This window comes from Glycomyces arizonensis DSM 44726, assembly GCF_000482705.1.
Taxonomy (GTDB): domain Bacteria; phylum Actinomycetota; class Actinomycetes; order Mycobacteriales; family Micromonosporaceae; genus Glycomyces; species Glycomyces arizonensis.
The window spans coordinates 5,480-61,069 of record NZ_KI519476.1 but is presented as its reverse complement, the minus strand read 5'-3'; the positions used below and the strand labels follow the sequence as shown (position 1 = coordinate 61,069).

Annotated in this window: 56 protein-coding genes, 2 tRNA genes and 1 pseudogene (1 of these 59 running past the window's edge); 23 read left to right on the top strand and 36 right to left on the bottom strand. The window is 69.7% G+C overall.

The window, feature by feature from the left end:
* The 9 genes from H613_RS0123245 to H613_RS29675 all read right to left on the bottom strand — a co-directional run.
* Positions 1-408 carry the 5' portion of a hypothetical protein gene (locus H613_RS0123245; protein ID WP_026925646.1) on the bottom strand. 78 nt of this gene lie to the left of the window's left edge, so only the first 408 of its 486 coding nucleotides appear in the window; it begins with the start codon at positions 406-408; its stop codon lies beyond the left edge, outside the window.
* Positions 405-890 (bottom strand): hypothetical protein, encoded by a 486-nt coding sequence (locus H613_RS0123240; RefSeq protein WP_026925645.1) that lies wholly within the window; start codon positions 888-890, stop codon positions 405-407. Before H613_RS0123240 ends, H613_RS0123245 begins: the two co-directional genes overlap by 4 nt.
* Before the next feature lie 2 nt (positions 891-892).
* The gene (locus H613_RS31220; protein WP_156926229.1) at positions 893-1,738 is read right to left on the bottom strand and encodes a collagen-like domain-containing protein; all 846 of its coding nucleotides are present in this window, start codon (positions 1,736-1,738) and stop codon (positions 893-895) included.
* Positions 1,735-3,066, bottom strand: a complete 1,332-nt coding sequence (locus tag H613_RS31215; protein WP_156926228.1) for a hypothetical protein — start codon at positions 3,064-3,066, stop codon at positions 1,735-1,737. The genes H613_RS31220 and H613_RS31215 overlap by 4 nt, the downstream gene beginning before the upstream one ends.
* A 366-nt stretch (positions 3,067-3,432) precedes the next feature.
* Entirely contained in the window at positions 3,433-3,876 is a 444-nt protein-coding gene (locus H613_RS0123225; RefSeq protein WP_156926227.1) for a hypothetical protein, read from the bottom strand.
* Positions 3,873-4,631: a hypothetical protein gene (locus tag H613_RS31210; RefSeq protein ID WP_156926226.1), complete on the bottom strand. Its 759-nt coding sequence runs from the start codon at positions 4,629-4,631 to the stop codon at positions 3,873-3,875. The genes H613_RS0123225 and H613_RS31210 overlap by 4 nt, the downstream gene beginning before the upstream one ends.
* 5 nt (positions 4,632-4,636) lie before the next feature.
* Positions 4,637-4,963 (bottom strand): hypothetical protein, encoded by a 327-nt coding sequence (locus H613_RS0123220; RefSeq protein WP_026925641.1) that lies wholly within the window; start codon positions 4,961-4,963, stop codon positions 4,637-4,639.
* A gap of 134 nt (positions 4,964-5,097) precedes the next feature.
* Positions 5,098-6,129, bottom strand: coding sequence for an IS630 family transposase (locus H613_RS0123215; protein WP_026925640.1), 1,032 nt, complete (start codon positions 6,127-6,129; stop codon positions 5,098-5,100).
* 113 nt (positions 6,130-6,242) lie between these two features.
* Complete coding sequence (locus H613_RS29675) at positions 6,243-7,502, bottom strand: pentapeptide repeat-containing protein (protein ID WP_169732049.1); 1,260 nt, start codon at positions 7,500-7,502, stop codon at positions 6,243-6,245.
* Between the two features lie 329 nt (positions 7,503-7,831).
* Here H613_RS29675 and H613_RS0123205 point away from each other — a divergent pair, with 329 nt between their 5' ends.
* The gene (locus H613_RS0123205) at positions 7,832-8,158 is read left to right on the top strand and encodes a type VII secretion target (protein WP_026925639.1); all 327 of its coding nucleotides are present in this window, start codon (positions 7,832-7,834) and stop codon (positions 8,156-8,158) included.
* Complete coding sequence (locus tag H613_RS28695) at positions 8,158-9,165, top strand: hypothetical protein (RefSeq protein ID WP_035739223.1); 1,008 nt, start codon at positions 8,158-8,160, stop codon at positions 9,163-9,165. The genes H613_RS0123205 and H613_RS28695 overlap by 1 nt, the downstream gene beginning before the upstream one ends.
* A 27-nt stretch (positions 9,166-9,192) precedes the next feature.
* Here H613_RS28695 and H613_RS32845 read toward each other — a convergent pair whose 3' ends face one another.
* Positions 9,193-9,420: a hypothetical protein gene (locus H613_RS32845; protein ID WP_084546915.1), complete on the bottom strand. Its 228-nt coding sequence runs from the start codon at positions 9,418-9,420 to the stop codon at positions 9,193-9,195.
* Between the two features lie 309 nt (positions 9,421-9,729).
* A complete protein-coding gene (locus tag H613_RS32840) occupies positions 9,730-10,041 on the bottom strand; it encodes a PAN domain-containing protein (protein WP_369333549.1) in 312 nt (103 codons plus the stop codon).
* Between the two features lies 1 nt (position 10,042).
* Here H613_RS32840 and H613_RS32835 point away from each other — a divergent pair, with 1 nt between their 5' ends.
* The gene (locus H613_RS32835; protein ID WP_169732047.1) at positions 10,043-10,402 is read left to right on the top strand and encodes a hypothetical protein; all 360 of its coding nucleotides are present in this window, start codon (positions 10,043-10,045) and stop codon (positions 10,400-10,402) included.
* A 32-nt stretch (positions 10,403-10,434) separates the two neighbouring features.
* Entirely contained in the window at positions 10,435-11,541 is a 1,107-nt protein-coding gene (locus H613_RS0123190; protein ID WP_026925637.1) for a hypothetical protein, read from the top strand.
* Positions 11,542-11,703: 162 nt separating this feature from the next.
* Here the strand turns inward: H613_RS0123190 and H613_RS28690 are convergent, their stop codons facing one another.
* The gene (locus H613_RS28690; RefSeq protein ID WP_035739221.1) at positions 11,704-12,297 is read right to left on the bottom strand and encodes a TetR/AcrR family transcriptional regulator; all 594 of its coding nucleotides are present in this window, start codon (positions 12,295-12,297) and stop codon (positions 11,704-11,706) included.
* A 6-nt stretch (positions 12,298-12,303) separates the two neighbouring features.
* Here H613_RS28690 and H613_RS32745 point away from each other — a divergent pair.
* Positions 12,304-13,254, top strand: a pseudogene (locus tag H613_RS32745) (NmrA family NAD(P)-binding protein); the annotation flags it as partial.
* Positions 13,255-13,520: 266 nt separating this feature from the next.
* Here the strand turns inward: H613_RS32745 and H613_RS32740 are convergent.
* Positions 13,521-13,895 carry a DinB family protein gene (locus tag H613_RS32740; RefSeq protein WP_342673034.1) on the bottom strand — a complete coding sequence of 125 codons (375 nt, stop codon included), beginning with the start codon at positions 13,893-13,895 and terminating at the stop codon, positions 13,521-13,523.
* A gap of 341 nt (positions 13,896-14,236) precedes the next feature.
* Between H613_RS32740 and H613_RS32495 the strand changes: the two genes are divergently transcribed.
* Complete coding sequence (locus tag H613_RS32495; RefSeq protein WP_026925636.1) at positions 14,237-15,901, top strand: ABC-F family ATP-binding cassette domain-containing protein; 1,665 nt, start codon at positions 14,237-14,239, stop codon at positions 15,899-15,901.
* Positions 15,902-15,910: 9 nt separating this feature from the next.
* On the opposite strand, the gene H613_RS28680 is transcribed toward H613_RS32495, so the two are convergent.
* Positions 15,911-16,948 carry an MFS transporter gene (locus H613_RS28680; protein WP_169732046.1) on the bottom strand — a complete coding sequence of 346 codons (1,038 nt, stop codon included), beginning with the start codon at positions 16,946-16,948 and terminating at the stop codon, positions 15,911-15,913.
* Between H613_RS28680 and H613_RS0123165 the strand changes: the two genes are divergently transcribed.
* The gene (locus H613_RS0123165; RefSeq protein ID WP_026925635.1) at positions 16,926-17,495 is read left to right on the top strand and encodes a TetR/AcrR family transcriptional regulator; all 570 of its coding nucleotides are present in this window, start codon (positions 16,926-16,928) and stop codon (positions 17,493-17,495) included. The genes H613_RS28680 and H613_RS0123165 overlap by 23 nt on opposite strands.
* A gap of 38 nt (positions 17,496-17,533) precedes the next feature.
* Here H613_RS0123165 and H613_RS0123160 read toward each other — a convergent pair whose 3' ends face one another.
* Both H613_RS0123160 and H613_RS0123155 read right to left on the bottom strand, forming a co-directional pair.
* Positions 17,534-18,361 (bottom strand): HAD-IIB family hydrolase, encoded by an 828-nt coding sequence (locus H613_RS0123160; protein ID WP_026925634.1) that lies wholly within the window; start codon positions 18,359-18,361, stop codon positions 17,534-17,536.
* 60 nt (positions 18,362-18,421) lie between these two features.
* Complete coding sequence (locus tag H613_RS0123155) at positions 18,422-19,216, bottom strand: HAD family hydrolase (RefSeq protein ID WP_169732045.1); 795 nt, start codon at positions 19,214-19,216, stop codon at positions 18,422-18,424.
* Between the two features lie 169 nt (positions 19,217-19,385).
* Here H613_RS0123155 and H613_RS0123150 point away from each other — a divergent pair, with 169 nt between their 5' ends.
* Positions 19,386-19,751 (top strand): DUF488 domain-containing protein, encoded by a 366-nt coding sequence (locus tag H613_RS0123150; protein ID WP_026925632.1) that lies wholly within the window; start codon positions 19,386-19,388, stop codon positions 19,749-19,751.
* Positions 19,752-20,037: 286 nt separating this feature from the next.
* On the opposite strand, the gene serS is transcribed toward H613_RS0123150, so the two are convergent.
* Positions 20,038-21,294, bottom strand: a complete 1,257-nt coding sequence (serS, locus tag H613_RS0123145) for a serine--tRNA ligase (RefSeq protein ID WP_026925631.1) — start codon at positions 21,292-21,294, stop codon at positions 20,038-20,040.
* Positions 21,295-21,360: 66 nt separating this feature from the next.
* On the opposite strand from serS, the gene H613_RS0123140 reads away from it, so the two are divergent.
* The 5 genes from H613_RS0123140 to H613_RS0123120 all read left to right on the top strand — a co-directional run bounded on the left by H613_RS0123140 (position 21,361) and on the right by H613_RS0123120 (position 25,046).
* Entirely contained in the window at positions 21,361-21,702 is a 342-nt protein-coding gene (locus tag H613_RS0123140) for a metallopeptidase family protein (RefSeq protein ID WP_035739217.1), read from the top strand.
* 180 nt (positions 21,703-21,882) lie between these two features.
* Positions 21,883-22,302 carry a TOBE domain-containing protein gene (locus tag H613_RS0123135; RefSeq protein ID WP_026925629.1) on the top strand — a complete coding sequence of 140 codons (420 nt, stop codon included), beginning with the start codon at positions 21,883-21,885 and terminating at the stop codon, positions 22,300-22,302.
* A complete protein-coding gene (gene modA / locus H613_RS0123130) occupies positions 22,299-23,072 on the top strand; it encodes a molybdate ABC transporter substrate-binding protein (protein ID WP_026925628.1) in 774 nt (257 codons plus the stop codon). The genes H613_RS0123135 and modA overlap by 4 nt, the downstream gene beginning before the upstream one ends.
* Positions 23,073-23,091: 19 nt before the next feature.
* Entirely contained in the window at positions 23,092-23,961 is an 870-nt protein-coding gene (locus tag H613_RS0123125) for an ABC transporter permease (RefSeq protein WP_026925627.1), read from the top strand.
* A gap of 8 nt (positions 23,962-23,969) precedes the next feature.
* Complete coding sequence (locus tag H613_RS0123120) at positions 23,970-25,046, top strand: ATP-binding cassette domain-containing protein (protein ID WP_035739251.1); 1,077 nt, start codon at positions 23,970-23,972, stop codon at positions 25,044-25,046.
* Positions 25,047-25,087: 41 nt separating this feature from the next.
* Here H613_RS0123120 and H613_RS28675 read toward each other — a convergent pair whose 3' ends face one another.
* From H613_RS28675 to pheA, 4 genes are all read right to left on the bottom strand, one after another.
* Entirely contained in the window at positions 25,088-26,356 is a 1,269-nt protein-coding gene (locus H613_RS28675; protein ID WP_051393749.1) for an MFS transporter, read from the bottom strand.
* A 69-nt stretch (positions 26,357-26,425) separates the two neighbouring features.
* On the bottom strand, positions 26,426-26,983 hold the full coding sequence (locus H613_RS29665; RefSeq protein WP_156926236.1) for a helix-turn-helix domain-containing protein: 558 nt from the start codon (positions 26,981-26,983) through the stop codon (positions 26,426-26,428).
* A gap of 219 nt (positions 26,984-27,202) precedes the next feature.
* Positions 27,203-27,874 (bottom strand): GOLPH3/VPS74 family protein, encoded by a 672-nt coding sequence (locus tag H613_RS0123105; protein WP_026925625.1) that lies wholly within the window; start codon positions 27,872-27,874, stop codon positions 27,203-27,205.
* 36 nt (positions 27,875-27,910) lie between these two features.
* Complete coding sequence (gene pheA, locus H613_RS0123100; protein ID WP_026925624.1) at positions 27,911-28,831, bottom strand: prephenate dehydratase; 921 nt, start codon at positions 28,829-28,831, stop codon at positions 27,911-27,913.
* 179 nt (positions 28,832-29,010) lie between these two features.
* Between pheA and H613_RS0123095 the strand changes: the two genes are divergently transcribed.
* Together H613_RS0123095 and H613_RS0123090 are read left to right on the top strand one after the other, a co-directional pair.
* Positions 29,011-29,083 (top strand) — tRNA-Glu (locus tag H613_RS0123095).
* 86 nt (positions 29,084-29,169) lie between these two features.
* A tRNA-Asp gene (locus tag H613_RS0123090) sits at positions 29,170-29,244 on the top strand.
* 172 nt (positions 29,245-29,416) lie between these two features.
* On the opposite strand, the gene H613_RS29660 is transcribed toward H613_RS0123090, so the two are convergent.
* Entirely contained in the window at positions 29,417-29,887 is a 471-nt protein-coding gene (locus H613_RS29660) for a hypothetical protein (RefSeq protein WP_051393747.1), read from the bottom strand.
* 88 nt (positions 29,888-29,975) lie between these two features.
* Between H613_RS29660 and H613_RS0123080 the strand changes: the two genes are divergently transcribed.
* The 3 genes from H613_RS0123080 (at position 29,976) to H613_RS31890 (ending at position 33,682) form a co-directional block, all read left to right on the top strand.
* Positions 29,976-30,500, top strand: a complete 525-nt coding sequence (locus tag H613_RS0123080) for a DinB family protein (RefSeq protein ID WP_026925623.1) — start codon at positions 29,976-29,978, stop codon at positions 30,498-30,500.
* 203 nt (positions 30,501-30,703) lie between these two features.
* Positions 30,704-32,746: an RNA degradosome polyphosphate kinase gene (locus H613_RS0123075; RefSeq protein WP_026925622.1), complete on the top strand. Its 2,043-nt coding sequence runs from the start codon at positions 30,704-30,706 to the stop codon at positions 32,744-32,746.
* 54 nt (positions 32,747-32,800) lie between these two features.
* The gene (locus tag H613_RS31890) at positions 32,801-33,682 is read left to right on the top strand and encodes an NUDIX hydrolase (RefSeq protein WP_035739211.1); all 882 of its coding nucleotides are present in this window, start codon (positions 32,801-32,803) and stop codon (positions 33,680-33,682) included.
* Positions 33,683-33,704: 22 nt separating this feature from the next.
* Here the strand turns inward: H613_RS31890 and H613_RS0123065 are convergent, their stop codons facing one another.
* From H613_RS0123065 to H613_RS0123055, 3 genes are all read right to left on the bottom strand, one after another.
* Positions 33,705-33,947 carry a hypothetical protein gene (locus tag H613_RS0123065; protein WP_026925620.1) on the bottom strand — a complete coding sequence of 81 codons (243 nt, stop codon included), beginning with the start codon at positions 33,945-33,947 and terminating at the stop codon, positions 33,705-33,707.
* Positions 33,944-34,780 (bottom strand): hypothetical protein, encoded by an 837-nt coding sequence (locus tag H613_RS0123060; RefSeq protein WP_156926224.1) that lies wholly within the window; start codon positions 34,778-34,780, stop codon positions 33,944-33,946. The genes H613_RS0123065 and H613_RS0123060 overlap by 4 nt, the downstream gene beginning before the upstream one ends.
* 240 nt (positions 34,781-35,020) lie before the next feature.
* Complete coding sequence (locus tag H613_RS0123055; protein WP_026925618.1) at positions 35,021-38,173, bottom strand: glycoside hydrolase family 3 C-terminal domain-containing protein; 3,153 nt, start codon at positions 38,171-38,173, stop codon at positions 35,021-35,023.
* A 102-nt stretch (positions 38,174-38,275) separates the two neighbouring features.
* On the opposite strand from H613_RS0123055, the gene H613_RS28660 reads away from it, so the two are divergent.
* Positions 38,276-39,601: an Hsp70 family protein gene (locus H613_RS28660; RefSeq protein WP_051393746.1), complete on the top strand. Its 1,326-nt coding sequence runs from the start codon at positions 38,276-38,278 to the stop codon at positions 39,599-39,601.
* Between the two features lie 160 nt (positions 39,602-39,761).
* Positions 39,762-40,442, top strand: coding sequence for an SRPBCC domain-containing protein (locus H613_RS0123045; protein WP_211234942.1), 681 nt, complete (start codon positions 39,762-39,764; stop codon positions 40,440-40,442).
* A gap of 82 nt (positions 40,443-40,524) precedes the next feature.
* Here H613_RS0123045 and H613_RS0123040 read toward each other — a convergent pair whose 3' ends face one another.
* Both H613_RS0123040 and H613_RS31205 read right to left on the bottom strand, forming a co-directional pair.
* Positions 40,525-41,562 carry a chaplin family protein gene (locus H613_RS0123040; RefSeq protein ID WP_084546908.1) on the bottom strand — a complete coding sequence of 346 codons (1,038 nt, stop codon included), beginning with the start codon at positions 41,560-41,562 and terminating at the stop codon, positions 40,525-40,527.
* A 273-nt stretch (positions 41,563-41,835) separates the two neighbouring features.
* Complete coding sequence (locus H613_RS31205; RefSeq protein WP_026925615.1) at positions 41,836-42,201, bottom strand: hypothetical protein; 366 nt, start codon at positions 42,199-42,201, stop codon at positions 41,836-41,838.
* A gap of 56 nt (positions 42,202-42,257) precedes the next feature.
* Here H613_RS31205 and H613_RS0123030 point away from each other — a divergent pair, with 56 nt between their 5' ends.
* A complete protein-coding gene (locus H613_RS0123030; protein WP_156926223.1) occupies positions 42,258-42,452 on the top strand; it encodes a hypothetical protein in 195 nt (64 codons plus the stop codon).
* A gap of 199 nt (positions 42,453-42,651) precedes the next feature.
* On the opposite strand, the gene H613_RS28655 is transcribed toward H613_RS0123030, so the two are convergent.
* A complete protein-coding gene (locus H613_RS28655; protein WP_051393745.1) occupies positions 42,652-43,395 on the bottom strand; it encodes a DedA family protein in 744 nt (247 codons plus the stop codon).
* 435 nt (positions 43,396-43,830) lie between these two features.
* Here H613_RS28655 and H613_RS0123020 point away from each other — a divergent pair, with 435 nt between their 5' ends.
* Positions 43,831-44,961 carry a hypothetical protein gene (locus H613_RS0123020; RefSeq protein ID WP_026925613.1) on the top strand — a complete coding sequence of 377 codons (1,131 nt, stop codon included), beginning with the start codon at positions 43,831-43,833 and terminating at the stop codon, positions 44,959-44,961.
* Between the two features lie 960 nt (positions 44,962-45,921).
* Here the strand turns inward: H613_RS0123020 and H613_RS0123010 are convergent.
* From H613_RS0123010 to H613_RS31880, 5 genes are all read right to left on the bottom strand, one after another.
* A complete protein-coding gene (locus H613_RS0123010) occupies positions 45,922-46,278 on the bottom strand; it encodes an ArsR/SmtB family transcription factor (RefSeq protein WP_026925611.1) in 357 nt (118 codons plus the stop codon).
* Positions 46,279-46,872: 594 nt separating this feature from the next.
* Positions 46,873-47,895 (bottom strand): LacI family DNA-binding transcriptional regulator, encoded by a 1,023-nt coding sequence (locus H613_RS0123005; protein WP_026925610.1) that lies wholly within the window; start codon positions 47,893-47,895, stop codon positions 46,873-46,875.
* A gap of 34 nt (positions 47,896-47,929) precedes the next feature.
* Positions 47,930-48,820 (bottom strand): HAD family hydrolase, encoded by an 891-nt coding sequence (locus tag H613_RS28650; RefSeq protein WP_084546906.1) that lies wholly within the window; start codon positions 48,818-48,820, stop codon positions 47,930-47,932.
* A gap of 144 nt (positions 48,821-48,964) precedes the next feature.
* Entirely contained in the window at positions 48,965-49,312 is a 348-nt protein-coding gene (locus H613_RS31885; protein ID WP_211234941.1) for a zinc ribbon domain-containing protein, read from the bottom strand.
* On the bottom strand, positions 49,312-49,977 hold the full coding sequence (locus tag H613_RS31880) for an RNA-guided endonuclease InsQ/TnpB family protein (protein ID WP_051393744.1): 666 nt from the start codon (positions 49,975-49,977) through the stop codon (positions 49,312-49,314). Before H613_RS31880 ends, H613_RS31885 begins: the two co-directional genes overlap by 1 nt.
* A 99-nt stretch (positions 49,978-50,076) precedes the next feature.
* Here H613_RS31880 and radA point away from each other — a divergent pair, with 99 nt between their 5' ends.
* Positions 50,077-51,477 (top strand): DNA repair protein RadA, encoded by a 1,401-nt coding sequence (gene radA, locus H613_RS0122990; protein WP_026925609.1) that lies wholly within the window; start codon positions 50,077-50,079, stop codon positions 51,475-51,477.
* Positions 51,478-51,528: 51 nt separating this feature from the next.
* Here radA and H613_RS0122985 read toward each other — a convergent pair whose 3' ends face one another.
* The 3 genes from H613_RS0122985 to H613_RS0122975 are packed head-to-tail and all read right to left on the bottom strand — an operon-like array spanning position 51,529 to position 55,439.
* Positions 51,529-52,062 carry an NADPH-dependent FMN reductase gene (locus H613_RS0122985; RefSeq protein ID WP_026925608.1) on the bottom strand — a complete coding sequence of 178 codons (534 nt, stop codon included), beginning with the start codon at positions 52,060-52,062 and terminating at the stop codon, positions 51,529-51,531.
* 54 nt (positions 52,063-52,116) lie between these two features.
* Positions 52,117-52,665, bottom strand: coding sequence for a DinB family protein (locus H613_RS0122980; protein WP_026925607.1), 549 nt, complete (start codon positions 52,663-52,665; stop codon positions 52,117-52,119).
* 47 nt (positions 52,666-52,712) lie between these two features.
* A complete protein-coding gene (locus H613_RS0122975) occupies positions 52,713-55,439 on the bottom strand; it encodes a helix-turn-helix transcriptional regulator (RefSeq protein WP_026925606.1) in 2,727 nt (908 codons plus the stop codon).
* Positions 55,440-55,590: the final 151 nt, after the last annotated feature.

Below are 55,590 nucleotides of genomic sequence, written 5' to 3'. Positions count from 1 at the left end.
CACCGAGTCGGTCAGGTAGCGCAGCACGAGCCGGAGCGCCTCGTGCTGCTGCTGGGGACTCACCTCTTCGAGCAGGTGCGTCTCGCCGTAGACGCCGCGGATCACCGCCTCGACTTCGAGGAAGTTCCGCCGCGGCCCGAACTCGGGACCGGCGGCGCGCAGTTCGGCCATGAAGCGCCCGAGTTCGGCATGGTCGAGCGGGACGGGCTCGCCCAGCTGGTTGATGCCGCCGTGCGGACCGGTGGCGCCCAACCGGTACGTGAGGCACACGATCGCGGTGGCGTGCAGGTAATCGGCCGCGCTGTCGTGGTCGAGTCCTCGGAAGCGCATACGCAAGCGGTGCTCGCCTTCGGCGTCACGGAACGCGACGGCGCGGATCACGGCCCTGTGCAGTTCTTCGGGCGTCACTGTGCCTCCTCATCGTCGCGGAAGCCGAACAGCCCACCGGCGGCGAAGACACCGCTGAGCATCTCGCGGCCGGTCGCCTCGGCGTGTTCGTACAGTTCGGACAGTTCGGCGTCGCTGCGATTGGGGCCGAGGATCATCTGCGCCGCCGTCCACATGCACGGCCAGTGGTCGACCTGCGGGATATCGGTGTAGAGGTGCGTCTCGCCGTAGAAGACGCGGACGAGCGCCTCGGTCTTGAGCGGCGAGACGCCGGGACGCTCGGAGCGCAGGCGTGCGATGAAGCGGTCGAGCTCGGCGCGGTCGAGCGTCTCTCCGAAGTGGTCGATGATGCAGGCGATGAACAGCGTCTGGATGAAGAGCTGGTGCGCCCCGTAGTGATCGGGGTAGATGAGGCGCTCCATCCGCTGGGATTCGGCGCGGTCGCCACGGAGCATCGCGGTCGCGTGCTCGCGGAAGAGCCGGGACCGTTCGGTGTAGTTCACGATCAGCCCTCACATTCCCTGGATTCCCGGGGTTCCCTGGACTCACCGGGTTCCCCAGGTTCCCGGGGTTCCCTGAATTCCTGGATGCAGGAGAACCAGACGCGCACGGCGGCGCGTTTGAGCGCGCGGGAGTTGGCGGCGTCGAAGACCCAGTCACGGTGGGAGCCGTCGCAGACCCACAGGGCGGGTTCGCCGACGACGAGGCCGGTCACGTACCCGAGAAGTGGGCCGTCTGCTGTGCTGGATGTGTTGGCCGCGCTGGCTGTGCTGGCTTCACCGGCCGCGCCGGTTGAAGGGATCGCGGCGGCTGAAGCAGTTGAAGCGGTTGCGACAGGTGCGGCGGGCCCGGCGGACATGGCGGGCGCGGTGGGCACGGTGGGCGCGGCAGTCGGGAGGATCGGGCCGATTGGTCGGGCCGGGTCGACTGGGCCGGTCGACCGAGTCGGACCGGTCGTGTCGGTCACGACGACGGATCCGGTTGGGCCGGTTGGTGGTGCGGGGTCGAGCGGGCCGGTTGGCCGCGTCGGGCCGGTCGCGTCGGTCCTGTCGCTCAGGCCGTTTACGGCGACAGATCCGGTTGAGCCGGTTGGCAGGGCCGAGCCGAGTGGACCGGTCAACGGGGTTGGGGCAAGTGGGCCGGTCGGGCCGAGCGCCATCCACAGGCGCGGGGCGGAGGCGACGGTGCCGAAGCGGACCTCGCGGCCCGCGACGGTCTCGGTGCCGAGCACGGTGAGCCGGGCCGGGTCCGGCGGGTCGGTGACCTCGGCAGGGTCGAGCGGGATCGGCAGCGCGTTGAGCGCGGTGAGGTAGCGGGCGCGGATGCGGTGCGGCGCGTAACGGGAACTCACAGCAAACCACCTCCGGCGACGGGGAGATGAGCGGAGAAGCGGACGGGGAACTGAGCGGAGAACTGGGCATCGTGGCTGCGTTCCCAGACGGCGATGTACGACGTCTTGGCCGCTGGCGCGGTGTGCGAGCGTTCCTGGCGAGGCGTGCCGTGCAAGTGCGACGGATCGGCGCCGATGGCGCTAGTAGTACCGGTGGTTCCAGCGGCAACGGTGCCAGAGGTGACGGTCCTAGTGGCGGTGAAGCCGATACCAGTTCCGAGGCCGATATCGGCGTTGGTGGTCGTGGCGGCCGCGGTGACTGCGGCGGCCGTGTTGGTTGTGGTGGCGATTGCGGCGGCGTCGAGCATGGGTCGACGCTCGGCGGCGAGTGGGCGCGGCGCTGGGACCAGGCCGCACGCCGCGACCCACAGGAACCAATGCAGGGTCCAGAGCAGGCGCGCGGCGAACGTGGGCGGCTCCGGTTGGAAGTGGGCGTCGCGGAACGGTTGGGAGAGTTCGAGGAAACGATGCATGGCGCCCTCCCGGAGCGGCGAGAAGCGGTACAGCGTGTCTCCGTCGTCGATCCTGCCCACGCCGCCGCGAGGGCCGGTCTCGGAGAGGTGTCCAGAGGTGTGTTCGGAGATGCGCTCAGAGACGTGTTCGGGGGCGTGCTCGGAGACGTGCCCAGAGATGAGCCCAGAAGCGTACTCAGTGGTGTCCCAGCGGCGATAGCGGCGGCGGTAGGGGGACGGTTGCCCCTCGTCGACGGGCGGGGACGGTGAGGGGATCGGAGGCGACGACCAGTCGCCGGGTTCGGACGGGGAGGTGGGCGGTGCCTGCCATCGAATGGGCCTTTGCGGGTGCCGTTGCGAGGGCCGGGGAGGTCTGTCCGAGCCCTCGGGGCTCTCGGGATCCTGCGGGTCCTCGGGGTCGGGCAGTTCGCCGCGACGGTGACGGCCGGTGCGGTTGTCCTGGTACCAGCCGGGGGTGCCGTAGGGGCCGGGGTCGAGGGGATCGTAGGGCTTGCCGCCGATCTCGAAGGTGTCGCCGGGCTGGTGGCGTAGGTGCGGGGGTTCGTAGCGCGGCGAGCGCGGGTCGGAGTCGGGAATGGACGGGTCGTAGGTGTCCGGGTTGTAGCGGTAGGCGCCGGGCGTGTTGGGGTCTGCCTTGGGGTCCGCTTCGTAGAAGTTGACGACGGGCAGGGCCGGATCGGGCGAGCGGCGAAGGCTGCCGAGAGACTCGCGTGCCGGGTCGCGCTGCGGTGGGTGAGCGGACGTGAGGCTGGATGTGAGGCTAATCGACTGGCTGTTTTCAGGCAGCGTCGAATAGCGTATGGTCGTAGATGACACAGAAGGTTTCCTTCCTGTGTTCGGAGCCGCCCGGTGGAACTTGATTGGTAGTCCTGGACCACCGGGCGGCAGCTTGCATTCTGCCCTATGAGTTTTTCGGAGCGCCAAGCGCATCCGTCGTGAAGTGTCGTAAGCGAGTTCGTTCGGCTCGTAAACCCCCAGAGCCGCTTCCAAACTCGCAGACGTGTTGACAACATAGTGACTCATGATCAACGCGCCGTCAACACCGGGTCCAAAACCGTCTAGAGAGAAGACGAAGAGAGGGCCAAGAGAAGGCAGAGAGAAAGTGGGGAGAAGACGAAAATGCTTGTGGCGCAAGCTCAAATAACTTACACCACAAGCATTTAGATAAGTCGATAAAGAAGGCTAACCTTCGCTCTGCCACTGGGCCACCAACGTTCCAGCATCAGCAAGATAGTCATCAAGCTTCTCTCGCATCTCAGGCGACTGCCCTACAATCTTGCGGATCGCGAGAAGCTGAGTTCGATACTGCTCCTCAGGCGTGATCTCGTCGAAGAGCTGTTCCTCGCCCATCATTCCGCGAATAAGCCCCTCGACCACGAGCTGTTTCACGGGCGGATCCACATCGCGGTAGTCATACCGCATTTCATCCGCGAACCGCTTTATCGCTTCGATGCTCTGGTCTTCGCTGAACCTGACTCCGAGAGCGCCTGCGAAGAACGCCACCACGAACATGTGGTAATCGCTGAGATCGGATTTCGGAATCTGATCGTAAAGACGGCTTGCTTCCTCCGCATTGCCGAGGGCCGCAGCACGCATGGTCTCACGGAACACTGAAATTTCGGTCATGATCTGCCTTTCCATCTCCGGAGTCCCCGTGCCGCCCAATCGACTACAAGCACGGCCACGACTACGAGAGTACCTGTGGGGTTATGAAGTTCAGCGTGCGTGGGCTGGAATACCGACACGTTGGGGACGGAGTCCGCTACGCCCACGGTCGGGTAAGTGTCGTTCGCGGGAGGCTTCCAACCGGCCTGCATGTCTTCGAACGCAGGCTTGGTGAGCGCATCGAGCGATTTTTTGAAGTCGTTGGCGTTCCGGACCGCACTTCGCGCTCCGCGAGCGAACGGATTCATTTGCTTATCGGCGTCGGCGTTCTCGTGCTCCTTCTGGAAGGGACCCGGAGTGGTCCTGAGCTCTGCGTTGCTCGGTTCCCCGCGTTGAAGCGACAACGGGATCGTATCCGCGCCCTCCGACAAGACCTCGCCGTCCGGCCCGACCACATCCCAACCTTGTTCGCTCGATCCACTTGATCCACTGGAACCTCCCGAACTCTTCGCCGGTGCGCCCGGACCGATCCCGTGGATCGCCGCCATCACCTGCCAGCGCGCCTTCTCCAGACTCCCTTCAAGAACAGCCCTGCCGCTCTCGGCCTCCTCAAGCTCGCGCTCACTACTATCGAGGTTATAGGCTATATCCTCTGCACCGAGATGACGAGCCTTACCGGTCGCGGTCTCCAAGCGCTGCTTGGTCGCCGCGATCTTGGCCGCCAGCTCCGCCACTCGCTCCTTGTCGGCCTCGATCTTCTCGGCCAGCTCACCCATCGCGCTCACGGCGACCGGCCCGCCTGGTCCGCCTGTCCCACCCGACCTGCCTGACCCGACCCACTCCCCGACCCGCCGCCGCCCTTGGCGGCTACGGCCGCAGCCCTGGCCTCGTCGAGCTGCCGTGCCAGTGCGGCGCACTGCGTCTCGCAGTCTTCGAGCGTCTGCTTGGCGGCACTCAGCGCGTGACCTTCTGCTCTGACGCCCAGCGCCTGCAACCGTCCGAGCACTTCCTCGGCCTGCTGCTTGCTCCCCGCGATCAGGGCGGCGATCTCCTCTGTGGCCTGTTTGTCGGCATCGATAGAGGTGATGGCGTCATCTATCAGGCTCATTGCGGGGCAGGGCCTCTCAGGGGTCGGCGAAGGCTCGTCTCCCGACCGCACCGGCACCTCCAGGCATGCCGGTAAGCAGTCAGTGTGCGAAACGTTACTACTAATCCGGAACTGTGAAGTTGGGTTTTCTGGGGTTATTCCGATTGGGCGGCAAGGATGTAGGAAAGTTCGGGGTGGTTGAAGAAGCGCTTGACGGTTCCGGGGAGCTTCTGGAGGCGGCGCAGGGCGCCGAGCGCGACCCGATGCAGGTCGCCTTCGTTCTTGATGACGGCTGTTCCGATACGCCCGTTCTTGACGGTGTTCCAGACCAGTTCGTCTGGGTTGAGCTGAGGCGAGTAGGGCGGCAGGTAGAACAATCGCAGTCGTCCTTCGGCCTGCTCCTCGAAGGCTTTGACGATCTTGGCGTGGTGGACGCGGGCGTTATCGACGATGAGAAACACCGGCTTGTCGGTGGTGGCCATCAATCGCTTGCAGAAATCGAGAAACGCGACAGCGTCGAACGAGCCGGAGTGGAGCCGGAAGCGCAGCTGTCCTTTACGGGAGATCGCCGAGACCATCATGATCGTCTTGCGGCCCCCGACCGGACCCGAAGCGGTCACGATCGGTGTCACGCCTTTGCGGCCCCAGGTGGTTCCGGCATGGAAGCCCAGCTGGATGGCGGATTCGTCGCCGAAAAAGATCTCGGCGCTCTCCTGGCGGGCCTGAGCGGCGATCTGAGGAAAGGTCTCGGTCCGCCATTGCTCGACCGCGGCCGGATCGGCCCGGTCCGAACGGTAACGCGGTCGCTGCGGGGTGAATCCGAGATCGGTGAGGATCTGCCCGATCCACTTGGGCGAGAAAACAATCCCGAACCGCTCCTTCACCAGCGCGGCGGCGATCTCACGGGTCCACAGCCGCGAATCGAAGCCGTGCTCCTCGGGCGTGGTCGACTCGATGATCCCCGCCAGCTCGGCGCGCATCGACGCATCCATCGCGCTCTTGCGCTCGGGCCGTTTGTCGCCCAGTCCCGCGGCGCGGCCCTCGCGGGCCCACCGCGCCCAGTTGTAGACCGAGTTCGGCGAGACTCCCAGTGCCCCTGCGATGAACGCGGCGGTGTATCCGCTCGCTTTCATCTCCAGGGCCCTGATCCGAAGCTCCGCGCTCGCGCGCGGCTTTCCCTTTGCCATGCAAGCATTCTCGCACCACCACCCAGAACCCAACTTCACAGTTCCGGATTAGTAGATCCAGGTCGTCCCCGCAGACCACCTCCGGGAGGGTCGCCCCTCGAAGCGCCCCACCATCACTCCTCAACCTGAACCAGCTGCCAATGATTCCCATCGGGCACCGTCTCCCACCCAGGGGGCCACACATGCGCATTATTCTCGAAAATTCGCTCCACAACCACACCCGTCATTACAAACTGAGGGACAGATCCAAGCACTCCCTCAGCAGAGATTCCTCCGACATGATCGAACCTGGCGCGATCCCCAAACCGCACCCCACCAAACCCGCCAACATCTCTAAACCGTGCTCCATTGAATCCGGCGACACCCACAAACCGCGCCCCATCGAACCAGGCGACACTCCTAAACCACGCCTCACCGAAATCAGCATCGCGCTCAAACCATGCTTCGTCGAACCAGGCATTATCCCCAAACCATGCCTCACCGAACTCGGCATCACCCCTAAACCGCGCCTCACCGAAGCCGGCGACATCCTTAAACCGCACTCCACCAAACCAAGCACCACTCTCAAACCGCGCCCCACCAAACCAGGCGTCACCCTCGAAATACGCTCCATAGAACGAAGCATCACGGCAGAAATGAACACGGCTGGCGTTCAACGTCGGGAGCCGACAATCAGTGAAATTGGCATCGATGAGAGTCGCGCCGGTGAGGTCGAGATGTTCCAGGTGCCAATACTCTTCCGACTCGTCCGGCCTGGTGTCGTCGCGCTCCTCCTCTGGCCGTGGATCTTTCAGGTGTCCAGCCAAGAGTCGCTGCGCGGTCATCCGCACCTCATACTCGTCGGCCGCCTCAGCATCGGCTTTGAGCTGGTCTTCGTCGCGTTCGGCCACCTCCTCGCCTTCTTCCCTACTCGCCTCGCCGATGATCTCGGGCGGCGGCATGTACCTGCGCCGCAGATAGGCGCACCAGACCTCGGCGATCACTTGTCGCTGCTCGGGATGGTTCCTGCCCAACCTGTCAAGCGCGTACAGCCCGCCCAGCCGCACCGGCGCCTTCTCGTGCCCCAGCTGCTCGACCGCCTGCATGTACTGCTCGGTGATCCGCCGCTGCTCGGCGTCATACCTCACCTCATCGGCGACCCGCTCCTGATGCCACTGCCGTCTCGTGAACAACCCCAGCGTCGCAAGCCCGCCGAAACCGAAGCCGATCGTGAACACCGTCCTTATCGCGCTCGCCCGGTCCTTCGGCTCGCTCGCGGACAACGGGTCCACCAGCAACCACGCCCCAACTCCAGCGAAGGCCATGACACCCACCGCACTCACGACAACCCATTTCCACCAACGCGATCCGGATTCGCTGCGCGACTCTCCCATGTCGCCAGTCTGCCGCGTTCCCGCACCCATGTGGTCCCCCAGACCTCTCGCCACCGTCTGGTCCGGCTTGCCGCGGTGTCTCCGAGCGCCCCGGCAGCTCCACCGCGGGCAGCACGACAGCCGCCAGTACAACCTCAGGCTGTGCAATCTCAGACCGTGCAATCCCAAACTGTGCAACCTCAGGCTGTATGACCTCACGCCGTCCAACCCCAGGCGGCATGACCTCAGTGCGACCTCATACCGCGTTGCACCCTGCGCATACACTCCGAATCGAGCAGTGCCCGCTGCTCGCCACTTGCCGTCACACCCCCCAACCGAGGTGATGCCCGATGTCATGGATCGACGTCGACGCGGAGAAACTCAAACAGGCCGCGTCCGGCCTCCACCAAGCCGAAGGCGAAGTCGAAGCCCTCGCCGACTACGCCAAGGAAGCCGACCCCGATTGGTGGATGTGGGGCGTCGCGGGCATCGTCATGGCCCCCATCTACTTCGGCGTCGCCGAGATCTTCCACTCCTCCATCGGCGACGCCCGAGACGCCGTCTCCGGCCTCGCGACCCGGCTCGAAGACTGCGCCGACGAACACGAAGGCAACGACCAGGCGATCGCCGCCGAACTTGAGAAGATCGGCCAAGAACTCGAAGGAGACGGCTCCTGATGTCCGACGGAACCGAAGCCCCCACCTGGGACAACAACGCCCCCAAGCAGTCGGCCACTGCCAACGAGGGCAGCGCCTGGGTCCCCAGCGGCACCGACGCGTGGAAGGCCGTCACCGGCCAGGGCTCACCCTCCACCACCACCCACGGCGCCTCCGGCATGAACATGCTCAGCAGCGTGGCCTCCCCGGCGGTCGCCGTGCAGAACACCGTCACCAACGTCGGCAAGATCGACAGCCTCACCGACTGGGACGGCTACTCGAACCTCATCACCGGCCTCGCCGGAGACATCACCGGCATCCAGGGCGCCGCCGAGAACTTCTGGAGCATGGTCGAGGGCATCACCGACCCCAAGTTCGACCCCGTCCAGTGGCTCGCGGGCAGTCTCATCGACTTCCTGATCCAGGTCTTCCAGCCGCTCGAAGACCTCGTCGGCATGGTCTCCGGCAACGAGACGCGCATGCGCACCTCGGCCTCGATGTGGAACACCGTGTCCGCCGGCGCCCCGCAGGTGGCCGACTACGTGAAGTCCATGAGCGACGACAACCTGAGCGACTGGGTCGGCACGGACGGCGACGCCGCCCGCATGCGGATCGGGGAGGCCAGCGAGGCCATCCGCGGCATGGGATTCATCGCGGTCGGGCTCGAAGGCATCCTCGGGTGCATGGCCGACCTCGCCAAGGCCCTGCGGCAGGACATCGTCGACCTGCTCGCCAAGGGCGTCTCGTGGGCCCTGACGCGGCTGCTGCCGCAAGTGGCCGCCGCGGTGGCCACGTTCGGCGCCACCATCGCCACCGCGATCGCCGACGCCGTTTACAAGGTGGCGTCGCTGGTGATGCGGGCGATCTCGCGGATCAAGCAGGCCAGCGAGATCTTCGCCAAGGCCGCCAAGGTCATCGGCACCATCAACGAGGTCCTCACCAAGATCAAGCCGGTGCTGGAATTCCTGAAGAACTACAAGCAGGGCATCAACGCGGTCGCGGGCACGGTCGACCAGATCGGCGCCTGAATTGCCCGGCCTGATCAAGCGGTTTCGCTACATACCGACCGGGCAGCGGGAGTACTGGCTCGCCGCACACCCGGTCGGCGGGTTCGAGGTGCGCGAGAAGGCGCGGAACCCCGGCCCGGGGCGCGGCCTGATCGAGGTGCGGTCCGACAGCAGGCGCACTGCGCCCGGCGCGGTGCCCGGGCCGCAGGACCGTCCGAGGCCGTTCACGCCGCTCATCTTGATCGACGGCAGGCCCGCGGCGACGGGCTTCGGCACCGGCGTGATCGAGGTCGAGTCCGGGTCTCGGCTCGTGCAAGTGCAGTGCGGCGCTTCGGGGGCTTACACGCGCGTGGACGTGCCGTCGGCGGGCCGGGTCGAGGTGTCCTCCACCGTCCCCGAGTGGCTCGACCACCGGACGGGCGAGCGTCGCACCTCGGATTTCCACCGGCAGTTCGCGATCGAGCCGAGCGAGTGGGACGGCGAGGTTGCGGCGGCGTCTCTCGGGCACTGGCGCGCCGTCGATCCGGGCGATGCGCGGCGGCCCCGCTCTGAGCCGGGCATGGCGGTGCTCCGGCTCGACCTCGCCTATGTGCAGCGCCCGAGCGAGGAGAGCGTCGAACTCGGGCTCACTCCCGCGGATCTGGCCGACGAGGGGCCCGGGGAGCGCGAGGGCACTCGTCGGCTGAAGCCGTTCCAGACGCTCAAGGAGCAGGTGGGCGAGGACCTGGAGAACCTCAGCGAAGAGCAGCGGCGGATCTGGAGCGAGCACGTCGCGGCGCAGCGGGAGATCTGGTCGGAGACGGGCAAGGCCAAGGCGTACGCGAAGCGCGGTCTCGATCTGCTCGGGGAGTCGCGCCGTCCCGTGGTGCGGCCGTGGGTCGATCCTCCGCGGGTCACCGTGGGCGACTCGTCGGTCCCGGCGATCTGGGGCGTGAACGAGTACCGGTTGGCGGCGGGGACGCATCTGATCGAGGTGGCGGTGCCGCCACCGCCGGAGGCGATCGGCCGGGGCGCCGAGGTGTCGCTCGGCGGCGATGCGCGGCTCCTGTTCGAGCTGGAACTGCCCGAGGGCACGATGACGACGATCGAGGCGATCGCCGAGATCGCGATGGCGGTCGACGCGGAGGGGACCGGGCTCGCCTCCTATGCGGCGACGATCAAGGCCGTCTTCGCGCCTGAGGCGTTATCCGAGAGCGACTCGGGAGCCGCGGTGGGGCGGCGTCCACCGCGTGCCTTCCTCTCGGCATCGCACCCATAGACTCTGAATGGTCGTCCCCCGGAGGTGTCCCCGTGGATTCCAGCACCGAACCGATCACCGCATGGGTGCGGCAGAGCGCCGCAGCGCCGCGAGAGCCCCAGCCGCTCGTCCAACGTCCGCTCCGTCTGCGCCGCAAGCTCGCCATCGCCGTCCGCGACGGCGTGGCCGAGGCCGCGGCCGTCCTCTACCCCGAGACTCCGCAGGCCCGTGAGCATCTGGCGGCGCTGCTGCTCGAAAGCGACTCGGAGACATGGCCGCTCGTCGACGGCACCGATCCGATCGATCTGGTCGCGGCCGTGCGGGAGTGGCTCACCGTCGCCGATCCGGATATCGCTCCCGGTTTCGGTCCGGTCCGTGGCTTCGGCTCTGACTCTGGCTCTGGGTTTGACACCGACACCGATCCTGGCGCCGATCTTGATGCCGACGCCGGACCGGCAGACCGCTCCCCCGCGATCCATCACGCGGACCATCCGCTTCTGATACCGCTGTGCGTCGGCACCATCGAGTCCATTCGGAGGCAGGCGGTGCGCGGCGGGGACGACGCGATCCTGGCGCTCTGGCTCGACTTCGAAGAGGCGTCGGGCATCGACACGTCCCGACTCCCCATGGTCTCGCTCTACCCCGACGACGAAGACGAACCGCCGCCCGCCGATCCCGCCCTCGGCGAGCTCCAAGGCGCGTACAGCAGACGCCGCCTGCCATCGCTCGTGCCCTGGGTGGTGGCACTGGCCTGCATCGGCATCGCCGTGGACCTCGCGAAGCTCACCGAGGCCCAGCCGGGCTGGATATCGGGCGTCCTCCTGCTCGCAGTGGTCGCGTTCTTCATCGGCCGCGCGTGGACGAGCGGCGACGACGAACCCCGTTCATCCGATGTGGAGCTGCTGGAGGTGTACGAGCACGGCCTCGTGGTCAACACGGCGACCGGCAAGGAGTTCACGGTCCGCTCGGTGCGGCTCTGGGCGCCGGGCGAAGGCCCGATCGACCATCGGACGCGCGGGCTGAAGCTCGTGTGGTCGTCCGGCGAGGACGCCGAGCCGGTCTTCACCGACCTGGACGAGTTCGCCTCGTCCCGGTCGCTGAAGCGGGCGCTCGTCCAAGGCGACTTCGTCCGGGCCGAGCCGCCCGCGATGGAGAACTGACCGCATCCGGAGACGTGTGCGGCACAAGTGGGCCCCAAACATGCCCGTCAACTCGCGTCCAGCCCGAGCAGGGAATTACCCTAAGGAAAGCGCTCTCATTCCATCTCCACAGCGCATCGTTTCCAATACGACAAATCCAATACGACACCCATTGGGCAACGCTCAACCTTCTCGAAGGCGCAGGCCGTCGATGAGGACTTCGACGTAACGGACGCTCGCCTCTCGATTCGCCTCGGTCGAGAGTTCAGACATATGACATGTGATAAGGCTGATGAGCCGCAGCAGTTCCACACCGTCGATATCGGTGCGCATCGCGCCCTCGGCCTGGGCCCTGCGTACCGCCTCCTCGAATCGGGCAAGCCATGCCGCGGTGAGCGCCCGCAGTTCCTCGTCCTTGTCGCGATGCTCGGCGAGCCAACCGCGCAGAGCAGCCGAGAGCGCGCCTAGTTCAGGCTCGGCGCAGTGGCGCATGAGGCAGACCAACGCCTCCCAGCCGCTGGCAGCCTCGTCGAGCACCTCGGCGGCGATTCGGCCCGTGCTGCGGAACATGTCGGCGGCGACTTCGCGCACGAGGCTGTGGCGGTCCGGGAAACGGCGGTAGAGAGTCCCTACGCCGACGCCCGCGCGCCGGGCGATCTCCTCCATCGGCACGTCCGGCCCGCGCTCGCCGATGAGCGCGGCGGCTCCGGCGATGATGCGCGCGCGGTTGCGCTGAGCGTCGGCGCGCAGGCGCGGCGTCTGGGCGGTGGAAGTCATGCCCAGATGATACTGGAAGATTTCCTTCCGCTTATGCTAGCGTCGTCCTTAACCGGAGGAATTTCCTCCACTTATCTCGGAGGCGACATGATCCTCGTGACAGGAGCGACCGGCTCGACCGGCAGATACCTTGTCCGGCAACTGAAGGAACGCGGCACTGCGTTCAGGGCCCTGGTCCGCGACAGGGCCAAGGGCGAAGCCCTCGGCGCAATCCCCGCCCAGGGCGACCGCACCGCGAATGACCGCATCCCGACTGACCATGGCGCGAACCGCCGCGCCGAGGGCGGCCATGCCGTGAGCGAATACGCCATCGGCGACTTCGACGATCCCGCTTCGTTGGCGGCCGCGATGGTCGGTGTCGACCGCGTCTTCCTCGCCTCCCCTGGGGCGCAGGCCGTCGAGGGCGAGCAGCCGATGATCCGGTGGGAGCGGAACGTCATCGACGCGGCGAAGGACGCCGGAGTCCAATACATCGTCAAGCTGTCGATCTGGAACGCCGCGCCCGGCCGCCCGATGTCCGAGGGCGGCCACGGCGTGACAGAGACCTACCTCAAGAGCTCGGGCATCGCATGGACGATGCTGCAACCGGGCGGGTTCATGCAGAACTTCCTCACCCCGACCGCCGGCCTCACCGACGAGCACGGGAATCTCATCGGCCCCGTGGGCGAAGCACCTGTAGCCTTTGTGGACACCTATGACCTCGCGGCCGCAGCGGCCGCTCTGCTCACCGAGGCACCGCGCCCGGGAGAGTCCTATGTGATCACCGGCCCGGAGGCGCTCGCCTATCGCGAGATCGCCGCCAAGCTCTCGATGGGCCGTGGCCACCACGTGGGGTTCGTCGGGGAGACGAGTGAGGCAATCGCGAAACGTCTTCGCGGCTTCGGCCTGCCCGAGGGCCCCGCTCACGAACTCGCCTCGCTCTACGACACGCTCGGCGCGGGCGCCTACAGCGAGACCACCGACGCCGTCGAACGCCTCACCGGGATCGCCCCGCGCAGCTTCGACCAGTTCATGGCCGCCAACGCCGAGGCGTTCCCAGCCCTCGCCGAAGCGAAGGGCTGGACCGTAACCGCTCGGTATGCCTTAGGGACGCCATTCGGGGTCGCGGCCGGTGATCCCGATGAGCCGGTCGAACGGCGAGGCATCCTCCCCGACCTCCACGACCGGGCCATAGACGCCCTCCCTGGCCGCTTGGTCATCGGCGTTCTGCCCGTTGAAAGCGGTCAGCACCTCGATGAACTCGGGTTCGAGCCCGTAGTCCTGTCCCGTGGCCCGTGCCAGGTCCCAGCCGTGGATGGCGACCTCATTGAGCGCCACCAAACCCATGGCCTGAGCGGGGAGAAGGTCACGCCTCCGGCGGTGGCCTCGCCTTCCCAGGCGTTTGGGTCGGCCCACGCCTCGGCCAGCACAGCGAGCCTGCGCGGCAGCTGCGTCCGCCATTCTGGCATCACTTCAGGAGCGGGCGCCGGGGGCGGGGCGTCGGTGAGCGGGCTGCGCTCCTTCTGCGCCGCGCTGGTGAACGCCCCGGCGAGGCCGAGCGCGTGGTTGAGCATCGCCCCGACCGTGTACTCCTCGCACGGGGTCGGGCCGGACAGCATGCCATCGTCGATGCCGTCGAGCAGCGCCGTCATTCGCTCGGTCACGGGTTTGAAGTCGATCACCGATGGGGTCATGAGGTTCAGTCTCCCTGCTCTTCGTGCGGTTCGGTGCCCGATGACTATTACAACGTCATTCGGCTCGGAAATCCATCGCTGTTCGGTCAGGAGATTCATCTCGGAGCCTCAATTACGACCGTCGAGACGGAACCGTTCCGTCGCGCGACGGGCTGGAAGAGCGCATCGCACAGTGGGGATTCGAGATCGCATGGCAAAGCGGGATCACACCCGCGGCTCGCGCAAATGCCTTTGACGCCCGTCCCTCCCGCCGCCACAATCGCCGCATGGGCTTCGTGGATCTCTCCGGCATCGGCTATCACCTCTCCGACGGGACGACGCTGTTCTCCGACGTGTCGTTCCGCGTCGGCGAGGGCGCGAAAGTCGCCCTGATCGGCGCCAACGGCACCGGCAAGACCACGCTGCTCAACATCGTCACCGGCGTCCTGGCGCCCGATTCGGGCACCGTCTCCCACGGCGGCGGGCTCGGCGTCATGCGCCAGCTCGTCGGCATGCGCGAAGGCGTCCGCCCGCTCCGGAGCCTCGCGATCGCACTCGCGCCGCCCCAGCTGCGGGCCGTCGCCGAGCGCATGGCCGAGACCGAGCGGCGCCTGGCCTCCGAGGCCTCCGATCCCGCGGCCGCCTCCGAGAAGACGCAGCTCGACTACGCCCAAGCTCTGGCCGACTGGGGCGAATCGGGCGGTTACGAGTTCGACGTCCTGTGCGACACCGTCTCGGTCTCCATCCTCGGCCTCCCTTGGGAGGACACCAAGGATCGTCCGCTGCGGACGCTCTCGGGCGGCGAGCAGAAGCGGTTCGCGCTCGAATTGCTGCTGCGCGGGCGCGACGAGGTGCTGGTGCTCGACGAGCCCGACAACTTCCTCGACGTGCCCGCCAAGCGCGAGCTGGAGCGGATGATCCGCGACTCGGACAAGTCGATCCTGTTCGTCTCGCACGACCGCGAAGTGCTCGCCAACAGTGCCGAATCGATCGTGACCCTGGAGGCCGGGACCACCTGGACGCACGGCGGCGGCTTCGCGACCTGGCACGACGCCCGCGTCGCGCGTCACGAGCGGTTCGAGGAGCTGCGCCGCCGCTGGGACGAGGAGCACCACAAGCTCCGCGAGCTCATGCTCATGTACAAGAACAAGGCGGCCTTCAACGCGGAGATGGCCTCCCGGTACAAGGCCGCGCAGACGCGGCTGCGGAAGTTCGAGGAGGCCGGGCCGCCGCCCGCGCCACCGCGCGATCAGAACATCAAGGTGCGGCTCGAAGGCGGGCGCACCGGCAAGCGCGCCGTCATCTGCGAGCAGTTGGAACTGGAGGACCTGACCTTCCCGTTCGATCTTGAGGCCTGGTACGGCGATCGCGTCGCCGTGCTGGGCGCCAACGGCACGGGGAAGAGCCACTTCCTGCGGCTGCTCGCCCAGGGCGGCTCGGACCCCGAGGCGGGCCTGGCCGCGAAGCGCTCGCTCGACCCGGTGGCGCACAGCGGCATCGCGCGTCTCGGTGCCCGCGTCTATCCGGGACACTTCTCGCAGACGCACGAGCATCCCGAGTTCGACGGCCGCACGCTCCGCGAGATCCTCTGGGACGGCGACGAGGACCGGCCCTCGCTCGACCGGCAGCGCGCGATGAGCGCGCTCAACCGGTACGAGCTCACAGGACAGTCCGAGCAGGACTTCAAGACCCTCTCCGGCGGCCAGCAGGCCAGATTCATGGTGCTGCTGCTGGAGCTCTCGGGAGCGACGTGCCTGCTGCTCGACGAGCCGACCGACAACCTCGACCTGGCCAGCGCCGAGGCCCTGGAGGCGGGCCTGGCGTCGTTCGAGGGCACCGTGATCGCGGTGACGCACGACCGGTGGTTCGCGCGCGGCTTCGACCGCTACCTGGTGTTCCAGAACGACGGCGAGGTCGTCGAGTCCGACGAACCGGTCTGGGACGTCCGCTGACGAGACGGCCTACGCCTCGCGGCCATGGCGCAGAGCGAACAGCGCGACCACGACGGCGACGGCGGCGAGGACGGTCCCGGCCGTGAAGGCGGCGGCGATACCGTGCACGAGGATCTCGTCACCGGCGGCCGGAGTCCCGGATGCGGAAGCCGATCGCCCGGCCTGCGGATCGCTGAAGGCGGCGAAGACAGTGACGAGGACGGCCAGGCCGACCGAGCCGCCGACCTGCTGCATCGCCTGGAGCACGCCCGAGGCGATGCCGGTGTCCTCCGGCGGAAGACCGGACACGATCATCATGTTCAGCGGCATGAAGCACAGGCCGACGCCCAGTCCGAACAGCAGCAGGGGACCGAGCAGCCCGGTGGCGTATCCGGTGGACGAGGAGACCTGCGTGAGCCACGCGCTCCCGGCCGCGATCAGGCCCGCGCCGGTGACGGTGACGGGTTTCGGCCCGAACCGCGGGAGCAGGGCGGGAGCGGTGCGGGCGGCCAGGTACTGGGCCACCGCCAAGGGGAGGAACGCGAGCCCGGCCCGCAGCGGGCTGAACCCGAGGACGCTCTGCGTGAACTGGGTCAGGAAGAAGAACACCGCGAACATGGCCGCCGGGATGAGCAGCATGTTGAGGTAGGAGCCGGCCCTGTTGCGCTGAGTGAACAGCCACATCGGCACCAGCGGCCGGCTCGTGCGCGATTCGACGACCAGGAATGCGGTGAACGCACCCGCGCCGATCGCCAGAAGAGCGATCGTGGGCGCCGAGACCCAGCCGTCGGACGCGCCGCGGATGAGCCCGTAGACCAGCGCCGCGATGCCGATGGTGGAGGTGATCGCGCCGATGAGGTCGAGACGGGCGGGGTGGCGTCGCGGCTCAGGCAGCAGACGCGGTCCGAGCAGGAGGACGGCCAGTCCGATGGGCACGTTGATGAACATGACCCAGTGCCAGGAGACCTCGGTCAGCAGGCCGCCGAGCATCAGCCCGGCGGCGAGCCCGGCACCGGAGATCGCGGAGTAGACGCCCAGAGCGCGGTTGCGGGCCGACGCACGCCGCAATCTGCAACGCCTGCTCGCCGAGGCCCGGGCGGTCTTCGCGGAGCGCGGCGTCGAGGCATCGTTGGAGGACATCGCTCGACGCGCCGGAGTGGGCATCGGCACGCTGTACCGGCATTTCCCCAACAGGCAGGCGCTCATCGAGGCCACGTTCCACGACATCGTCGAGAGCCTCCGCGTCAGCGCCGAGCAGCTGCACCAGTCCGAGTCCACGCCTCCGTACGAGGCGCTCATGACGTGGATACGGCAGTTCACCGCGTACGCATCGGCCAGCCGCGGCGCGGTGGAGTCGATCCAATCGGGCGTCCTCGACGGGCAGTCGCCCCTCGGTGAGTCCTGCACGGCGATGCGCGCCTCAGCGGCGGGGCTGCTCGCGCGGGCTCAGGACTCGGGCGCGATCCGGCCCGATCTCGACATCTCCGACCTCTTCAAGCTCCTCAACGGGATCGCCTGGGTCGCCGAGCAGACGCCCGACGCCGACGTGGCCGAGCGGCTCCTGAGCCTGATCACCACCGGACTCGATGTGAGGCCGGAACGCACCGCCCGATGACGGACCCGCGTCCCGTCGAATCGAACCGCGCAAGGCACTCAAAGGAGATCGAGGAGTTCCTCGATGTACTGGGCCACCCCGTCGTCGTCGTTGCCCGCCGGGGCGAGCTCGTCGGCGGCCTCCTTGACCCAGGGGTGGGCGTGCGGCATCGCGACGGCGTGCCCGGCCTTGCGCAGCATCGACAGGTCGTTCGTGGCGTCGCCGAAGGCGAGCACGTCGTCCCAGTCGATGTCGAACTTGTCGAGGACCACCTGGATGCCCGCGGCCTTGCTGACGTCGACCGGGCACACCTCGAGAATGCCCACGCCGGACTCGGTGACGGTGACCTTGTCGGCGTCGACGACTCCCTTGGCGACCGCGAGCAGATCGGGGCCGCTGATCGTGTCGGACACGAAGTAGCCCTTGACCATCGGACCGGCGAAGGCCTCTTCGCGCGGGGCGACCTTGAGCGTGACGGCGGGCCAGGGCCAGTTCGGCATCGCGTCGCCGGAGAGCGGGCGATCGGCGGCGGCCGGCTCGGCGATCGCGCGCAGCGGACCGGCCTCGTTCTCGATGAGCCGCAGGGCCTCGTGGATGAGCTCGCCCTCGACCGAGCGGTTCGCGAGCTCGACTATCGAATCGTCGTAACGGCATTCGTAGACGAACGCGCCCTGCGCCATGACGAGGAAGTCGGCGGAGGGAATGTCGTTGCGGCACAAGTCGAGCAGGCGCGGCCCGCGACCGGTGGCGCCGACGACGATGACACCGGAGGCGGCCAGGCGCTTGAGCGCGGCCATGCTCCGGGGGGAGACCGTCTCGTCCGAGCGGACGAGCGTGCCGTCCAGATCCGTGGCGACGAGCCGGGGAGCCTTCGACAGGTTGATCATGCATCCTCCTTGGTTGTCGAGCTTCGATCCGCCACCACTGTTCGCTTGTCGCGACCGGGGTCAGAACCACCGCCGCAATACTCGCGCGACGCCGTCGTCCCAGACGGAGGGGGCCACTTCGTCTGCGGCGGCGCGCACCTCGGGAACGGCCTGGCCCATCGCCACCGCGTGTCCGGCCCACTCGAACATCGTGAGGTCGTTGTGAGCGTCTCCGAATACGACGGTGTCGGCCGATGATACGCCGTAATAGTCGGCGATGCGGGCGAGTCCGGACGCCTTGGTCACTCCGGGCGGGCCGACGTCGATCCAGCCGTTGAAGCCGACCTCGACGTGGTAGTCGGCCACGTCGAGCGCCGCGCCCGCGGCCAGGCGCGCCGCGTGGGGGCAGCGCGTGCCCGAGCCGTAGGGGTTGTCGGAGGCGATGCGCGCGACGAAGCGCCCGGTGGGACGCGCGAAGAGTTCTTCGAGGGTGATCTCGCCGGCCCACTTGGCGTGGAAGTCCCGTTTGAAGCCCTTGGTGTGGTACCAGCCCTCCAGGTCCCATTCGACCGCGAACTCGACCGTCTCGTCGGCGGCGACGAACCGCTCGATGGCGGTGCGCGCGTCGATGGCTTCGCGGTGGGAGATCTCGCCCAGGGCCAGGTCGTATTCGCCGGCGCCGTGGGAGTAGGAGGCGAAGCCCATGTCCAGGCCGAGGTCGTCGGCGGTGCGCACGGCACCCCAGGCGGCCCGGCCGGTGACGATGACGACGGGCACGCCGGCGTCGCGGACGGCGCGGATCGCGTCGACCACGGCCTTGGTCGGGCGGGTGGGCTCGTGGTGGTGGTAGTCGACCACGGTGCCATCGAGATCCACTGCTACGAGTTTGGGCGGGATCTCTCTGAGCGGTGACGGGGCGTTATTTGACACTCCACAACCGTAACCCCACCAAGGTGAACGGCAGGGGCCCGAGCGGCTGAACTCACGTCGACGCAGATCAGGCCAAAACTACCCATCGGGGCGAGGAGCGGCCTACGGTTCTTCTATGGCCGACATCACGATTCAGCGCGTTTACGACTACCGGAGCGAGCCCGCGCCGAGCGGCGCGATGTTCCTGGTCGACCGGCTGTGGCCGCGCGGCATCAGCAAGGAAGACATGAAGGACGTCTCGTGGGTGCCCGACTCGGCGCCTTCGCCGAACCTGCGCGTCTGGTTCGGGCACAGGGCCGACCGGTTCAAGGAGTTCACCGACCGCTACCGCTCCGAGCTGGACTCCCACCCCGAACACGCCGAGCAGATCGTCGAGGCGGCCCGCTCCGGCTCGGTGACGCTGCTCTATGCGGCGAAGGACCCGCAGGTCAACCACGCTCTGGTCCTCAAGGCGTGGTGCGAGGAGGAACTGGGCGAATGACGAGGCCCATTGAGAGCAAGTTATAGGATATAACCTTCACACCATGGCGTTATAGCCTATAAAATATAGCGAATGTGGGCGTGTCCAGCGCGCGAAACAAGGCGGTACGGGTCGAGACGGCGCGAAGCGGGACACGCGAAACGGGGCGGCTCGGGCCGGAACAGCGCGAGGCGGGGGCCCGAAGCCTGACGGGCGAACCGGAGCGGACATCCAACGGGGCGGTCCTCGCGGGCGTACCCGCGAGGACCGCCCCGCTCGTCTTGTCTTCCTCTTGTCCGCTTCTCGCCTACTTCGGCTCGATGACGTCCTTGCCCACGTAAGGCTGGAGCGCTTTCGGCACCGCCACCGAGCCGTCCGGGCGCTGGTGGTTCTCCAGGATCGCCACCAGCCAGCGGGTCGTGGCGAGCGTCCCGTTCAAGGTCGCGGCCACGGCGTTGCGGCCCTGCTCGTCGCGGTACTTGATGTTCAGGCGCCGCGCCTGGAAGGTCGTGCAGTTCGACGTCGAGGTCAACTCGCGGTAGCGGCCCTGGCTGGGCACCCACGCCTCGCAGTCGAACTTGCGGGCCGCCGAGGTCCCCAAGTCGCCCGCGGCGACGTCGATGACCCGGTAGGGCAGCTCCATCTTCTGCAGCATCTGCTCCTCGTAGGCCAGCAGTCGCTCGTGCTCGACCACGGCGTCCTCCGGGCGGCAGAACGCGAACATCTCCACCTTGTCGAACTGGTGGACGCGGATGATCCCGCGCGTGTCCTTGCCGTACGAGCCCGCTTCACGGCGGAAGCACGACGACCAGGCCGCGTACCGCCGCGGCGTCGACAGCTCGCCGAGGTTCTCGCCCGAGTGGTAGGACGCCAGCGGCACCTCCGAGGTCCCGACCAGGTACATGTCGTCGCGTTCGAGGTAGTAGATCTCCTCGGCGTGCTCGCCGAGGAAACCGGTGCCCTCCATGGCTTCCGGGCGCACCAGCACCGGCGGGATCATGGGCATGAAGCCGGTCTCCACGGCCTGCTGGATGGCCAGGTTGAGCATCCCCAGTTGGAGCATGGCGCCGTCGCCGGTCAGGTAGTAGAAGCGCGCCCCCGAGGTCTTCGCGCCGCGCTCGGTGTCGAGCAGGCCCAGGGCCGTGCCCAGCTCGAGGTGGTCGCGGACGTTCTCGGGGAGGGTCTTCTCGCCGACCTCGCGCAGGACGATGTAGTCGTCCTCTCCGCCTGCGGGCGCCTCCTCGGCCACCAGGTTCGGCAGGGCCTTGCCGGCCGCCTCGAAGGCGGCGGCGGTCGCGGTCACGCGCAGCTCGGCGGACTTGACCTCCTCGGCGAGGGTCTTGGTGCGGTCCAGGAGCCCCTGCTTGTCCTCGGGCGCGGCCTTGGCGATCTGCTTGCCCAGGCTCTTCTGCTCGGCGCGGAGCGTCTCGAAGGACTGGAGGGCGCTGCGGTGCTCGGAGTCGGCGGACAGGAGCGCGTCGACGGCGTCGGGGGAGGCGCCGCGTTTGCGCTGGCTGTCGCGGTAGATATCCGGGTTTTCTCGCAATGCACGCAGATCGATCACCTCACCAGGTTACCGGCCTGGGCACGGGCCCCGTCAAAGCCATATCGTGGGCGTGTGGCGGTTGAAATGGACGCGAAGGATTTCGAGGCGGCGGTGGCGGACGCGCTCGACGAGGTGCCGCAGGAACTGCTGGAGATGCTCGACAACGTGGTGATCCTCGTCGATGAGGAGCCGGACGGGCCCGACAAGAACCTGCTGGGCCTCTACCACGGGACGGCGCTGACCGACCGGGGCTGGGAGTACGGCGGGGTCCTGCCGGACACGATCACCATCTACCGGGGGCCGACGCTGCGGATGTGCTCCAGTGTGGAAGAGGTGATCGAGGAGGTCGCGATCACCGTGGTCCACGAGATCGCCCACCACTTCGGCATCGAGGAGCATCGGCTCCACGAACTCGGCTGGGGCTGACCCGCTCCGGTATCCCCGGCGCTCGCGCGGAGCGGGTCGGGCGCGGCGGCTTCGCGAGGGATCTCGCCGGATCAAGTCAGTGCCTTGCACGCATCTGCGGCTTGTTTCGATTTGTTCGACCGCGAATGCCAATGATTTCGTAATGTTTCCTCGTAAACGCGAGGGGTAGACTTCACTCCCGTGACGATGTTCCGCATCGGCGAGGCCGCCGAGCTCCTCGGCGTCAGTGCCGACACCGTTCGCCGCTGGATCGACGGCGGGAAGCTCGCCGCCTCCCGCGACGACCACGGCCACCGCGTCGTCGACGGCGTCGACCTCGCCGGTTTCGCCGCCGACCGCGCCGCCGCGCGCGAAGCGCGGTCCGAATCCTCCTCCGCGCGGAACCGACTGCGCGGCATCGTGACCGCCGTCGTCAAGGACACGGTCATGGCCCAGGTCGACATTCAGGTGGGCCCGTTCCGCGTCGTCTCGCTCATGAGCCGCGAGGCCGTCGACGAGCTCGATCTCCAAGTGGGCTCGGTCGCGGTCGCCGTCGTCAAGTCCACCAACGTCGTCGTCGAGCGCCCCACCGCCCCGAGCAAGGAGAAGCACCCCCGATGAGGACCATCGCCGCGGGCACCGCGGCCGCCGCCCTGCTCGCCCTGTCCGCATGCGGCTCCTCCGCCGATGGAACGGAGGACGGCGAGGTCGGCGGCACCGTGACCGTCTTCGCCGCCGCCTCGCTCACCGAGACGTTCACCGAGATCGGCGAGGACTTCGAAGAGGCCGACCCCGGCGTCGAGGTCGAGTTCAGCTTCGCGGGCAGCTCCTCCCTCGCCGCCCAGATCAACCAGGGCGCGCCCGCCGACGTGTTCGCCTCCGCCAACCCGGCCAACATGGACAAAGTCGTGGAGGCGGGCAACGCGGAGGACCCGGAGACGTTCGCGCGCAACCAACTCGTCATCGCCGTCCCCGAAGGCAACCCCGACGGCGTCACCGGCCTCGCCGACCTGGCCGACCCCGCGCTCAAGGTCGCGCTGTGCGCCGAGGAGGTCCCCTGCGGTGCCGCCGCCCAGACCGCCCTCGACGCGGCCGGAGTGGCGCTCACGCCGGTCACCTACGAGACCGACGTCAAGGCCACGCTCGCCAAGCTCACCCTCGGCGAGGTCGACGCCGCGCTGGTCTACCGCACCGACGTCGCCGCCGCCATCGCGAGCGACGGCGGCGTGGAGGGCGTCGAGTTCCCCGAATCCGCCGAGGCCGTCAACGACTACGTGCTCGCGGTGGTGAACGACGCGCCGAACCGGGCCACGGCCGAGGCATTCGCCGCCTACCTCCGTTCCGACGCGGCGCTCGCCGTGCTCACCGCCGCCGGGTTCCAAGCCCCCTGACCGGATCGCGTGCCAGATCATGTCCACCAGCGCCCGCGCCGACCGGAGACGCCTCGATCGCGGCGGCCCCGAACGCGGTCAACGATCCAGGAGCCGCACCGATCGGAGACGCCGGCGCATCCCCGTGGTGCTGCTCGTTCCGGCGCTGCTGGGCCTGGCGTTCCTGACGCTGCCGCTCGCCGGGCTGGTGATCCGCGCGCCCTGGGGCACCATGCCGCAGCGACTCGCCGAGCCGGAGGTCCTCGACGCGCTGCGCCTCTCGGTGGTCACCGCGACCGCCGCCACCGGGCTGTGCCTGCTGCTCGGCATCCCGCTGGCCTGGCTGCTCGCCCGCGTCGACTTCCGGGGCAAGGGCCTCGTGCGGGCGCTGGTCACCGTGCCGCTCGTGCTGCCGCCCGTCGTCGGCGGCGTGGCGCTGCTGCTGGTGTTCGGCAGGAACGGCCTGGTCGGCGCCCCGCTCCACGAGGCGTTCGGCGTCAGCCTGCCGTTCACCACCGCCGGAGTGGTGGCCGCGATGGCGTTCGTGGCGATGCCGTTCCTGGTCGTCTCCGTGGAGGGGGCGCTGCGCGGCGCCGACGTCCGCTATGAGGAGGCCGCCGCTACGCTCGGCGCCGGGAGGTGGTCAGTCTTCATACATGTGACGATTCCGCTCGTGGCTCCGGGCATCGCCGCCGGGGCCGTGCTGTGCTGGGCCCGCGCGCTCGGCGAGTTCGGCGCCACCATCACCTTCGCCGGGAACTTCCCCGGCCGCACCCAGACGATGCCGCTGGCCGTCTACCTCGCGCTGGAGACCGACCTGGAGGCCGCGATCGTGCTCAGCCTCATCCTGCTCGCCGTCTCGGTCACCGTCCTGGCGTGCCTGCGCGACCGCTGGACGGCGACGCCGTGAAGCCCGTCATGAAGCCCGCGGACCCGATCCTCGACGCGCGCCTCGTGGCCGAGCGCGGCGACTTCAGGCTCGACCTGCCGCTGCGCGTCGACGCCGGGGAGACCGTGGCGCTGCTGGGACCGAACGGCGCGGGCAAGACCACCGCGCTCCGCTCGCTCGCCGGACTCCACGGACTGTCGGAGGGGCATGCGACCCTTGCGGGGCGCGACCTCGACCGGCCCGCCGAACGGCGGGAGCGCGTCTGGGTCGCCCCCGAGCGGCGCGGCATCGGCGTGGTGTTCCAGGACTACCTGCTGTTTCCCCACCTGACGGCCCTGGACAACGTCGCGTTCGGTCCGCGCAGGCGCGGCGTCGGCCGTGCCCGGGCCCGCCAGGTCGCCGCCGACTGGCTGGCCCGGGTCGGCCTGGCGGACTTCGCGTTCCGCAAGCCGCGGGAGCTGTCCGGCGGCCAGGCCCAGCGCGTGGCACTGGCCCGGGCCCTCGCCGTCGAGCCGACGCTGCTGCTGCTCGACGAGCCGCTCGCGGCCCTCGACGCGCGGACGCGGCTCGACACCCGCGCCGAGCTGCACCGCCACCTCGAGCGGCACGACGGCGCGGCCGTGCTCGTCACGCACGATCCGGTCGACGCGCTCGTCCTGGCCGACCGCCTGATCGTCGTCGAGGACGGCGCCGTCGTCCAGGAGGGCGACGCCGAGACCGTGACCGCCAGGCCCCGCACCGACTACGTCGCCAGGCTCGTGGGCCTGAACCTGTACCGCGGCCGGGCCGAGGGGCACAGTGTCCGGCTCGACGACGGGACGGTCCTGACCGCGGACGACGCGATCGACGGCGACGCCTTCGCCGCGTTCGCGCCCAGTGCCGTGGCGCTGCACGCCGACCGGCCCGAGGGCAGCCCGAGGAACGTCTGGGAGGCGACCGTGGCGGGCGTCCACCGCCACGGCGACAATCTGCGCGTCCAGCTCGACGGCCCGCTGCGCGCCGCCGCCGACGTCACGCCGGGCGCGGCCGCGCAGCTGGGCCTCGTCTCGGGCATGCGCGTGTGGGCGGCGGTGAAGGCGGCCGAGATCCGCGCCTACCCCGCGTAGGGGCTGTCCGAGGGCCTCGGTGCGCCCTCGCGCCGGCCGCGTCACGCTGCGACCAGCGGCGCGGGCCGCGGCTCGGGCTCCGGCTCGACCGTCTCGGGCTCGTCGCGGGTGCCGCGCCGGACCATCGGGACGCAGCAGGCGACGATGGCGATGGTCGCGACGCCGATGACGACGAACGCGGTCTGCGTGGGAAGCGCGCTCGAGAGCGCGCCGCCGAGGACGAAACCGATGAGCGTGGCGCCGTTGACGGTGCCGTTGATCTTGGCTCCCGCGCGGCCCCGGAACGACTCGGGGACGCGGCGGGCGACGGCGATCTGCATCGCCGAGTTCTCGCAGGCGTTGAGGACGCCGCCGCACAGCATGATCGGCACGAGCAGTGCCACGGTCGGCAGCGGCATGCCGAGAACGACGCAGACTGCGCCGGTCGTCGCCAGGCAGATCATGAGCATCCAGGCGAGGTGGGCGTCCCGCATGAGGCGGCGAATGACGGCGGCGGCGATCCACGCGCCGCCCGCCATGCCGATCGTCCAGCAGGCGTGGATGAGCCCGTACGTGCTCGAAGAGGCGCCGTAGACCTCGCGGACGAGGAAGACCTCCAGGACGTTGACCGAGCACAGGCACGCGATCACGGCGGCGACGCCGATGACCATGGTGGTCAGGAGCCGGTCGCCGCGCAGGTTCCAGGCGGGGCGGTCGGCGGCGTCCCGGTGCGCGGCGAGGTCGCGGCGGATGCCGCCGCGGCGGGTCCTGATGTCGGCGCAGAGCGCCGCGCGCAGGAGGGCGCAGCAGAGGGCGACGACGAGCGCGCCGTCGGTGCCGTGGACGCCGACGACGAACCCGGCCATGCCGGGGCCGGCGGCCATGCCGATGAGAGTGCCGGTCTGGACCGTGGCGACGGCCCGCGGGAGGTCGTCGGCGGTGGCGATGACCGGGATGAGCGCGCTGACGGTGGGGTTGAGCAGCGCGGTGCCGCAGGCGTTGAGGATGACGAGCCCGAGCAGGACCGGCAGGTCGTCGGTGAGGGTCATGCCGGTGATGGCGGCGGCCTGGAGCAGACCGCTGGCGGCCATGAGCGTGCGGCTGTCGAAGCGGTCGGCCATGCGGCCGGTGATCGGGGCGAGCAGGACCATCGGCAGGGTCCCGCAGATGATGAGGGTGGCGACGGCCGCGCCGCCGAGTCCGGTGGACTGGAGGTGGAGGACGAGCGCGAAGTCGGCGGTGAACATGGCCGTACCGGCGAGGAAGGCGCAGGCCGCGGCCGCGTGGACATCGGACCAGCGGGTACCGTCGACGAAGGATGTGAAAGACATACTTCGAAAATACACTTTCACATCGCGATGCGAAAGACCTTTTTCAGATTTTTTCGAGGATCTTCGCGCCTACACCTCGGGGAAGAGCTCGAGCCGCACGTGGAAGACCACCGTGCCGTCGTCCGCATCCACGCCCTTCTCCGCCCGGTAGAGCGAAATCCGGGCGTACTCCGCCTCCAGTTCGCGGTATCGCCGCTGGTACTCATCGGCCTCCGCGAGCGTCAAGCGCAGTCGCCCAGTGTCGACCGTAGAAGCCTCCCGCAGCTCCGGCTCGACCTGATCGCGAACCTCGAGCCACCGCCGGAAGTGGCGCAGGTGCTGCTCGGTGAACGTCTCCACCATGGTGCGTTCGACGACCTTCTCGCTCTCGCTGGCGCCCTCCCTCGCCCGGATCGAGAAGCTGCTGAACCCGAGCCGCCAGACGCGCTCACGCGCGTCCCCACGGCTCGGAGCCTCCTCGATGAAACCCGCCTTCGCCAGAGTCCGCAGGTGGTAGCTCATCGCGCTCGGAGTCATGCCCACCACCTCGGCGATCTCGGTGGCGGTCGCTCCATCGAAGCCCTGGATTCGACGCGTGCCGAGGAAGTCGAACACGGCCATCCGCGCAGGGTGCGCCAACGCCTTCATCGACTCGGCGTCCCTGAGATGGATCGTCTCGTATCCAGGCAGCGACTCGTCCGGCTCCGCCCCGGCCGCACCGCCCTTCAAAGGCTTCGGAGGCTTGGGCGGATTCGGGGCCTTGGGCGGCTTCGGCGGTTCGGGTGGCTCCGGCACGGGATTCGAAGCAGATGTTTCAGGCATGCCTCTAGCTAATCACGCCGACCGCCGCCCGCGGCGAGGTCCGGTTCAGCCCGTCGCCGAGCTCGTGGCCGCACTGGCGGCCGCCGCCGTGGTCGCGGCCACGACCGCCGCCATCACCGCCGCCTGCGCCGCCTCGACCGCCTTGCGGGTGGCGTCGCCCGCCCACGAGCCCTCAGCGATCGCCTTGAGCGCCTTGCGCACCTCCCGCTGGCTCCGCTCGGGGAAGACGATCGCGTCCATCTTCAGGGCGTAGACCAGCGACGCGAGCGCCGCAGTGCGCGCGTCAGAGGCGGCCCCGGCGTCGACGGCGCCCGCAAGGCGGACGCGGGCGTCGGCCTCGGCGGTCGGATCGTCCGGCAGGTACCGGTGGAACGGGAAGACCCCCAGGAGCTTGTCGCGCTTGTACCGCAGCACGCCGCGCGAGACGAGCTCGTCGAGCACCGGCTGCGTCAGGCCCTTCCCGGCACGCTGGACGACGGCCGCGGGCTTGCGCGGCTTGTCCTCGCCGATGCGCCGCAGGACCTCGTCCAGGAGCGCCTCACCGGTCGGGGCGTCGTCGACGACGCGGACCCTGCCGTCAACGACGTCGATGCGCTCGGCCAGCGTCAACTCCAGCATGATCGCGCCGCCGAGGCCGAGTTCGAGGTAGGCGGCCTGGTTGCGGCCGGAGGCGTCGTCGTAGGCGAGCAGCAGCAGTTCATCGACCAGAGAGACCATGCCTCCACCCTAGGTCGGCAATGCGTCTCGCGCAGGTCAGCCCTGGCTGCCGCACTCGCGCAGGCGCTGGAGCCAGACCGCGGCGTCGGCGAAGTCGGCGTCCGTCAGCCCCGGCGGCGGGGACACGGGCGCGTCGGTGTGGTCGCGCCGGTAGGAGCCGAGATAGCGGACGTCGGCGCAGATGCGGCGCAGGCCCATGAGCGCCTCGCCCATGCGGGCGTCGGCCAGATGCCCCGTGCAGTCCAGGAAGAACGCGTAGCGCCCCAGGCCCTCGCCGGTGGGGCGGGACTCGATGCGCGTCAGGTTGATGCCGCGGATGGCGAACTCGGTCAGGACGGCCAGGAGCGCGCCGACCCGGTCGTGGTCGATGTAGACGGCGAGCGAGGTGATGTCGTCGCCGCTCGGTTCGGGCGGGGGGCACGGCCTGACGACGTGGACGAAGCGGGTCTGGGCGTCGGTGCTGTCGCCGATGTCATAGGCCTGCACGGGAAGCCCGGCGGCCTCGGCGGTGAAGGGGGCGCAGACGCACGCGTCGGCCTCGCCCGCGCGGACGCGCTCGGCGGCCTCGGCGGTGGACAGGGCGTTGACGACCCGCGCGTGCGGCAGCTCCCGGCGCAGGTAGCGGCGCACCTGGGCGAGGCCGTGCGGGTGCGAGGCGACGGTGGCGATCGCGTCCACGGGCTTCTCGGCGGCGAGCACGAACGTGACCGGCAGGACCACCTCGCCCGCGATGACGAGCGGGTCGCCGCCGACGAGCTCGTCGATCGTGACGGTGACGGTGCCCTCCTGGGAGTTCTCGAGCGGGACGAAGCCGGCGTCGACCTCCCCGCGCCGCACCGCGTCGAGGGCGTCGGCGATCGAGGCCATCGGGGTGGTCTGCGCGCCCTTCGCGGCGGGCAGTCGGCGGAGCGCGGCCTCGGTGAAGGTGCCGCGCGGTCCCAGGTAGGCGAACTCCATGCGCCAACGCTAGCAAGCCCGGGGCCGCGGGCCGCCTGAGACGGCTGTCTCACCGGTGCCCCGGCGTGGACGGGCCGCCCGGGGTCACGTATGCTTGTCGAGCCCAAGCGGAGTTCCGCGGTGGTAAGCCGGTGAAATCGGGATGTGGCGCAATGCGTCACGTGTCAGCATCATCGAGCGCCCCCATCGTCTAGAGGCCTAGGACGCCGCCCTTTCAAGGCGGTAACACGGGTTCGAATCCCGTTGGGGGTACGACCAGACGCGACACCGGTCACACGGAAGCGCCTGGTATAAATTAAGAGGTCTTGCGACCTTGAGGGATTTCGATCCGCACTCAAGGTCCCGTGGAGCAGCCAGGAGTGCTCGCCGCCCTGTCAAGGCGGAGGTCGCGGGTTCAAATCCCGTCGGGACCGCAGCTATGACCCCGGTGCATCGCATCGGGGTTTTTCCTTGTCTCGGAACGGCTCTCACGTGTCGGTGGCGTCCAGGCAAACGTCGTCGGGCGGCTCTCCCGTGGCTTCCTCAAGACGTGCGGGCGAGCGGCCTGAACGGTTCGGCGCGCCCGTGCCACTGCGGTGAGCCCGGTCAGCGCCAGTCGTCCCTGCGGGGCTCGGAGTCCCGGTCCTCGTCGAGCGCCTCGGTGTCCTCCGGGTCGGACGGCGGGCCCTCCTCCCAGGGCTCGCGCATGGCCTCCGCCCGTTCGCGGTCGTCCTCGGTCACGTGGATCTCGCCCAGGTCGGCGTCCTCCCCGCCCTCCGCCTCCTCGGCGTACAGCTCGTCCTCGTCGTGGAGCACCCCGGCGCGCGGGTCGGGGCCCTCCTCCCACTCGTCCGAGACCGACTCGCTCGGGACGTCCGGCCGCTCCTCGGAGAGCTCCACGTCCAGCGGGACGCCGCGCCGCTCCTCCGCGGGCGTCGTGCCGTACCGGTCCGCGCCCTTGTAGTCGTCGGCCTCGAGGATCTCGTCCTCCACGGGCTGCTCGCTCTGCTCCATGTCATCGATCCACTCGAACGCGTCTTTGTCGTCGTTCGAGTAGGGCCTGCGCTCGTCGGACATCGCTCCTCCTTCGCCGGAGGTGGGGTTACCCCCTGCCGCCGGGCGTAATCCGCTCGTGTTCGCGCAGGTGGGCCGATAGCCTCACGACATGACATGGACTGCGCCTGAGACCACCCGCGAGCGGCCTCTCAAAGAGGGGTCCGATCGGGTGCTCCTCGAAGGATTCCTCGACTACCACCGCGACACCCTCCTGAAGAAGTGCGCCGGCCTCGACGAGGAGCAGCTCAAGCGCGCCGCCGTCGAGCCCTCCTCGCTCTCGCTGCTCGGCCTCGTGCGCCACCTCGTCGACGTCGAGTACAGCTGGTTCTGCAAGCGGGTGGACGGCCAGCGCGAGGCGGACCTGCCCTGTTACGGGCACGACGACGACCCCGACGCCGATTTCAACGAGGCCCCGCAGGCCGATCCGGCCGAGGCGTTCGAGCGCTTCCGGGCCGCCGTCAAGGACGCGAAGGAGGCCGCGGGGCGGCACGGCCTCGACGACACCTTCGAGCACCCGCGGCACGGCACCACCAGCCTGCGGTGGGTCTACCTCCACATGATCGAGGAGTACGCGCGCCACAACGGGCACGCCGACCTCCTGCGCGAGCGCATCGACGGCAGCACCGGCGAATAGCCGCCCGCGACACCTGGACGTCACCTTCGGCGAGGCGGGTGCGGTCTCCGCACGAGCGGGGATCGCGCCCGCCGCGGCGGGGCCGGACGTGCCCGGGGAGGCTTGATCGTACATAGTGGAGTCGTGAGGTGATCTCGTGAACGCCTGGGGGAGTTCAAAACGAGTTCACCACGGGTTCACGTTCACCGTTAATATTGTGATGTATGACGAATAGCGAGCCCGCGCCTCTCGCCGATCTGCCGCCCGATCGGTTCCTCGACCGCGAGGAGAGCTGGCTGCGCTTCAACGGCCGCGTCCTGCGCCTCGCGCAGTCCCCCGAACTGCCGCTGCTCGAACGGGTCCGCTTCCTGTCCATCTTCTCGTCCAACCTCGACGAGTTCTTCATGGTCCGCGTCGCCGGTCTCATGCGCCGCATCGCCACCGGCCTGCCCGTGCGCACCTCCTCGGGGCGCCGGCCGCAGAGCGTCCTCAAGCGCATCGCCGGGCTCGCCCACCAGCTCAGCCTCGAACACGCCGAGTGCTTCCGCGAGGACATCGCCCCGCTTCTAGCCAAAGAGGACATCGAGATCCCGCGCTGGGACGAGCTGGCCGAATCCGAGCGCCGCCTCATGCACGAGCTCTTCCGCACCCGCATCTACCCGGTGCTCACGCCGCTCGTCGTCGACCCCGCGCACCCCTTCCCGTACATCTCCGGGCGGTCGCTCAACCTCGCCGTGCAGGTGCGCGACCCGCGCACCGGCACCATGCGCTTCGCCCGCGTCAAGGTCCCGCCGCTGCTGCCGCGCTTCATGGCCGTCGCGCCCGGCCGCTTCGTGCCGCTCGAAGACGTCATCGCCTCGCATCTCGACCAGCTGTTCGGCGGCATGGACGTCGTCTCCCACCACACGTTCCGCGTCACTCGCAACCAGGACCTGGAGATCGACGAGGACATCACCGAGAACCTCCTCCAGACCCTCGAGCGCGAACTGCTGCGCCGCCGCTTCGGGCCCGTGGTGCGCCTCGAAGTGGAGGACACCATCGACCCGGTCGTCCTCGACCGCCTCACCGCCGAGCTCGGCGTCGACGAGGAGGTCGTCTACCGGCTGCCCGGACCGCTCGACCTGGCAGGGCTCGACGCCATCGCCGACCTCGACCGGCCCGAGTTGAAGTACCCGCCGTTCCGGCCCTCCGAGGCCGTCCTGCCGCCCGACGCCGACCTGTTCGCCGTCATGCGCGAGCGGGACCTCCTGGTCCATCACCCCTACGACTCGTTCACCGCCTCGGTGGAGCGGCTCATCGAGGAGGCCGCCGCCGACCCGCAGGTGCTGGCCATCAAGCAGACGCTGTACCGCACCAGCGGCAAGTCCCCGATCGTCGACGCCCTCATCAGCGCCGCCGACGCCGGAAAGCAGGTCGTGGTCGTCGTGGAGATCAAGGCCCGCTTCGACGAGCAGGCCAACATCGACTGGGCGCAGAAGCTCGAGCAGGCCGGGTGCCATGTCATGTACGGGATCGTGGGCCTCAAGACGCACTGCAAGCTCGCGCTCGTGGTGCGCCAGGAGAACGACGGGAGCCTCTTGCGCTACAGCCACATCGGCACCGGGAACTACCACCCGAAGACCGCCAGGCTCTACGAGGACGTCGGGCTGCTGACGACGGACCAGGCGGTGGGCGAGGACGTCAACGCCGTCTTCAACCACCTCACCGGGTACTCGCGCTCCGAGGACCACCAGCGGCTGCTGGTGGCGCCGCAGTCCCTGCGGCCGGGGCTGATCGAGCGGATCGGCCGCGAGGTCGAGCACCACCGCGCGGGGCTCCCGGCTCGCATCCGCTTCAAGTGCAACTCGCTGACCGACATGGAGGTGATCGACGCGCTGTACCGGGCCAGCCAGGCCGGGGTGCGGATCGACCTGCTCGTCCGGGGCATCTGCACCCTGCGGCCCGGCGTGCCGGGCCTGTCGGACCGCATACGGGTGCGCAGCGTCCTCGGCCGCTTCCTCGAACACTCGCGGGTGTACGTGTTCGAGAACGCCGGGAATCCGGAAGTATGGTTGGGCTCGGCGGACCTGATGCACCGCAATCTGGACCGCCGCGTCGAAGTGCTGCTGCGGGTGACCGGCGATCCCCATCGGGCGCAGCTCATCTCGATGCTCGAACGCGGCATGCACGACGACACGAGGACGTGGCGGCTCGGCCCGCTGGGTCTGTGGTCCCGCCGCCGGGGCGGGATCGACCTCCATGAGGAACTCATGCGGGAGCACCGTTGACGGGGCCCTGCTTACAGGAGCACCGCTTCGGGAGCACTGCTTTTAGGAGTCCAGTTGAATCAACCCGAGATCTTCGCCGCGGGCGCCGTGCTGTGGCGCCGCGGCGAGCACGAGAGCGAGGTCGCGCTCGTCCACCGGCCGAAGTACGGCGACTGGTCGTTCCCCAAGGGCAAGCTCAAGCGCGGCGAGCACCTGCTGGCGGCGGCGCAGCGGGAGGTGTTCGAGGAGACCGGCATCCGGCCCGTCCTCGGGCGCCCCTTGACGCCGTCGTTCTACGACAAGGAGGGCCGCCTCAAGCGCGTCGACTACTGGTGCGCCACGGCCGCGGCCGACGCGGTCGACCAGGCAGTGGACCCGCGCGAGGTCGACGGCATGGAGTGGGTGCCGCTGAGCGAGGCCGCCGAGCGGCTCACGCACGAGCGGGACCGGCCGGTGCTGGCCGACTTCGCCGCGCACGAGGCTCGGGAGACCGTGCCGTTCATCTTCGTGCGCCACGCCATCGCGCTGTCCAAGGCGGACTGGTTCGACCAGGACGAGCTGCGGCCGCTCAACCAGCGCGGGCGCGAGCGCGCGACCCGGCTGGAGGTGCTGCTGTCGAGCTACCCGATCGGGGAGGCGTACAGCGCCACCAGCGCCCGGTGCCTGGAGACGCTGCTGCCATACTGCGCGGCCGAGGGCGTCCCGCTCGCGGGCCTGCCGGAGTTCACGCCGGGCACGGGCAAGCCGGGGCACGCGGGGACGCGGATCGACCGGCTCGTCGCCGAGGGCCGACCTGCCGTCATCTGCGGCCACGGCGGGACGATCAGCGAACTGGTCGAATACTTCTGCCACCGGATGGGAGCGGCCGCCCCGAGCGACGCCTCCCTGGAGAAGGGCTCATTCTGGGTCTTCCACACCGCGGACGGCCGCATCGTGGCCACGGAACGACACGACTAGCAAGACCGATACCACCCGGCGGTCAATCGTCTTTGAACGCGACCTCCAGATCAGGAGTCAACACCTTGAGCTGCTCAAGGGTATGACACGTCCGGATACGGTGCCGCAAGTCGTCATCAACGCCCTCCGGCGTCGCCTCCAGCCGCCGCAAGAGCATTCTCTTGCAGAACCACAGGAGGAAATCCTCCAATTTCTCTTGAGTTCGCCAGTCCCATTCGCAGAGGGTTCCGCAGACAGGGCACTCGCCTGTAAAGACATCCATCACCGGTCGGTCGCCTCGAAACGGCCGTTGAGTGCGACTTCGGTGATCCACAGCCGAAGCTGGTGGAGATCGCGGCAGGCCTCGATGGCTTGACGCTGCTCGGCGTCGGCGCCCTGAGACTTCTGCGCTAGCAGGTCGAACAGAGTGTGCCGCATCTCCTCAAGGCCCTCCTCAAGGCCCTTCTCGAGACCCTTCTCAAGACCTTCCTCGCGGAGGCTGTCGCTCCATTCGGAGTGGTAAGGGCGTGACTGCGTCTTCATCAGTGCCTCCAGCAAGCTTGCGGTTTCCTTGTCCAAGAATTCGAAGGAGTACATTGCGTAATCGGACCCTCGCCTCGGTTCCATCGTACCGAATATGTGGTCCAGGTTGGCCGCGACGAGCTCCTCCTTGCCCGGCGGCGAGGCGCCCCTGAGCACGACGGAGATCACCGCGACGGGGGCGGAGGGCAGGTCGCCGGGCTCGGTCAGGTCGGGGAAATCCCCCGGCCCGAGCGCCCGCACGGTGATCGTGTTGCCCGGTCCGAGGGCGATCCCCTTGCGGTACCGGCGGGCGAGCCCATCCGTTCCGGCGAGAAGCAGCAGCTCGACCGGCGTCCGATAGTCCTCGAAGGCCCTGGCCATGTACCCGGGGATCCGGTAGTACTTCTCGTCCTTCCACCGGTTCTGCATCTCGCAGATCACGATCAGCTCGGATCCGTCGGAGTAGGACAGCTTCGCTACACCGTCGGCCCTCCGCTCCGTCGGCCCCGGCGATCCGACCGAGCAGGACCTGGTCTCGGCCTTCGTGCATGTGGCCGAGGGCGGCCTGTGTCCGGCCAGTTCGAGCAGCCCGGCCATGACCTCCGGATTGTCCTGCACGACTTTGACGGCGATCTCATGTCGATCTCCTGGCATCACGTCTCGCTTTCCATCTGCGTTCGCATGTATGAACGAGACTGGAGCCGAAGAGAAACGGGACTGTCGGGTACTTGACATTACTAATCGACACATTTATATACCAAGTCGTATCGGCCAGGAGCAGAGCATGAAAGGGCCGGACCCGCCGTCGTATCCGACGGCGGGTCCGGTCCTGGTCTTCTAGCGGCGCAGGCGGATCGATTCGACGTAGATGCCCCCGGAGCGGAACCTGAGGTACAGGTCCCGCGTGCCTTCGGCTCCGGTCAGCGGAGCCTCGACGTCCTCGAACTTCTGGCGGTCGCCGGTGATCGGGACCGCCACCTCGGCCAGGAGCGGGCCGTCGGGCTCGTCCGCGCGGACCTCGATCACCGGGTCGGACAGGTCCGCCCAGTCGGCCGCGGTCGTCGCGGTGCGCAGCTCGATCGCCTTCGCACCCTCCAGCACCGCCTTGGTGAAGCCCACGTGGTCGCCCTCGCGGCGCGAGCCCGTCGAGTGGTAGCCCCCTTGGCGGGCAACGGTGTTCAGCTTCGAGACCTCCCAGTACGTCACGCCTCTGGCTATCGTCGCCTTCTCCCAGACGTTCTGCGGCTCACCGAGGTCGAGCGGCGCGATCGTCTCGCCCTCGATGCGCACCTCCTTCTCTGGGCCTTCGGAATCAGTGCCGACGAAGAACAGATATCGTCCGGTCTCCACGATCCGCCTGCCCGACACCACATCCCAGACGAACAACTCGGCCGGATCGATCTCGATCTCCACCCGCCGCACTTCGCCGGGCGCGATGTCCTTGACGCGCGTGAATCCGGCGAGCTGCATCTCAGGGATGCGATCGCCGTAGGCTGACGCGCATGCGCTCGCGAACACCAGCACGACCTCGTCGGAGGCGCGCCTGCCGGTGTTGGCCACATTGAGCGCCACCGTGAACGGCGTATCGGCCGCGGCTTCGTCGGGCGCTTCGAAGTCGCTGTACTCGAAGGTCGTGTAGGACAGGCCGTGCCCGAAGGCGTAGACCGGTTCGGCCTTCGAGTAGCGGTACGTCAGGCCCGCCGAGATCACGTCGTACTCGAGCATGTCGACCTCACTGACGCGGAATTCCTCGGTCTTCGGCCCCGGCTTCGGCAGCGAGTCGATGTCCGCCAGCCAGGTCGACGTGAGCCGCCCGGCCGGGGAGAAGTCCCCGAACAGCGCCTCGGCCAGCGCGGTCCCGGCCGCCTGACCGGCGTGCGAGGAGTACACGATCGCGGCCACGTTCGGGTCGTCGGCGATGTCGCCGATCGCGAGCGGGTACGACGAGACGACCACGACGACGGTGCGCCCCGGCTTCGCGGCCGCCACGGCGCGTACCAGGTCGGCCTGGCGCGCGGCGAGGTCGAGGCCCGGGCGGTCGAAGCACTCGCGGGCGTTCATCAGCGGGTGGTTGCCGACCACGACCACCGCGCAGTCCGCGTCGGCGGCGAGCGCCGCGGCCGCGGCGGGGCCGTCCGAGACCGTCGTCTCGGTCAGCGGCGTCCCCGGCCGTCCCTTGGCGAGCGGGAGCGACCCGTCTTCGGCGACGCCGACGTGGAAGGCGTCGGCGGCGCTGATGTCGGCCTCGACGTGGTTGAGCCCGAAGATCGAGACTTGATCCCCCTCGCGGCGGCGGTGGAAGTTCTGGAAGGTGAACCAGGCGTTGGCGTCGACCATCCGGTCGTCGGTCGCCGCGAGCGCCGGCCCGCCGCCCTTGCCGCTCGCGCCGATCTGGTTGGTGAAGGACGCGGGGCCGTCGTCGCGCTTGAGGATGTCGGCGCTGACGAACTTCCCGGTGGCGACGCTGCGGAACATGTACTGGTCGTGCGCCCAGTCGTAGACCTCGAACGACTCCGCCTCGCCGATCGCATCGGCGGTGGCTGCGAGCGCGCCGCCTTCGGCGACCGTGACGTGCCGCCCGCCCGCGGACCAGGCCACGACGTCGTTGCCGGTGTGGTGGGCGACGTTCTCGCCGCCGAGCCGCTCGGTGATCGCCTGGAGCGGGGTGACGCGGTGCTCGTCGGCGACCAGGGGGCTGTAGTAGTCGCGCAGGTTGAGGTCGGCCAGCGGGCCGACCACGGCCAAGCGCGGCCGCTGGGGCAGCGGCAGGAGCCCGTCGTTCTTGAGCAGCACGAGCTGCTCGCGGGCGGCCTGGAGGGCGAGCTCGCGCGATGCGGGCTCGTCCTGCGGGTGGGCGTCGAGCTCGATCCGGTTGTACGGGCACGCGTCGCCGTCGAGGCGGCCGGTGCTCACCAGGAACGTCAGCCAGTCGCGCACGACCCGGTCGGCGTCGGCCATCGTCAGCCCGAACAGGCCGCGCCGGATCGCCTCGGCCGCACCGGCGTTGAACGGCAGGTCGGAGCCGTCCCGCAGGTGCGTCTGCCCGGCGGCGACCATGAGGCCGCAGGCGTAGACGAAGACCTCGTCGCGGTCGATCTCGCGTCCCTCCTCGGCCGCGAGGGCCTTCGGGTACGGGACGTCGCGGCTCTCACCCTCGGCGACGCCTGCGGAGCCGTAAGTTTGCGCCTCGGCGACGCTTGCGGAGCCGTAAATTTGCGGGGTCTCCCAGGTGTCGAACGGCTCGCCCTTGGTGGTGTTGAGGTTGACCGCGTCCCAGCCGTCGGGCAGGAACATGAAGCCGCCCGGCGCCCATTCGCGCCGCAGCACCTCCAGGAGGGGGCTGATGATCGAAGGCACGCCATTGACGAGGTTATAGGCTGTCATCGCGCCTAGGACGGCACCGGCCTCGACGGGCTTGCGGTAGGGCACGGCCTGGTACTCGTTGAGCGCTCGGACGCCCATGGAGGCGGAGGTGCGGTGCCGGTGCCACTCGTGGTCGTAGCCGAGGAAGTGCTTCATCTGCGGCAGCACCCGCACGTATTCGGGGTGGCGGCCCCGCAGGCCGTGCGCGTAGGCGGTGACCATGGCGCCGACGTGGAGCGGGTCCTCGCCGAAGCCCTCCTCGTAGCGCCCGGCCAGCGGGTTGGAGCGGATGTCGGCGACGGGTCCGAAGGCGGCCAGGGCCTCGGGGTTCCTCGCGCGCATCTCGTGGCCGACGACCTCGCCGATGCGCTCGAGCAGCTCGGTGTCCCACGTGGCGCCGAGCCCGATGGGCTGGGGGAACATGGTGGCGTCGGCGTGGTGGCCCGAGCCGTGGAGGACCTCGGCGAAGCGGTTCCGGTGCTCGGGGAGGGTGTAGCCGTCGGCGAGGACGGTCTCGGGGATGCCGTCGAAGCAGGCGAGTTTCTGCTCGTCGGTCATGAGGGCCAGGATGGCCTCGACGCGCTCGGCGACCGGCCGGGAGGGATCGAGGTAAGCGGGTGCTGACATGGGCTTCCGATCGTCGGGTACAGGTCCTCCGACATTACGACGTACGACCCGACTAATTCAAGGTGATATTGAGCGCTCGCACCGCTTCGCTACGATCGCGGCATGCACCCCCTGCCCGCCGTGCCGTCGCTCGGCATCGACTTCGGCACCTCGCACACCATCGCCGTGGTCCGCCGCGCCGACGGGAGCGCGCGGCCGCTGCTGTTCGACGGCGCGCCGCTGATGCCGTCGGCGGTGTGCGCGGACGCCGAGGGCGGCCTGCTCGTCGGCCGCGACGCCCTCCACAGCGGACGAAGGTACCCGGAGCGGTTCGAGCCCAACCCCAAGCGACACATCGACCGCGGCACGGTCCTGTTGGGCGAGAAGGAGTTCCCCGTCGTCGAGCTCATCGCGGCGGTGCTGCGGGCCGTGGCCGAGGAGTGCCGACGCGTGGTGGGCAGGCCGCGGCAGGTCACCATCACCGTCCCGGCCGAATGGGGTCCGGCCAGGCGCCGGGTCGTCGAGGACGCCGCCACCAGAAGCGGGCTCGGGCCGGTGCGGCTCGTGCCCGAGCCGGTCGCGGCCGCGACGTACTTCGCCGAGGCGCTCAAGCGGCGTATCGGCATTGGATCGTCCATCGTGGTGTACGACCTGGGCGCGGGCACCTTCGACGCGAGCGTCGTGCGGCGCACCGCACACGGCTTCGAGACCGTGGCGCTGGACGGCCGATCCGATCTCGGCGGCCTCGACATCGACGCCGCCATTGTGGACCACCTGGCCGAGACGTACGGCGACCACGAGGGATGGCATCGCCTCACCAATCCGAGCACAGTGGAAGAGCGCCGGGCCTTCCGCGACTTCTCCGAGGAGATCCGCGGCGCCAAGGAGCGCCTGTCGCGCCACCAGCAGGCCGACCTGGCGATCCCGCTGCTCGAGGTGGAGGCGCACCTGACGCGCACCGAGCTCGAGCGCATCGCCGCCCCGCACCTGGAGCAGACGATCCGCGTGACGCAGGCGGTCCTGCGCGCCGCCGGGCTCGACGCCTCGCGCAGTGCGGGCGTGTTCCTCGTCGGCGGCGCGAGCCGGATGCCGCTGGTGGCGACGATGCTCCACCGCGCCCTGGGCACCGCCCCGACCGTGCTCGACCAGCCCGAGGTCGTCGTCGCCGAGGGCAGCGTGCTGTGGACCGGGCCCGCCGCGACGCCGCAGCCACCCGCGCGGACGGCGCCGCCGACACCGCAGCGCCCGCCGGGCGGGCGGCCCTCGCCGGTCACGCCGCAGGCGGCCCCCGCCTCGCCCCAGCGGTCGCTGCCGCCGAGCCCGCCGCGACCCCAGTCGCCGAGCCCCGAGGCCCGGGCGAAGGCCAAGCGGCTCAGCCGGAAGGTCGTCATCGGCGTCATCATCGTCGACATCCTGATCGTGATCGCGCTCATCGTCATCTTCCAGTAGGACGACGAGGTGAGCGGCGCGGAGCGGCCGACGCCGTCGGCTCGCTCATGAGCCGGTCGCTCAACGGCACCGACATGTTCGGCCGGCTCGGCGAGGACGTCCTCCTCGCTTACGGCACCGAAGGCGAGCCCTCCTATACCCGGTCGCGAGCGAGACGGCGGTGGGCCGCCTCCCTCCCGCCTGGGGGTCGGCGGTCTCCGCCGCGGCCACCGCGGCGATCGACGGGTATACGATCGCGGTCGCCGGCTCCGAGGACGGCGCCGTCCAGCAGGAGAGCCCGCAAGGCCGAGCCCCCCACGGGGCGCCGTCGTACAGAGAGGCAGAGGTCGCCGTCGTGGCACTCATCATCATCGCGCTGATCGCCGTCGTGATCGCCGCCTACTGCGTGTGGGCGATGCGCCGGGAGCATCGGATCGAGACCACCGCGCACCTCGACGCGCCCGCCCACGAGGTGTGGGCGGTCCTCACCGACTTCGACTCCTACGGCGAGTGGAACCCGTTCATCACCGCCATCGGCGGCCAACTGGCCGAGGGGGAGCGGCTCGACGTCACCCTCGCGCAGTCCGGCGGCAAGGCGCGGCGCTTCAGCCCCGCCGTCCTCCGCGTCTCCCCCGCCCGCCAGATCCGCTGGCTCGGCCGCCTCGGCCCCGGCGGACTCTTCGACGGCGAGCACTACCTCGTGCTCGAACCGCAGGAGGACGGCACCACGCGCCTGACCCACGGCGAGCGCTTCACCGGCGTCCTCCTCCCCGTGATGACCGGTCTCCTCGGCGACACCGCCACCGGCTTCGAGGCGATGAACGCGGCTCTGGCCGAACGCGTCAGAACCACTGAGCAGTAAAACCACCGAGCGGCGACACGGCTCGGCGCCGCGGCACATCGTGCCGCGGCGCCGAGCCGTCTGTGGGTTTCCAGTGCGGTGCTTAGAGCAGGCCCGCTCCGGCCAGCTCGGTCACGCCGGCGACGGTGTCGGTGGCCGTGGCAGCAACGTCTTCGGGAGTCACGTTGCTGCCGAGGCCGCCGGTCAGACCGTCGGCGACCGGAAGGCCGTCGGTGAGGCCGGAAGTCGGCAGTCCGTCGGTCAGGCCGGTCACGGTGTCCAGGGCGGGAACGCCGCCGACGGGCAGCTGCTCCTCGGCCACGTCCACGTCGGCCGCCTCGATGTCCGCGGACTCGGTGTAGGCCTTGTGGCCGTGGTGGTGGTCGTCGGGCTCGTCGGTGGCCTCGGAGCCGCCCTCGCAGGAGGCGAACGCGCTGCCGAGGATCGCGATGGCGTTGCCGCACACGTTGACCGGCGCCTGGATCGGCGCGAACAGCTGGTTGCCGTTGCCCAGCCCGACGTTGTCCTGGCTGGTCAGGTCGCCGCCGGGGCCGTTGTATTCGGCCTCGGAGCCGCCCTCGCAGCCCGCGCCGGCCACACCGCCGACGGCGACGGCGTTGCCGCAGACGTCGATCGGGGCCTGGATCGGCGCGAGAAGCTGGTTGCCCGAGAGCAGTCCGACGTTGCGCTGCGTCGTCACGTCGGCCGACTCGGCGTGGCGCCCCGACTCGGGGACCACCGCGGTCGAGCCGCCGGTCGACCAGGCGTCCGCGAGCCCGCCGACGGCGGCGGCGATGCCGCTGACCTCGGTGGGGACCTGGATCGGCGCGTACGCCTGGTTGCCGTTGGCCAGGCCGGTGTTGTTCTGCGTGGTCAGGTCCCCGCCGGGGCCGTCGAAGAAGGCGGCGGCGCCGCCCTCGCAGCCCGCGTTCGCGGTGCCGAGGACCGCGGCCGCGACGCCGCAGATGTTGATCGGGGCCTGGATCGGGGCGACCACCTGGTTGCCCGACACGGCGCCGACCTGGTCCGACGTCTCGACGTCGGGGCCGTAGGCCTGCGCGGTGCCCGCGCCCGCCACGAGGACGGCCCCCGCGGCGATCACGCTGGTCTGTGCGGTCTTACGTGCCCATGAGTTATTCACGAACCGTCACCTTTCAGGGAAATCGTTGTCGTTGTTCCATCACGTATCCCCCGTGAAGCTCCGGCGGCTCCAATGGCTTGTGCACGTTCATGCCGACGAGCGGTGCTCGCCGAAACGGGGTGCCTTGAAAACCGGAGAGTTGTGTTTGGTCGGCGGGCCGCCCGGGACCGGGCCCTTGGCGCCGGGTGCGCCCGCCGACCGAGTTCGCTCACCGCGGATGGCGCGACGGTCATGCCGTCCGCGGCCGAGCTGTTCTGTTGGCGCGGTGGGGTCTTAGAACGGCAGCGGGACTGGGAGGCCGCCGCCGAGGTCACCGAGCAGGTCGCCGACGGGGCTGCCCGCGGGCGCCGCCGACGATTCGGCCTGGTCGGCCTCCTCGTGGTCCGTCTTCGGGTCGGTCTGGTCGGCCTGGCCGCCGTTCTGGCCCGGCACCAGACCGCCCAGGAGTCCTCCCACGAGCGGCACGCCCTTGAGCGAGCTCAGAGGAAGGGCGCCGGTGAGTCCACCGAGCTGCTCGGGCGCCGACTGGACGGCGTCGAGGCCGGCCTCTTCGACGTCCGCGTCGGCGGCCTGAGCGGCCGATCCCGTGAACAGCAGAGCCCCCGTGGCGATGCCCCCGACGAGAGCCGCCTTACGCACAGTGCGCGTTTTCATCTGCGTTGCTTGCCTTTCTGCTGGCCTCGCACAACGTGGCAGTGCGGCTGGAGATTCAGCGCAGCACGAACCACCCCACCGTGTGGGCCATGTCGTCAGTGTTCGTCGATCAGTTGTCGAGCGAGCCGGTGCCGCGACGCGGTGCGTCGCCTCCGGTGCGGGTCCTCAGCCGCGACCTCGCCTGCTGGATCGCCTGCGGGTCGAGCACCCTCGCGCTGTCGTTAACGGGCCGGTGACACTCCCGGCCATCGGCCGCCGATCGTGTGATCGTGCGGCCACCCTGACTAACTAGGCAGGCGGGGGGGTGGTTACGCCCGGACGCGAAGAAATTCGAAAACATTGCCCCCCTGTCACCTAGGCGACATCGGAAGGCTCGCGTCCCGCATCGAACGGGGGACGCCGATGCGGCGTCCCCCGTTCGATGCGCTGCGCGCCTTACCTGACCCGGCGCAGGATGACGGTGTCGGTGCCCGAACCCGACCCCGAGCCGGTCCCCGGTCCCGAGTCGTTCCCGCGGCCCTTGTTCCGGATCGCCTTGATCGTGCGCGAGACGACGAACCACAGGACCAGCACGGCGATGATGCCGAGCACGATGTTGCTGAGCAGGCCGCTGTAGCGGTTCAGGACCGGCTCGATCTGCCGCCCGAAGCCGAAGCCGAGTCCCACCCAGATCGAGTTCCACACCGTGCTGCCGATGAGCGTGAAGAGCGTGAACTTCCAGAACGGCATCCGCTCGATGCCCGCGGGGATGGAGATGACGCTGCGCACGATCGGCAGGCACCTGCCGGCCAGGACCGCGACGACGCCCCACTTGGCGAACACGCGCTCGGCGAGCTCGAAGTCCTTGACCTCGAACAGCGGCAGCTTCTCGAACAGCCAGCGGGTGCGCTCGCGGCCGAAGGCGAGCCCGACGTAGTAGTAGAACCAGCCGCCGAGCAGCGAGCCGATCGAGGCGCACAGCATGACCAGGCCGAAGTTCATCTTGCCGTCGTAGGACAGGTACCCCGCCACCGGCAGGATGAGCTCGCTCGGCACCGGCGGGAAGATCGTCTCGATGGCGAGGGCGAGCCCGACGCCGACCTCGCCCAGCTTGTCCATGAGGTCCAGGACCCACCCGATGAAGCCGCCGGGCTCGGTCTCTCCGGCGGCCATCGTCAACGCCAGGGTGTCACTCAGCATGGTCGTCCTCTGGACTCGCGATCGCGGCCCGCGCTCGGCGAGGGTCGATCTCGGTGGGCAGGTGGCATGAAGCGTACGCGCGCACCGCGGCGCGGGCCCGGCCGGAGAGGCCCGGACCGCTTCGGGCGCTTCGGTGGTTCGTCACGAGGCAAGCCTAGTCAGCCCGCGTGAACGCGCGCCTCCGTCTTTCGGCCGATCTCGCGTTCCGGCGCCGCTCGGACGGCGCGTCCGGCGCGGGTGCGGGACCCCTCCCGGCTCCCGCGCGTCCGCGTACCGCCGACGCGGTTCATCGCTCGGCGGAACCGAGGCCACCTTGTGTCGCCACACGAGCAGCGCCACGCCATACTTAGTGGTAATTCGCGGTACATCCGGCTCGCACCCGCCCGGTGCAGCCGGATTACTGGTCGGTAGCTCGGAGTGGGAGGGAGGGTCTCGATGAGTCGCACCGTCGGGCCGTACGAAGATGTCGCGACCGCTCGCGTCGAAGGGGCCTACGAGCTGTGCGAGGGCGTCGACGAGACCGGGCGCCCGGTCCAGATCCTCACCCTGGGCTCGACCTCCTCCAAGGACCCGGCCAGGCGCGGCCTGCTGTCCGACACGGTCGCCTGGGCGTACGCCACGGCGGGCCCCGAGGACGCGCCGATCCTGGTGGCCGACCTCGAAGCCGAGCAGCCGTACGTCGTGGTGCTGCGCGACGCGCGCCTGCGGGGCGCCGACCGGATCATGGACCGGCTGCTGGCGCTCGGCCCCGCCACCGGCCCGCTGCCCGTCGGGCCCGCCGCGGCCGCCCACCGGCCGCAGGCTCCCGCCTCCCCGGCCGGGCCGCCCTCGGCCCCGCCGATGTCCCCGCCGGTGGTGGTCATCGCCCCGCCCAAGCGCCGCTCGCAGCTGCGGCCCATCCTCATCGGGATCGCCAGCGTGGTGGCGATCGTGGCGCTGGCCGTGGGCGCCTGGATCCTGTGGACGACGCTGTCGTCCGGCGACGAGGAGACCGCCGGCTCGCAGCCCGCGCCCGCCGCCACCGAAACCGATCCCGCCGAGGCCGAGGACGCCCCCGAGGGCGCGGCCGAGGAAGGGGTGGACGAGCAGCCGACGGTGCCCGAGTGGCGATCCGACGCGCAGGACCTGTCGGTGGCGGGCGAGCTGTTCACCGAGCAGGACGAGACGAACACCGTCGCGCTCGCCGGGTGGCCGTTCGCGTTCCGCGTGCCCGAGGGCTACCACTGCGAGCAGGGCGAGCAGTCCACCGTGTGCACCGCGCCCGACGGGGACTCGTCGGTGGAGGTGGGGTGGGCGGTGTGCGAGGACCCGTGCGGCGACGAGGCCCGCGAGGAACTCCAGGAGGCGCTGCCCTACCAGCCGCTGCAGGCCTACGAGAACGGCGACATCGGCTTCTCGAGCCGCGAGCCGTACGGGAAGTGGAAGGCGTCGCTGAGCGTGTTCGTGGAGGACGACGACGTGGTACTGCACGTCACCGCGGTGGCGGACGTGGACGTGGAGCTGGCCGAGGAGGCGCAGCCGGTCCTCAACGACGTGATGAACCAGGCTAAGTCGCTGGAGGAGTAGGCGTCCCAGGTCTCGAGCACGGAGGCGACCGCGGCGCTGGAGCTGCCGGGGGGCTCGGGGACGGCCGGTCCGAAGCCGGCGTCGATGAGCAGGTCGATGTACTTCTGGCTGCCGTAGGAGCGCACCAGGTTCGAGGCGGCCTCGATGCGGGCGTCGCCGAGGTCGGCGGCCACCAGCATCGGGAACTCGAACTGGCTGACCTGGACGTTGCCGCTGGGCACCATGAGCCCGGCGTCCTCCTCGGCGTTGCGGCGGCGCACCTCCGAGGCGGACATGACGGGGACGGCGTCGGGCTCGTCCGCGCCGGAGACGTCGGCCTCGTCCACGCCGAAGATGACGATCCACAGCAGACTCGCCGGGTCCTGGCGCGGGTCTTCGAGGACGACCGCCACGTCCTCGGGGTTGACCTGGGCGGCGTCGGCCGCGTCGGTGCCCTCGGGCAGCGCGAGGCCGACCGCGTCGGAGGCCGTGGAGGTCTCGAATACCTCCCACCGCTCGGCCAGGCCGGTGCCCGGCACCTCCAGGACGAGGTCGGTCTCGGGGATCCACACGTCGGCGTCGGCCTCGGCGATCTCGCCGGTGGGCACGGCCTCGACGGTGATCTCGGCGCACACGTCCGATCCTCGGGACGGCGCCCCGCCGCCCTGGGCGACGAAGGACTGGAGGATCGGGGCGAGCTCGGGGGTGGCGGCCACCGTCAAGGTGGTCTCGGTGCCGCAGGACTGCACGTGGGCGATCGCCGCGTTCAGTGTGTAGACGGTCACCGGGGCGAAGACGGCCAGCAGTGCGGCACCGCCGAGCAGGCGACGACCCTCTCTCGAGAGTCGTCGCGGTCTGCGGTGTCGGCCGGTCATGTCACCAGTGTATGACCCGACACAGTTTCAGTCGAGCTCCCGTTTTTCAGTTATCCATTGCCGACTCGGTGTCACGGCGGGTGAGACGCCCCGCCGTGGGAGCGGTCTAGCGACGCCGCCGGCGCTTCGGCGGCGTGAGCAGGTCCGCGACGATCCGCATCGTCTCGGGGACGAGGCGGAAGTAAGCCCACACCCCGCGCTTGTCGCGCTCGACGACCCCGGCCTCGGCCAGGATGCGGAGGTGGTGGCTCACCGTCGGCTGGGACAGGCCCAGCGGTTCGGTCAGCTCGGCGACGCAGGCTTCCTGTTCGGGGGAGGCCTGGATGAGGCTGATGAGCTGCAGTCGGTTCGGGTCCGCAAGTGCTTTGAGGACACCTGCGATGCGCTCTGCGTCGGCCTTGGAGATCGTCTCGCCGCTCACTGGCGACACTGGCGTCTCGGCCTCGACGGTGACTCGCACCATGATCGTGTTCCTTCCGGATTGGTTCACGCTCGGCTCCGGACATGGCCGCGCTGCCATTAATCCAGTTCCAACCGTGAATATGCCCTTGCGTTGTAGCCGGGCGGTAACGACGACGCTTCCAGCACGCAAAGGCTTCGGTTCCCTGTGGCCTCAGAGAAAGCTGCACCACGGCTCTCACTAGACCTAACGCCGAGAGTACGCCGCTTGCACCAACCGGGCCACCACCATTCGGCGATCACTTTTAGCAACGTGACCAATTTCGGCCGGTCGGACGGATGACTACCAGGCGTTATATCCAAATACGCCTATATTTAATCGTTTGCCGATTCAAGAGTGAGATAGACGTCACTCTCCGTGAGTGACGAACGTCTCACTATTTAGAACGGGACGGAACCGCAGCGTACATCGGTCGAGGGTAGATCCTATAGGATACCGCCCAAACGAATGTTCGAGACCGCTTTCCGACGGGACGACCCTAACAAGGCCCCTCCCGCGCCCATTGGCGACGGCCTCGGAGAGTTGCGCGCGCCGCAATCAAAACGAGCCGCATAACGCAGCGGAGCGTCCATGCGACTCGTCTCGGAATGGGAGCGATTACTTCCCGCGCGGCGGCGCGGTGGAATCGCGCTCGATGAGTTCGGCGCCGACCGAGAGTTCCTCCGGAAAGTCCGCGTCCTCTTCCAATGCCGCCGTGAGCGCCTTGACGCCCATGTCGTGCAACGGAAGCGCGACCGTCGTCAACGACGGCGTCAGGTCCCGCACGATCGGAATGTCGTCGAACCCGGCCACCGAGACCTCGTCGGGGATCCGCACGCCGCCCTCGCGCAGCGCCGTGCACAGGCCCGTCGCCTGCACGTCGCCGGTCACGAACACCGCCGTCGGCAGCGAGCCGCGCGCGAGCAGCTCCTGACCGGCGGCGTACCCGCCGTCGCGGCTGAACTCCGAGGGCACGTGCACCACGTCCGCGTCCGGCGGCAGCGCCTCGACGAACCCGTCGCGCCGCTCGCGCACCACCCGGAGCTGCTCGGGCCCGGCCACGAGCGCGAACTCCCGGTGGCCCAGGCCGACCAGGAACCGCGCCAGTTCGCCCGCGCCCTCGCGGTTGGCCGGGCGCACCACGCGCCCCGGCAGGCCCGGCTGCCCGACGCTCACCACGGTCGCGCCCAGTTCGAGCAGATCGGACAGGTGGTCGCCGAGCCTGGCCTCCGCCTCCTCGTCGGTGGTCCGCGAGCCGGCCACGATCACCGCGCGCGGCCGGTAGCCGCGCAGCGAGTCGAGGTGCTGCACCTCCGAGTCGGGGTCGATGCCCGTGTCCGCGATGAGCACCCGCACGTTGCGGTGGGCCGCCTCCGCGAGGACCCCGCCGGCGATCTGCCCGAAGTACGGGTCGGTCACGTCGTGCAGCAGCAGCGCCACCGTCTGCGACGTGGAGCGGGCCAGGACCTGCGCTCCCACGTTCGGGGCGTAGCGCAACCGGCGAGCCGCCTCCCGTACCCGCTCGCTCAGCTGATCGCTCACCCGGTGCGGCGAGCCGTTGAGGACGCGCGAGGCGGTGGCCACCGAGACGCCGGCGGCTCGGGCTACATCGGCCAGTCTGGCCGGTTGTTTGCGTTCCATTTCGCTGAGGCTACCCACCTTGGGAAAGCGCTGCTCAGGCGGTCCTGAGACGACGGTCCCTCCACACGCGCCAGGCTACATAAGCCACAGCGGCAACGCCGACTCCGGCGGCCGCGTACTTCAGGCGGGCGGGTCCGGGCATGGCCGGGCGCAGCGCCACCGGGCGCCGGAACACCAGCTGCGGCCAGTCCTCCTCGAGCGCCAGGCGGCGCAGTCCGCGGTCGGGGTTGACCGCCCGCGGGAAGCCGACCGTTCGCAGCATCGGCTCGTCGGTGATCGAGTCGGAGTAGGCGAACGAGGACTCCAGGTCGATGCCGCGATCGGAGGCGAAGCGCTTGATCGCGTCGGCCTTGGCGGGACCGGCGGCGTAGAACCCGATCTCGCCGGTGTAGCGGCCGTCGGCGCCGATGACCATCCGGGTGGCGATGACGTCGGTGACCCCGAGCATCCGGCCGATCGGCGCCACCATCTCCTCGCCAGAGGCGCTCACCAGGACGACGGCGCGCCCGGCGGCTCTGTGCGCCTCGATGAGCGCGGCGGCCTCGGCGTAGACGAACGGGTCGATCAGCTCGTGCAGGGTCTCGTCGACGATGGCGCGGACCTGGTCGGCGGGCCAGCCGCGCGAGAGCTGGGCGACGTAGTCGCGGGTGCGGGCCATCTGCGCCTCGTCCGAGGAGCCGCCGAGCCGGAACACCAGGTGCGAGTAGGCGACCTTGAGGACGTCGCGGCGCCCGAGCAGGCCGCCCTTGTACAGGGGGCGGCTGAAGGCGAGCGAGCTCGCCCTCGCGATGACGGTCTTGTCGAGGTCGAAGAAGACCGCGCTGCTGCCCGGCGAAGCCTGCGAGCCGGCCGATGGGCTCGGCGGGCCGTCGATGCGGTCGGTGGAGAGCGCCGGCGAGCCGCCTGTCGGCTCCTCTGATTCCATGCCGCCAGTCTATTGACATCCTCCCCTCTCAAGAGAGGGGATTCCCGGCTTGCGGTTCGCGTGGTGCGTTCCGGCTACGGGCGGGTTCCTGTTTCGACGGGCCGTGCCGGGTCTCCCCGGTCTTATCAGCCCTCCGCAGGCGTTTCAGGTGTCCGCGTGTCCCGCGGCCACCAGCCGCCTGCCCTCGCGGCGGATGTTCAGCTCGGCATTCTGGTCCCGGTCGTGGACCACTCCGCACCCGCACGCCCAGGTGCGAACCCTCAGACCTTCCAGCCCTTGCGGCCCGGTCAGCGCACCGCATGCCGAGCACAGTCGAGTCGATGGGAAGTACCGATCGACCTTCGCAAAGGTGCGCCCAGCCCTCCGGGCTTTCGACTCCAAGCAGGCTAGGAACCTTCCGAAAGCGACATCATGTATGCCCTTGGCAGACCAGCCTCGAATGAGCCCATGAACGTTCAGGTCCTCGACATAGAGAGCTTGGTTCTCGCTCACTAGCGTCGCCACCTGGTCTCGGCGCCTTCCTCCTCGATCGGCTCGAGGATATCGGCCCCATCGACCACGAACGAGGCGTAGTACCTGCCGGTGGCGGTCTTGAGCACCGTCACGCTGGAGGGATCGGCAGGCAGTGCCCGAGACCAGGCCACTCGGAGGCCACCGACCTTCGCCACATATAGGCGGCCGTTCATCTTGATGGAGAACCCGCGCCGGGTGTACCGGGCGGACTGAGTATGCGAACGCCGTTTGAATCTCGGCGGACCGATACGGGCACCAGCTCGCTTCCCCGACAGGGAATCGAAGAAATTCCGATATGCGGCATGGCAGTCGCGGAGGGCCTGCCGCAATGGCAGCGTGGAGACCTCGGACAGCCAGGCCCGCTCCGGCGTCCGCTTCGCAGCCGTTATCAACTGCTCGTCCAACTTCGCGGTTGTCGGATATGGCAGCCCCTCCGCATGTGCAGCCCTCCGGGCCGCCACCGCATCGTTGAACACCGTCCGCACGCACCCGAATGTCCGTGCCAACGCTTTGCGCTGGGGCGCAGTCGGGTAGACGCGAAACCGATATCGGAGGAGCACGCCTTCGACCGTAGCGAGAAGGCCCGACAAGGCCATCGACTCCATCTCACCATGCGTGATATCAGGCATGCGATCGTTCGCCATCCCTCCTCACCAGAGATCAGCACCACGAAACCGATGGCACCGGGCGACGCATTCGCCCGCTGATCGGGCGATGTCGGTGGCGGCCCGTACGCTTGCGCCATGCCGAAGAGCCAGCGGATCTCATATGCCTGCGCCGCGTGCGGCCACCGCGTCCCCAAGTGGGTCGGGCAGTGCCCCGACTGCGGCGAGTGGGGCTCGATGGAGGAGTCCGCGGCGCCGCCGCGCCAGACGGCCGGGCCGGTCGCCGCCGCCTCCGGCGCGCGCCGCCCCGCCACGCCCGCGCAGCGGATCGGCACCGTCTCGGCCGAGCAGGCCGCGAGCCTGCCCACCGGGATCGGCGAGTTCGACCGCGTCATGGGCGGCGGCCTGGTGCCCGGCGGCGTCACGCTCATCTCCGGCGAGCCGGGCGTCGGCAAGTCGACGCTGCTGCTCGAGGTCGCGCACCGCTTCGGCGAGGCCGGGTACGGGCGGGCGCTGGTGGCCACCGGCGAGGAGTCGGCCTCGCAGGTGCGGCGGCGCGCCGACCGCACCGGGTGCTTGTCCGAGGAGCTCTACCTCGCCGCCGAGACCGATCTGGGCGCGGTGCTCGGCCACATCGAGGACGTGAAGCCGGGCCTGATGATCCTCGACAGCGTCCAGACGGTGATCGCCGGCGACGCCGACGGCGTGCCCGGCGGGGTGACGCAGGTGAAGTCGGTGGCCAGCGCGGTCATCGCCGAGGCGAAGGCGCGCAACATGGCGGTGATCCTCGTCGGGCACGTCACCAAGGACGGCGGCATCGCCGGGCCGCGGGCGCTGGAGCACCTCGTCGACACCGTCGTGCACTTCGAGGGCGACCGGCATTCGATGCTGCGGCTGCTGCGCGGGGTGAAGAACCGCTTCGGGCCCGCCGACGAGGTCGGCTGCTTCGAGATGACCGAGGACGGGATCGTGTCGCTGGCCGACCCGTCGGGGCTGTTCCTCGACGACGCGCCGAGCGAGCCGACCCCCGGCACGTGCGTGACGGTGACGATGGAGGGCCGCCGGGCGGTGCCGGTGGAGATCCAGGCGCTGGTGGGGAAGTCGGTCAAGGACGGCGCGATCCCGCGGCACACCGTCTCCGGGCTCGACCAGGCGCGGCTGAACATGGTGCTGGCGGTGCTGACGCGGCGCGGCGGGATGCGGCTGCTCGACCGCGAGGTGTACGCGACGACGATCGGCGGCATCAGGGTGCGCGAGCCCGCCTCGGACCTGGCACTGGCGCTGGCGCTGGTGAGCGCCGAGCAGGAGATCGCGGTGAGCGCGGACCTGGTGGCGATCGGGGAGGTGTCGCTGACCGGGCAGGTGCGCCGGACGGTGAACGCGGACCGGCGGCTGACCGAGGCGGCGCGGCTGGGCTTCAAGACGGCGATCGTGCCCAAGGGATCGGTCTCCGAGCGGCACACCGGGATCGAGGTCATCGAGGTGGAGACCGTCAACGACGCGAAGCAGGCCGCCGCGAGGACCTGGGCGCGGCGTTAGGAGGCGGGAGTCCTCACCGAGGCTCCGCGGGGCCGCCGCGAGGTCGTGGCCTTAGGCCTCCACTAGCAGCGTGAGGACCTTGGCGAGCTGTTCGCGCACCTCGGGGTCGGCGATGCGCCCCTCGGGGTCGCGTTCGCGCCCGCCCGCCGCGATCCTGACGCACGCGGGCTCGACGATGCGGGCGCCGGTGTACTCGAGCACCGAGCGCAGCGTGGCCTCCGCGCCCTGACCGCGGCCGGGGTTCGCGGCGTTCACCCAGGCCGTGGGCTTGTCGTTGATGTCGGCGGTGCCGACGGTCCAGTCCAGGAGGTTCTTGAACGAGCCGGGCAGGGTGCCGGCGTACTCGGGGGTGCAGATCAGGACGGCGGCGGCATCGGCGATCGCTGCGCGCAGCGCGGCCACCGGCGCGGGCGGCGCGTCGGTGTCGTCGTCGGGGTTGAAGTGCGGCAGCTCGGCCAGCCCGTCGTAGCGCACGGTGCGGACGCCCGCGGGCGCGGCGGCGTGGGCCGTGCGCAGCACGGCGTTGTTGGACGAGGCTGCGCGAAGGCTGCCGGAGAGCAGCAGCACCGTGGAGGACTCGGGCATCCGCCAAGCCTAGCTCGCGTCAACCGTCTCCTATTTCGTTGGCGTGCAAGGCGTTCAGTTCGGCGGATCCTCGCCCACGAGGCCGTCGACCGATTCGCGGATGAGGTCGGCGTGGCCGGTGTGCCTGGCGTACTCCTCGATGAGGTCGATCATCAGTCGGCGCAGGCTCGGCGAGCGGCCGTCGGGCCACGTGTAGCGCACGAGCTGGTCGAGGCCGCCGTCGTCGATCGCTTCGGCGAGCAGGACTCGCGATCGTGCCACTGCGCCGCTCCACAGCTCCATGAGCTGCTCGGGCGTGTCGTCCGCGGCCGAGTGCCAGTCCCAGTCCGGGTCGGCCTCCCAGTCGGCGGCGTTCCACGGCGCGCCGAACGGACGGTCGTGGAGCATGCAGGAGAACTTCTCCTCTTCGACGCGCGCCAGGTGCTTGAGCAGGCCGCCCAGGGTCACCGACGAGGCGCCGACCCTCGCCCGCATGCCTTCGGCGTCCAGCCCGCCGCACTTCCACGACAGCGTCGCCCGCTGCCGCTCCAGCGATCCGATCATGGTCGCCGTCTCGTCGCCCGCGATCGGCGGCTCGATGCGGTTCTCGTAGGTGTCGTTCATGGCGTGAGGCTATCGGCCGGGTCCGACACCGGCCGGGGGTTCGGCCGCTACAGGCCGAGTTTCGCCAGCTCGGTGCGGGAGGCGACGCCGAGCTTCGGGTACGCCTTGTAGAGGTGGTAGCCGGCGGTGCGCGGGCTCAGGTAGAGCTGCTCGCCGATCTCGCGGTTGCTCAGCCCCACCGCCGCCAGGCGCACCACTTGCAGCTCTTGGGGCGTCAACCGCTCGGCCAGGCCCGGTCCGGCCTCCAGCGGCCCCGCGTCGCCCGCCGCGCGCAGTTCGCGCCGCACCCGCTCGGTCCACGGTGCGGCGCCGAGGCGCTCGAAGGTCTCGGCGGCCGAGCGCAGGCGGCTCTTGGCCTCGCCCACGCGCCTGGCCCGGCGCAGCCACGCGCCGAGCAGGAGATCGGTCCTGGCGGTCTCGAACGGGAACGCGTCGGCCTCGCGGTGCAGCTCCGCGGCGCGCTCGTAGTGCTTCCCGGCGTCCTCTTCGGACGCGAGCAGGCCGAGGCAGCGCTCGGTCATCGCCTGCCAGTGCGGCACGCCCGTCGCCTCGGCCCATCGAGAGAACCACTCGAAGGCGCCGGCGGTCCTCTGCGGATCACCGGTGCGGACGGCGGCCTCGACCGCCACCGGGACGTGCGGCAGCACGTCGCCGGGCGCCTCGGACTCCAATCGCGCCATGAGCCGGTCGAGCGCCTCCTCGCAGCGGCCGAGACTGAAGTCGAGCAGGGCGATCGCCGTGTCGACGACGACGAGCGTGTCGGAGGGCGATTCGTCGAGCGCCGCGTCGATGAGCTCTCTGGCGCGCTCCTCGTCGCCGCGCAGCGCCGCGATCGGGGCGAGGATCCACGCCCGCGCCTTGACCGGTCCGATCTTCTGGCCGAGCTCGTAGGCGAGCTCCACCGAGTTCTCGGCCAGCGCCACCGAATCGGCCCATCGTCCCCTGTGGAACTCGGTGAGGGCGTTGAGGGCCAGCGCCCTCGGCAGCGGCCCCGAGGCGCCGGACTCGCGGCATTCGCGCACGAGCGCCGCGGAGGAGCGCTCGGCCGTGGCGATGTCGCCGATGAGGGTGCGCCACCAGACGAGCATGGCCCGGTCGTCCAGCGAGACGTTCGAGCCGAACTCGTCGTGGACGGCGAGCAGGTGCCGGAGCGAGGCCACCGCCTCGGCGGCGGTGATCGCATGCGAGCGGTTGAGCCCGGCGGTGGCGGTGGCCAGGTGCCGCACCCACGCGGCGTGGTCGATGCCGAGCCGTTCGGCGTGGTCGGCGGCGTCCTGAGCACGTCGGAAGTCCCCGCCCTGCCAGGCCAGTTCGACGGCGCGGAACAGCGGGTACCCGGCGGCCTGGGGATTGTTGGACGCCGTGTAGTGGTCGGCGGCCTCCGTCCACAGCCGGTAGGCCTCGCGGATCTCCCCGCCCCAGGAGGCGACCGCGGCGCCGACGGTGGTGGCGCGGGCCAGGTGGCGCCGGTCGCGGGTCTGGCGGCCCACCGCCGCGGACAGCTCCGCGGCTTTCGGGGCGTTGCCCGCGAGGAGTGCGGCTTCGGCGGCGAGGAGCAGGCGACGGCCCTTCTCGCGGCCGTCGGGGGTGAAGGCGGCGGCGCGTTCGAAGGTCGAGTACTCGAGTCGGTGGCCGCCGCAGCCGCGCGCGCATTCGCCGGAGGCCTCGAGCGCGGCGGCCACGGACTCGTCGGGGCCGGTCGTGGCGGCCGCGAGGTGGAAGGCCCGGCGGTGGTCGACGGCGCCCAGGGTGTCGGCGAGGGCGCGGTGCGCTTCGAGTCGCCGGTAGGTGGGCGCGCCTTGGTAGGCGGCGGTGCGGATGAGCGGGTGGCCGAACTCGAGGCGGCCCCCGCCGACGCGGACCAGGTCGTCGGCCTCGGCGGGCGCCAGGTCGGGAAGGCTCGCGCCGAGCCGCTCGGCGGCGGCCAGGACGGTGCCGGTGTCGCCGGTGTCCTCGGCGGCGATGACGAGCAGCAGCGTCCTGGTGGCCTCGGGGAGGCGGTCGATGCGGTCGCCGAACGCCTGCCTGAGGCGGGCCGTGGTGGAGCGGCGGGGCCCCGTCCGGTCGGTGCCCACGCGGGCGTCGGATTCGACCGCCGGGAGTTCGAGCAGGGCGAGGGGGTTGCCTTCGGCGGCCTTGATGATGCGGTGCCGCATGGCGTTGGACCGGCCCGAGAGCCGCTCGGCGAGCAGGCTCGCGGCGGCCTCGTCGTCGAGCGGGCCGACGACGAGCTCATCGAGGCCCGGGGCGGGGAAGTCGGGGGCGTAACCCTCGCGGACGGCGAACAGCATCGCGACCGGCTCGGCCGTCAGGCGCCGGGCCACGAACAGCAGGACGTCGGCCGAGTCGGGGTCGAGCCAGTGGGCGTCGTCGACGACGCACAGCACCGGCTTCTCCGCCGAGGCCTCGGCCAGCAGGTTGAGGACGGCGACACCGAGGGCGAACCGGTCTCGTTCGGTCTTCTCCTCCGGCGGCTCGCCCAGGCCCAGCACTGTGCGCAAACCGCGCGCATGGGTCTGCGACAGCGCGCTGATGTGGTCGGCGAGGGGCTGCAGGAGCGCCTGCAACCCCGCGAACGACCAGGCGTGCTCGCTTTCGACGCCGACGCAGCGCAGGACCGTGAAGTCGGCGGCCGTCTCGGCGGCAGCGCTCACAAGGGTGGATTTGCCGATGCCGGCTTCGCCACGCACCACCAGGGCCGAGCCCTGAGAGGCACGCGCGTCGTCGAGAAGGGAGGCGAGGGCAGCGGTCTCCGGGGCGCGTCCGTACAGCACGCGATCAACGATAGCGCCGCCCAAATCCCCCAAAGAATCCCAATCCCTATATTCTATAAATTATAGCCTATATATTATGTCCATAACATATAAAATATAGACTATAATTTATAGGGTGTTCGGTGTTCGGTGTTCGGTGTTCGGTGTTCGG

Excerpts from the sequence above, each read along its gene's own strand:
- H613_RS0123225 (WP_156926227.1), bottom strand. The coding sequence starts at position 3,876 with ATGACCGAAATTTCAGTGTTCCGTGAGACCATGCGTGCTGCGGCCCTC.
- H613_RS31210 (WP_156926226.1), bottom strand. The coding sequence starts at position 4,631 with ATGGGTGAGCTGGCCGAGAAGATCGAGGCCGACAAGGAGCGAGTGGCG.
- H613_RS0123220 (WP_026925641.1), bottom strand. The coding sequence starts at position 4,963 with ATGAGCCTGATAGATGACGCCATCACCTCTATCGATGCCGACAAACAG.
- H613_RS0123215 (WP_026925640.1), bottom strand. The coding sequence starts at position 6,129 with ATGGCAAAGGGAAAGCCGCGCGCGAGCGCGGAGCTTCGGATCAGGGCC.
- H613_RS29675 (WP_169732049.1), bottom strand. The coding sequence starts at position 7,502 with ATGGGAGAGTCGCGCAGCGAATCCGGATCGCGTTGGTGGAAATGGGTT.
- H613_RS0123205 (WP_026925639.1), top strand. The coding sequence starts at position 7,832 with ATGTCATGGATCGACGTCGACGCGGAGAAACTCAAACAGGCCGCGTCC.
- H613_RS28695 (WP_035739223.1), top strand. The coding sequence starts at position 8,158 with ATGTCCGACGGAACCGAAGCCCCCACCTGGGACAACAACGCCCCCAAG.
- H613_RS28690 (WP_035739221.1), bottom strand. The coding sequence starts at position 12,297 with ATGACTTCCACCGCCCAGACGCCGCGCCTGCGCGCCGACGCTCAGCGC.
- H613_RS32740 (WP_342673034.1), bottom strand. The coding sequence starts at position 13,895 with ATGCTGTCCGGCCCGACCCCGTGCGAGGAGTACACGGTCGGGGCGATG.
- H613_RS32495 (WP_026925636.1), top strand. The coding sequence starts at position 14,237 with ATGGGCTTCGTGGATCTCTCCGGCATCGGCTATCACCTCTCCGACGGG.
- H613_RS0123160 (WP_026925634.1), bottom strand. The coding sequence starts at position 18,361 with ATGATCAACCTGTCGAAGGCTCCCCGGCTCGTCGCCACGGATCTGGAC.
- H613_RS0123150 (WP_026925632.1), top strand. The coding sequence starts at position 19,386 with ATGGCCGACATCACGATTCAGCGCGTTTACGACTACCGGAGCGAGCCC.
- H613_RS0123140 (WP_035739217.1), top strand. The coding sequence starts at position 21,361 with ATGGACGCGAAGGATTTCGAGGCGGCGGTGGCGGACGCGCTCGACGAG.
- modA (WP_026925628.1), top strand. The coding sequence starts at position 22,299 with ATGAGGACCATCGCCGCGGGCACCGCGGCCGCCGCCCTGCTCGCCCTG.
- H613_RS0123125 (WP_026925627.1), top strand. The coding sequence starts at position 23,092 with ATGTCCACCAGCGCCCGCGCCGACCGGAGACGCCTCGATCGCGGCGGC.
- H613_RS0123120 (WP_035739251.1), top strand. The coding sequence starts at position 23,970 with ATGAAGCCCGCGGACCCGATCCTCGACGCGCGCCTCGTGGCCGAGCGC.
- H613_RS28675 (WP_051393749.1), bottom strand. The coding sequence starts at position 26,356 with ATGTCTTTCACATCCTTCGTCGACGGTACCCGCTGGTCCGATGTCCAC.
- H613_RS29665 (WP_156926236.1), bottom strand. The coding sequence starts at position 26,983 with ATGAAGGCGTTGGCGCACCCTGCGCGGATGGCCGTGTTCGACTTCCTC.
- H613_RS0123105 (WP_026925625.1), bottom strand. The coding sequence starts at position 27,874 with ATGGTCTCTCTGGTCGATGAACTGCTGCTGCTCGCCTACGACGACGCC.
- pheA (WP_026925624.1), bottom strand. The coding sequence starts at position 28,831 with ATGGAGTTCGCCTACCTGGGACCGCGCGGCACCTTCACCGAGGCCGCG.
- H613_RS29660 (WP_051393747.1), bottom strand. The coding sequence starts at position 29,887 with ATGTCCGACGAGCGCAGGCCCTACTCGAACGACGACAAAGACGCGTTC.
- H613_RS0123080 (WP_026925623.1), top strand. The coding sequence starts at position 29,976 with ATGACATGGACTGCGCCTGAGACCACCCGCGAGCGGCCTCTCAAAGAG.
- H613_RS0123075 (WP_026925622.1), top strand. The coding sequence starts at position 30,704 with ATGACGAATAGCGAGCCCGCGCCTCTCGCCGATCTGCCGCCCGATCGG.
- H613_RS0123060 (WP_156926224.1), bottom strand. The coding sequence starts at position 34,780 with ATGGCCGGGCTGCTCGAACTGGCCGGACACAGGCCGCCCTCGGCCACA.
- H613_RS0123055 (WP_026925618.1), bottom strand. The coding sequence starts at position 38,173 with ATGTCAGCACCCGCTTACCTCGATCCCTCCCGGCCGGTCGCCGAGCGC.
- H613_RS28660 (WP_051393746.1), top strand. The coding sequence starts at position 38,276 with ATGCACCCCCTGCCCGCCGTGCCGTCGCTCGGCATCGACTTCGGCACC.
- H613_RS28655 (WP_051393745.1), bottom strand. The coding sequence starts at position 43,395 with ATGCTGAGTGACACCCTGGCGTTGACGATGGCCGCCGGAGAGACCGAG.
- H613_RS0123020 (WP_026925613.1), top strand. The coding sequence starts at position 43,831 with ATGAGTCGCACCGTCGGGCCGTACGAAGATGTCGCGACCGCTCGCGTC.
- H613_RS0123010 (WP_026925611.1), bottom strand. The coding sequence starts at position 46,278 with ATGGTGCGAGTCACCGTCGAGGCCGAGACGCCAGTGTCGCCAGTGAGC.
- H613_RS0123005 (WP_026925610.1), bottom strand. The coding sequence starts at position 47,895 with ATGGAACGCAAACAACCGGCCAGACTGGCCGATGTAGCCCGAGCCGCC.
- H613_RS28650 (WP_084546906.1), bottom strand. The coding sequence starts at position 48,820 with ATGGAATCAGAGGAGCCGACAGGCGGCTCGCCGGCGCTCTCCACCGAC.
- H613_RS31880 (WP_051393744.1), bottom strand. The coding sequence starts at position 49,977 with ATGGCGAACGATCGCATGCCTGATATCACGCATGGTGAGATGGAGTCG.
- radA (WP_026925609.1), top strand. The coding sequence starts at position 50,077 with ATGCCGAAGAGCCAGCGGATCTCATATGCCTGCGCCGCGTGCGGCCAC.
- H613_RS0122985 (WP_026925608.1), bottom strand. The coding sequence starts at position 52,062 with ATGCCCGAGTCCTCCACGGTGCTGCTGCTCTCCGGCAGCCTTCGCGCA.
- H613_RS0122980 (WP_026925607.1), bottom strand. The coding sequence starts at position 52,665 with ATGAACGACACCTACGAGAACCGCATCGAGCCGCCGATCGCGGGCGAC.